General features: G+C 66.7%; 46 protein-coding genes and 1 riboswitch (2 of these 47 only partly in view). Of the genes, 29 read left to right on the top strand and 17 right to left on the bottom strand.

Annotated elements, in window-relative coordinates; translation table 11 throughout:
• The 7 genes in view from ACU0DV_RS10400 to ACU0DV_RS10370 are tightly spaced (at most 16 nt apart) and all read left to right on the top strand, a layout consistent with a single transcriptional unit that may run on beyond the window.
• Positions 1-315, top strand: partial view of an FMN-binding protein gene (locus tag ACU0DV_RS10400; protein ID WP_446241738.1) — the 3' portion only. 480 nt of this gene lie to the left of the window's left edge; only the last 315 of its 795 coding nucleotides appear in the window; its start codon lies off the left edge, out of view; its stop codon occupies positions 313-315.
• Positions 316-318: 3 nt separating this feature from the next.
• Positions 319-981, top strand: a complete 663-nt coding sequence (locus ACU0DV_RS10395) for an NADH:ubiquinone reductase (Na(+)-transporting) subunit D (protein ID WP_370312875.1) — start codon at positions 319-321, stop codon at positions 979-981.
• Positions 978-1,592, top strand: a complete 615-nt coding sequence (gene nqrE / locus ACU0DV_RS10390) for an NADH:ubiquinone reductase (Na(+)-transporting) subunit E (protein WP_446241737.1) — start codon at positions 978-980, stop codon at positions 1,590-1,592. Before ACU0DV_RS10395 ends, nqrE begins: the two co-directional genes overlap by 4 nt.
• On the top strand, positions 1,589-2,812 hold the full coding sequence (nqrF, locus tag ACU0DV_RS10385; RefSeq protein WP_446241736.1) for an NADH:ubiquinone reductase (Na(+)-transporting) subunit F: 1,224 nt from the start codon (positions 1,589-1,591) through the stop codon (positions 2,810-2,812). Before nqrE ends, nqrF begins: the two co-directional genes overlap by 4 nt.
• A gap of 1 nt (position 2,813) precedes the next feature.
• Positions 2,814-3,788 (top strand): FAD:protein FMN transferase, encoded by a 975-nt coding sequence (locus ACU0DV_RS10380; RefSeq protein WP_446269774.1) that lies wholly within the window; start codon positions 2,814-2,816, stop codon positions 3,786-3,788.
• A 16-nt stretch (positions 3,789-3,804) separates the two neighbouring features.
• Positions 3,805-3,990 carry a hypothetical protein gene (locus ACU0DV_RS10375; RefSeq protein WP_100930555.1) on the top strand — a complete coding sequence of 62 codons (186 nt, stop codon included), beginning with the start codon at positions 3,805-3,807 and terminating at the stop codon, positions 3,988-3,990.
• On the top strand, positions 3,987-4,379 hold the full coding sequence (locus tag ACU0DV_RS10370; RefSeq protein WP_446241734.1) for a CBS domain-containing protein: 393 nt from the start codon (positions 3,987-3,989) through the stop codon (positions 4,377-4,379). Before ACU0DV_RS10375 ends, ACU0DV_RS10370 begins: the two co-directional genes overlap by 4 nt.
• 246 nt (positions 4,380-4,625) lie before the next feature.
• On the opposite strand, the gene ACU0DV_RS10365 is transcribed toward ACU0DV_RS10370, so the two are convergent.
• Complete coding sequence (locus ACU0DV_RS10365; protein WP_446241733.1) at positions 4,626-5,858, bottom strand: serine hydrolase domain-containing protein; 1,233 nt, start codon at positions 5,856-5,858, stop codon at positions 4,626-4,628.
• A gap of 295 nt (positions 5,859-6,153) precedes the next feature.
• Here ACU0DV_RS10365 and ACU0DV_RS10360 point away from each other — a divergent pair, with 295 nt between their 5' ends.
• Positions 6,154-6,852, top strand: a complete 699-nt coding sequence (locus ACU0DV_RS10360) for a TetR/AcrR family transcriptional regulator (protein WP_446241732.1) — start codon at positions 6,154-6,156, stop codon at positions 6,850-6,852.
• A gap of 29 nt (positions 6,853-6,881) precedes the next feature.
• Here ACU0DV_RS10360 and ACU0DV_RS10355 read toward each other — a convergent pair whose 3' ends face one another.
• The 3 genes from ACU0DV_RS10355 to ACU0DV_RS10345 are packed head-to-tail and all read right to left on the bottom strand — an operon-like array spanning position 6,882 to position 9,422.
• Positions 6,882-7,751 (bottom strand): MurR/RpiR family transcriptional regulator, encoded by an 870-nt coding sequence (locus ACU0DV_RS10355; protein ID WP_446241731.1) that lies wholly within the window; start codon positions 7,749-7,751, stop codon positions 6,882-6,884.
• Between the two features lie 55 nt (positions 7,752-7,806).
• Positions 7,807-8,766 (bottom strand): shikimate dehydrogenase family protein, encoded by a 960-nt coding sequence (locus ACU0DV_RS10350; RefSeq protein WP_446241730.1) that lies wholly within the window; start codon positions 8,764-8,766, stop codon positions 7,807-7,809.
• 35 nt (positions 8,767-8,801) lie between these two features.
• Positions 8,802-9,422: a glucose-6-phosphate isomerase gene (locus ACU0DV_RS10345; RefSeq protein WP_446241729.1), complete on the bottom strand. Its 621-nt coding sequence runs from the start codon at positions 9,420-9,422 to the stop codon at positions 8,802-8,804.
• Positions 9,423-9,706: 284 nt separating this feature from the next.
• Between ACU0DV_RS10345 and ACU0DV_RS10340 the strand changes: the two genes are divergently transcribed.
• Positions 9,707-11,194, top strand: coding sequence for a xylulokinase (locus tag ACU0DV_RS10340; protein WP_446241728.1), 1,488 nt, complete (start codon positions 9,707-9,709; stop codon positions 11,192-11,194).
• Positions 11,195-11,204: 10 nt separating this feature from the next.
• Here the strand turns inward: ACU0DV_RS10340 and ACU0DV_RS10335 are convergent, their stop codons facing one another.
• Genes ACU0DV_RS10335 through deoC form a run of 8 tightly spaced genes read right to left on the bottom strand, consistent with a single transcriptional unit; the run spans position 11,205 to position 20,499 of the window.
• A complete protein-coding gene (locus tag ACU0DV_RS10335) occupies positions 11,205-11,612 on the bottom strand; it encodes a putative quinol monooxygenase (protein ID WP_370312884.1) in 408 nt (135 codons plus the stop codon).
• Entirely contained in the window at positions 11,609-12,706 is a 1,098-nt protein-coding gene (locus ACU0DV_RS10330; RefSeq protein WP_446241727.1) for an ABC transporter ATP-binding protein, read from the bottom strand. Before ACU0DV_RS10330 ends, ACU0DV_RS10335 begins: the two co-directional genes overlap by 4 nt.
• 59 nt (positions 12,707-12,765) lie before the next feature.
• Positions 12,766-14,211: an extracellular solute-binding protein gene (locus ACU0DV_RS10325; protein ID WP_100930564.1), complete on the bottom strand. Its 1,446-nt coding sequence runs from the start codon at positions 14,209-14,211 to the stop codon at positions 12,766-12,768.
• A 49-nt stretch (positions 14,212-14,260) separates the two neighbouring features.
• Complete coding sequence (locus ACU0DV_RS10320) at positions 14,261-15,289, bottom strand: carbohydrate ABC transporter permease (protein ID WP_283983327.1); 1,029 nt, start codon at positions 15,287-15,289, stop codon at positions 14,261-14,263.
• Complete coding sequence (locus ACU0DV_RS10315) at positions 15,286-16,161, bottom strand: carbohydrate ABC transporter permease (RefSeq protein WP_100930566.1); 876 nt, start codon at positions 16,159-16,161, stop codon at positions 15,286-15,288. The genes ACU0DV_RS10320 and ACU0DV_RS10315 overlap by 4 nt, the downstream gene beginning before the upstream one ends.
• A complete protein-coding gene (locus ACU0DV_RS10310; RefSeq protein ID WP_446241726.1) occupies positions 16,158-17,090 on the bottom strand; it encodes a ribokinase in 933 nt (310 codons plus the stop codon). Before ACU0DV_RS10310 ends, ACU0DV_RS10315 begins: the two co-directional genes overlap by 4 nt.
• A gap of 51 nt (positions 17,091-17,141) precedes the next feature.
• Entirely contained in the window at positions 17,142-19,502 is a 2,361-nt protein-coding gene (locus ACU0DV_RS10305) for an aldehyde dehydrogenase family protein (protein WP_446241725.1), read from the bottom strand.
• A 4-nt stretch (positions 19,503-19,506) separates the two neighbouring features.
• A complete protein-coding gene (gene deoC / locus ACU0DV_RS10300) occupies positions 19,507-20,499 on the bottom strand; it encodes a deoxyribose-phosphate aldolase (protein WP_446241724.1) in 993 nt (330 codons plus the stop codon).
• A 137-nt stretch (positions 20,500-20,636) separates the two neighbouring features.
• On the opposite strand from deoC, the gene ACU0DV_RS10295 reads away from it, so the two are divergent.
• Positions 20,637-21,425 (top strand): DeoR/GlpR family DNA-binding transcription regulator, encoded by a 789-nt coding sequence (locus tag ACU0DV_RS10295; RefSeq protein WP_446241723.1) that lies wholly within the window; start codon positions 20,637-20,639, stop codon positions 21,423-21,425.
• A gap of 77 nt (positions 21,426-21,502) precedes the next feature.
• Here the strand turns inward: ACU0DV_RS10295 and ACU0DV_RS10290 are convergent, their stop codons facing one another.
• Complete coding sequence (locus tag ACU0DV_RS10290) at positions 21,503-23,200, bottom strand: peptide ABC transporter substrate-binding protein (protein ID WP_446241722.1); 1,698 nt, start codon at positions 23,198-23,200, stop codon at positions 21,503-21,505.
• 146 nt (positions 23,201-23,346) lie between these two features.
• Here ACU0DV_RS10290 and ACU0DV_RS10285 point away from each other — a divergent pair, with 146 nt between their 5' ends.
• Genes ACU0DV_RS10285 through ACU0DV_RS10275 form a run of 3 tightly spaced genes read left to right on the top strand, consistent with a single transcriptional unit; the run spans position 23,347 to position 26,184 of the window.
• Complete coding sequence (locus ACU0DV_RS10285) at positions 23,347-24,204, top strand: MurR/RpiR family transcriptional regulator (RefSeq protein WP_446241721.1); 858 nt, start codon at positions 23,347-23,349, stop codon at positions 24,202-24,204.
• On the top strand, positions 24,197-24,928 hold the full coding sequence (locus ACU0DV_RS10280) for an N-formylglutamate amidohydrolase (protein ID WP_446241720.1): 732 nt from the start codon (positions 24,197-24,199) through the stop codon (positions 24,926-24,928). Before ACU0DV_RS10285 ends, ACU0DV_RS10280 begins: the two co-directional genes overlap by 8 nt.
• The gene (locus tag ACU0DV_RS10275; RefSeq protein WP_446241719.1) at positions 24,925-26,184 is read left to right on the top strand and encodes an NAD(P)/FAD-dependent oxidoreductase; all 1,260 of its coding nucleotides are present in this window, start codon (positions 24,925-24,927) and stop codon (positions 26,182-26,184) included. The genes ACU0DV_RS10280 and ACU0DV_RS10275 overlap by 4 nt, the downstream gene beginning before the upstream one ends.
• On the opposite strand, the gene ACU0DV_RS10270 is transcribed toward ACU0DV_RS10275, so the two are convergent.
• Positions 26,181-27,215 carry a LacI family DNA-binding transcriptional regulator gene (locus ACU0DV_RS10270; RefSeq protein ID WP_446241718.1) on the bottom strand — a complete coding sequence of 345 codons (1,035 nt, stop codon included), beginning with the start codon at positions 27,213-27,215 and terminating at the stop codon, positions 26,181-26,183. The two genes, ACU0DV_RS10275 and ACU0DV_RS10270, sit on opposite strands and share 4 nt — an antisense overlap.
• Before the next feature lie 208 nt (positions 27,216-27,423).
• Here ACU0DV_RS10270 and ACU0DV_RS10265 point away from each other — a divergent pair, with 208 nt between their 5' ends.
• From ACU0DV_RS10265 to ACU0DV_RS10240, 6 genes are all read left to right on the top strand, one after another.
• Positions 27,424-28,407 carry a substrate-binding domain-containing protein gene (locus ACU0DV_RS10265; protein WP_100930575.1) on the top strand — a complete coding sequence of 328 codons (984 nt, stop codon included), beginning with the start codon at positions 27,424-27,426 and terminating at the stop codon, positions 28,405-28,407.
• Between the two features lie 66 nt (positions 28,408-28,473).
• Complete coding sequence (locus tag ACU0DV_RS10260) at positions 28,474-29,979, top strand: sugar ABC transporter ATP-binding protein (RefSeq protein WP_446241717.1); 1,506 nt, start codon at positions 28,474-28,476, stop codon at positions 29,977-29,979.
• Entirely contained in the window at positions 29,972-30,958 is a 987-nt protein-coding gene (locus ACU0DV_RS10255) for an ABC transporter permease (RefSeq protein ID WP_446241716.1), read from the top strand. The genes ACU0DV_RS10260 and ACU0DV_RS10255 overlap by 8 nt, the downstream gene beginning before the upstream one ends.
• Positions 30,955-31,977, top strand: a complete 1,023-nt coding sequence (locus tag ACU0DV_RS10250; protein ID WP_254698227.1) for an ABC transporter permease — start codon at positions 30,955-30,957, stop codon at positions 31,975-31,977. Before ACU0DV_RS10255 ends, ACU0DV_RS10250 begins: the two co-directional genes overlap by 4 nt.
• Positions 31,977-32,825: a sugar phosphate isomerase/epimerase family protein gene (locus tag ACU0DV_RS10245; RefSeq protein WP_100930578.1), complete on the top strand. Its 849-nt coding sequence runs from the start codon at positions 31,977-31,979 to the stop codon at positions 32,823-32,825. Before ACU0DV_RS10250 ends, ACU0DV_RS10245 begins: the two co-directional genes overlap by 1 nt.
• Positions 32,825-33,487: a nucleoside/nucleotide kinase family protein gene (locus tag ACU0DV_RS10240; RefSeq protein WP_446241715.1), complete on the top strand. Its 663-nt coding sequence runs from the start codon at positions 32,825-32,827 to the stop codon at positions 33,485-33,487. The genes ACU0DV_RS10245 and ACU0DV_RS10240 overlap by 1 nt, the downstream gene beginning before the upstream one ends.
• A gap of 123 nt (positions 33,488-33,610) precedes the next feature.
• Here the strand turns inward: ACU0DV_RS10240 and ACU0DV_RS10235 are convergent, their stop codons facing one another.
• A complete protein-coding gene (locus ACU0DV_RS10235) occupies positions 33,611-34,036 on the bottom strand; it encodes an SDR family oxidoreductase (protein ID WP_446241714.1) in 426 nt (141 codons plus the stop codon).
• A gap of 518 nt (positions 34,037-34,554) precedes the next feature.
• Between ACU0DV_RS10235 and ytfQ the strand changes: the two genes are divergently transcribed.
• The 5 genes from ytfQ to ACU0DV_RS10210 all read left to right on the top strand — a co-directional run bounded on the left by ytfQ (position 34,555) and on the right by ACU0DV_RS10210 (position 39,909).
• Complete coding sequence (gene ytfQ, locus ACU0DV_RS10230; protein WP_100930580.1) at positions 34,555-35,508, top strand: galactofuranose ABC transporter, galactofuranose-binding protein YtfQ; 954 nt, start codon at positions 34,555-34,557, stop codon at positions 35,506-35,508.
• A gap of 102 nt (positions 35,509-35,610) precedes the next feature.
• Positions 35,611-37,131, top strand: a complete 1,521-nt coding sequence (locus ACU0DV_RS10225) for a sugar ABC transporter ATP-binding protein (protein WP_446241713.1) — start codon at positions 35,611-35,613, stop codon at positions 37,129-37,131.
• Positions 37,131-38,171 (top strand): ABC transporter permease, encoded by a 1,041-nt coding sequence (locus ACU0DV_RS10220; protein WP_446241712.1) that lies wholly within the window; start codon positions 37,131-37,133, stop codon positions 38,169-38,171. Before ACU0DV_RS10225 ends, ACU0DV_RS10220 begins: the two co-directional genes overlap by 1 nt.
• Entirely contained in the window at positions 38,168-39,175 is a 1,008-nt protein-coding gene (gene yjfF, locus ACU0DV_RS10215; protein WP_446241711.1) for a galactofuranose ABC transporter, permease protein YjfF, read from the top strand. Before ACU0DV_RS10220 ends, yjfF begins: the two co-directional genes overlap by 4 nt.
• On the top strand, positions 39,106-39,909 hold the full coding sequence (locus tag ACU0DV_RS10210) for a FadR/GntR family transcriptional regulator (RefSeq protein ID WP_283983310.1): 804 nt from the start codon (positions 39,106-39,108) through the stop codon (positions 39,907-39,909). Before yjfF ends, ACU0DV_RS10210 begins: the two co-directional genes overlap by 70 nt.
• Positions 39,910-39,965: 56 nt before the next feature.
• Here ACU0DV_RS10210 and ACU0DV_RS10205 read toward each other — a convergent pair whose 3' ends face one another.
• Together ACU0DV_RS10205 and ACU0DV_RS10200 are read right to left on the bottom strand one after the other, a co-directional pair.
• Complete coding sequence (locus tag ACU0DV_RS10205) at positions 39,966-40,928, bottom strand: class 1 fructose-bisphosphatase (protein WP_446241710.1); 963 nt, start codon at positions 40,926-40,928, stop codon at positions 39,966-39,968.
• 198 nt (positions 40,929-41,126) lie between these two features.
• Positions 41,127-41,600 carry a 6,7-dimethyl-8-ribityllumazine synthase gene (locus ACU0DV_RS10200; RefSeq protein WP_446241709.1) on the bottom strand — a complete coding sequence of 158 codons (474 nt, stop codon included), beginning with the start codon at positions 41,598-41,600 and terminating at the stop codon, positions 41,127-41,129.
• A 70-nt stretch (positions 41,601-41,670) separates the two neighbouring features.
• Positions 41,671-41,803, bottom strand: a riboswitch (FMN riboswitch).
• Positions 41,804-42,109: 306 nt separating this feature from the next.
• Here ACU0DV_RS10200 and ACU0DV_RS10195 point away from each other — a divergent pair.
• The 5 genes from ACU0DV_RS10195 to ACU0DV_RS10175 all read left to right on the top strand — a co-directional run.
• On the top strand, positions 42,110-42,976 hold the full coding sequence (locus ACU0DV_RS10195) for an FAD binding domain-containing protein (RefSeq protein ID WP_446241708.1): 867 nt from the start codon (positions 42,110-42,112) through the stop codon (positions 42,974-42,976).
• Entirely contained in the window at positions 42,973-43,455 is a 483-nt protein-coding gene (locus ACU0DV_RS10190) for a (2Fe-2S)-binding protein (protein ID WP_100930586.1), read from the top strand. The genes ACU0DV_RS10195 and ACU0DV_RS10190 overlap by 4 nt, the downstream gene beginning before the upstream one ends.
• Positions 43,455-45,692, top strand: coding sequence for a xanthine dehydrogenase family protein molybdopterin-binding subunit (locus tag ACU0DV_RS10185; RefSeq protein ID WP_446241707.1), 2,238 nt, complete (start codon positions 43,455-43,457; stop codon positions 45,690-45,692). The genes ACU0DV_RS10190 and ACU0DV_RS10185 overlap by 1 nt, the downstream gene beginning before the upstream one ends.
• On the top strand, positions 45,692-45,940 hold the full coding sequence (locus ACU0DV_RS10180; protein WP_100930588.1) for a MoaD/ThiS family protein: 249 nt from the start codon (positions 45,692-45,694) through the stop codon (positions 45,938-45,940). Before ACU0DV_RS10185 ends, ACU0DV_RS10180 begins: the two co-directional genes overlap by 1 nt.
• A gap of 597 nt (positions 45,941-46,537) precedes the next feature.
• On the top strand, positions 46,538-57,424 hold the 5' portion of the coding sequence (locus ACU0DV_RS10175; RefSeq protein ID WP_446241706.1) for an LEPR-XLL domain-containing protein. The gene runs 28,206 nt beyond the window's last position; the window shows 10,887 of its 39,093 coding nt (coding positions 1-10,887); the start codon lies at positions 46,538-46,540; its stop codon lies beyond the right edge, outside the window.

The following is a 57,424-nucleotide window of genomic DNA, read 5'->3' as shown; positions in this document are numbered from 1 at the left end:
GCGATCCTCGCATTGCAGGGCGACATGAACACCGTCGCCGGTATCGCCGTCACCCACCATTCGGAGACGCCCGGCCTTGGCGGCCGGATCGAGGAGGCGTCCTGGCAGGCGGGCTTTGCCGGGACCGAACTGCGCGACGAAGCGGGCACCGTCCAGTTCCGCGTGGCGCAGGGGACTGCCACCGGCCCCTACGAGGTCGACGGCATCACCGGCGCCACCCGCACCGGGCGGGGCATGACGCAGATCGTCCGCTTCTGGCTGGGGCCGGAGGGGTACGGCCCGCTGATCGACGCCATCGCACGCGGGGAGTTCTGAGCGATGGCACGGACCTCTGCATGGACCACGCTGACCGAGCCGCTGATCCGCCAGAACCCGGTGATACTGCAGATCCTCGGCATCTGCTCGGCGCTGGCGGTGACGACGACGCTCGCCACGGCGCTGACCATGTCGGTGGCGCTGACGGTGGTGCTGACACTGGCGGCGGGCATCGTCAGCACGATCCGGCGGCATATTCCCGACACCATCCGGCTGATCGTGCAGATCGTCATCGTCGCCTCGCTGGTGATCGTCATCGACCAGGTGTTGCAGGCCTATTTCGCCGAGATCAGCCGCGCGCTGTCGGTCTACGTGGGCCTTATCACCACCAACTGCCTCGTCCTCGGCCGGACGGAGGCCTATGCCCGCCGCCATCCGCCGCTGCCCGCGATGATCGACGCCTTCGGCAACGGGCTGGGTTATTCGCTGGTGCTGCTGGTGATCGGCGGGCTGCGCGAACTGCTGGGCAAGGGGGAGCTCTTCGGCGCAACCGTGCTGCCGCTTGCCAGCGAGGGCGGCTGGTTCACGCCACTCAGCCTGATGCTGCTGGCGCCCTCGGCCTTCTTCCTGCTGGGCCTCTTGGTCTGGACGGTGCGCAGCGTGCTGCCGGAGCAGGCCGAGGCGCCGGAGCACACGCCGCCGAGCAGAGCGGAGGTGACCGAATGACCGATCTGTGGAACCTGTTCCTGATGTCGGCCTTCGTCGACAACATGCCCCTGACGCTGTTCCTGGGCCTCTGCACCTTCCTTGCGCTGTCGAGGAAACCAGAGGCGGCGCTGGGGCTCGGTATCGCGATGATTGGGGTGATGGGTTTGACGGTGCCGTTGAACCACATCGTCTATCACTACCTGCTGGCGCCGGGCGCCTGGGGCTGGGCCGGGATGCCGGAGATCGACCTGTCCTATCTGTCACTCATCGCCTTCATCGGGGTCATCGCCGCGTCGGTGCAACTGCTCGAGATGCTGCTCGACCGTTTCGCGCCCGCGATCCACGCGGCTTTCGGGGTCTTCCTGCCGCTCCTGACGGTGCAATGCGCGATCCTCGCAGGGAGCCTCTTCATGGTGGAGCGCAACTACACCCTGGCACAATCGACGGTCTTCGGGCTGGGCAGCGGCGTCGGTTTCGCGCTGGCGGTGGCGATGCTGGCGGCGATCCGAACGCGGCTGGCCTATGCCGACCTGCCTGCGGGGCTGCGCGGGCTGGGCATTGCCTTTGTCCTCACCGGACTGATGTCGCTGGGCTTTGCCTCCTTCGCACAGATGGCGGCGTCGCAATGACCGAGGTTGTGCTTGGAAGCGCCGTGATCGTGCTGCTGGTCGTGGGGATGAGCCTGGGGCTCGTCGTCCTGCGGCGGCGACTGGTGCCGGACACGGGGCTGGACGTGGTGGTGAACGCCACGACCCACCTGACGGCCAGGCGCGGCGACAAGTTGCTGGGGGTGCTGCACAATGCGGGCATCGGCCTGCCCGCCGCCTGTGGCGGATCGGGGACCTGCGGGCTCTGCCGCGTGACGGTGGAGGGCGAGGGCGCGGGTGAACCACAGGCGACGGAACGGGGCGTCCTGTCGCCCAGGGAACGGCGCGCCCATGTCCGGCTGGCCTGCCAGACCCGGCTGCGCGGCGATTGCGCGGTGACCGTGCCGGACGATATCCTCAGTGCCGGCGGCGGCGTGATCTGCACGGTGCGCTCGACCCGGATGCTTGCCCCGCTGATCCGCGAGATCGTGGTGGACCTGCCGCCCGACCATCCGACGGAGTTCCTCGCCGGCGATTTCATGCAGGTCACCGCGCCGCCCTACAACCTGGACTTCGCGACGCTCGACGTGCCGGAAGACTTCGCGGAGGCCTGGGATATCGCGGGCTGGCGGCGGTTGCGGTCGCAGTCCGGGGCAGAGGTGACGCGCGCCTATTCGCTTGCCACCCGGCCGGAGGACACAGGGCGCGCCGTCTTCAACATCCGCCTCGCCGTGCCGCCTGCAGGACAGGAGGAAGAGGTGCCGCCGGGCTGTGTCTCGTCGTGGATGTTCTCGCTGAAGCCGGGCGACAGGATCACGTTGTCCGGCCCCTTCGGCGAGTTCCATGTCCAGCCCACCGACCGCGAGATGGTCTTTGTCGGCGGGGGCGTGGGCATGGCGCCTCTGCGCGCGATGATCCACCAGCAACTGGGGCGTGGCACGCAGCGGCGCATCCGCTACTTTTATGGCGCGCGCTCTGCCGCCGACCTGTTCTACACCGACGAATTCCACCGGCTGGCCGCCGAGCATCCGAACTTCAGCTGGACACCGGCCTTGTCGGACCCGGCCCCGGGCGATCGCTGGCTGGGGGCTACGGGGTTCGTCCACGACATCCTGCGCCGCGAGATGAGCGCAGATCCCGCGCCCGAGGAATGCGAGTACTACCTCTGCGGGCCGCCGGTGATGATCTCGGCGGTGCTGTCCACGCTCGACCGGCTCGGCGTCGAGCCCGAGCAGATCTTCTATGACGATTTCGGAGCCTGAGATGATGAAACGCCTTCAGGAACCCACCCGCCGCGCGGCCCTTGGCCTGATCGGCAGCGCCTGTGTCCTGCCACGCATGGCACTTGCAGCAGGCGGCGGGGTCGAGACGCTGAGCGGCCGGGCCTTCGGCACCGGCTGGCGTGTGAGCGCGCCGGAGGGGCAGGGGCTGGCACGGCTCAGGCCCGAGATCGAGGCGCTTTTTGCCCGGATCGACAGACAGCTTTCGCCCTGGCGGCCCGACAGCGCGATCAGCCGGTTCAACGCAGGCGGGACGGAGGGGGACGATCCTGCCCTGTGCCACGTCACGTCTGCCGCGGTGGAGATTGCCCGGCAAAGCGAGGGCGCCTTCGATCCGACCGTGGGGCCGCTGGTGGCGCGCTGGGGATTTGGCCCGGTCAGCGGCGGTGCGCCGGACTGGCGGGCCTTGTCCGTCAGCGCGGAGAGCATCACCAAGCAGCGGGCCGACCTGACGCTCGACCTTTGCGGCATTGCCAAGGGCTGGGCGCTGGACCGCGCTATGGTCCTGATGGGCGAGGCCGGGTTCACGGACGCGCTGTTCGATCTGGGCGGAGAGCTGTCGGGGCGGGGCAACCACCCGACCGGCCGGGACTGGCGGGTCGCGGTCGATGCGCCGTTCCCCGGTGCGCCGTCACCCGCCACCCTGCGCCTGCCCGACGGCGCCGCAGTCGCCACGTCCGGCACCGGCGTGCAAAGCTATGCGCTGGGGGGCATGCGCTACAGCCACGTGATCGATCCGCGCGCGGAGGCGCCGGTGGCGGGCCGCCTGCGCGCCGTGTCGGTGGTCGCACCGGACGCCATGAGTGCCGACGGTTGGGCCACCGCTCTGCTGGCGGCGGGCGAGGAGCGGGGGCCCGGGATCGCCCGCGCCCGGAACCTCGCGGCGCTGTTCCTGCTGGAGGACGCTGGCGCGCTGAGCCAGATCCGAACCGGCGCCATCGATGACATGATCCTCTGAGCGAAAGGCATTGGCCATGGAAATCCTCCTTGCCGTGATCACCGTGACGCTCGCCGCCTGCGGCATCGGGCTCGGGCTGATATTCGGCGGCAAACCCGTGCGCACCAGCTGCGGCGCGGCAGAGGGACTGCCCGGCGGACGCTGCGCCGATTGCCCGCTGCGGCGGCGCGCGGCGCAGGTGCAGTCGGAGGTCGGATCGTGACCGCCTACCGCATCCGGAGCATCCTTCGGCACGAGGTGCCCACGCTTGCGCCCGACATGCCCATGCGCCGCGCGGTTGCCATCCTGGTGGAAACGAAATCCGCCGCTGCCCCCGTTGTGACGGACGATGGGCGCCTAGTCGGCATCCTGACCCAGAAAGACTGCTTCCGACCCGCGCTGCACGCCAGCTATCACCGGGACTGGACAGGGCTGGTGCGCGATCACATGTCTGCCCAAGTGGTGACCGTCGATATCGACGACGAGGTCATCCGCGTGGCGGAGATGTTCCTCGATCTGCCGCACCGGCTGTTCCCGGTTCTGGATCAGGGCCACGTCGCGGGCATGATCCATCGCTCGGACGTGCTGGGCTTGCTGATCCGGATGGGGTGAACGGAAGGACTGTTTTCAATGGTCGGAGAGAGGCGGCGCGCGAAGCCGTGGACTGAACCCCTGGATCGTCAAGGCTGCGCAGGCCAAGCGGCACCCGGTGATAGCCGTCTCAACTGCGTTTGCGCTTGAACCGACGCAGCTTGCCGCCCGCTCCAACAGGCGCGCCCTGTTCCCGGGGCGCGTCCGCCGTTCCAGCCCGGCCAGTGTATTGCGTTCGGACAGGCCCGGGGGCCCATCCGCCTTGCCTCACTGAGTCAGTTTGGCCGTGATCTGGGCGAAGAGTTCCTCGTTTTCCTGGTCCCGGCCAACGGGTTCCTGCGTGTAGCTGATCTTGACGATGACGATGTTGTTGGCCGGATCGACTCGGATGAACTGGTGGTGCAGGCCGAGCGCCATGAACACGTCGCTGCCCCCGTCGGTCCACCACTGGTACTGGTAGCCCACCGGTTCGCCGGGTGCGACCGGCTCGTAGCCCTCGTCGGGAACGGTGGCCTCCTTCACCCAGTCGGCGGGCACCACCTGCTTGCCGTTGGCCATACCGTCCTGAAGGAACATCTGGCCGAAGCGCGCATGGTCGCGCGCGGTGGAGGCAAGGCCAGCACCGTAGAATTCGCGACCCACGTCGTCCGGCCCGTCCATGATCCAGTAGGCGTCGTATTCCGCTCCCATCGGCTGCCAGAGCTTCTCGCTCATGTACTCCGCCCCGGTGCGGCCGGTGACCCGTTCCACGATGCAGCCCAGCACGCTGGTGTCGAGCGTGGCGTAGTTGAAGCGTTCGTCGGGCGCCGTCTCGCCCTTCTCCGACTCGTTCGCGGCGTAGTCGCACCAGCGGTACTTGTAGCCCACCAACGCGTTGTCATGGACCGTGGTCAACTGCGTCTCGCTGCCGAACTCGTAGCGTTCCTCCCATGCCACGCCGGACCGCATCCGCAGCACGTCGCGTACCGTCGGCCCGTCGTAGCCGGAGCCTTGCATCTCGGGCAGGTACTTCGTGACCTTGTCGTCTAGGCTGTCGATCAGCCCGTCCTCCAGCGCGAAACCGATCAATGTCGAAGTGTAGGACTTCGCGACCGAGAAGGTCAGGAAGCGCGTGTCCGGGCTACTGCCGTTGCGATAGGTCTCGTGCACGATGGCGCCGTCCTTCAGCACCACCAGCGCGTTGGCCCGCGTCCGTTCGAGCGCGCCTTCGAGATCGTAGGTCTCGCCCAGGATCGTATACTCGCCTTCGAGCGGGATCGGGTTCTCCGGCAGCGTCCATGTCTCGCTTCCGGCGGGGACGGTGCGCGTCGCGAACATCTGGTCCATGTGCTGGAACGTCAGGTAGTTGAGCGAGGGCAGGAACATGCTGGCGCGTGCCTCGATCATGGTCGGGGTCAGCCAGCGGTCGGGATCGGCGGTCTGGGCTGTGGCAGTGCCGCAAAGGCCTACCAAGGTGGCCGCGGCGGTGAACGTCGCTGTCAGGTGGTTCAAATGTCTCATGCGTTTCTCCTCTCGTGCACGGGACCTGTCGACGATTGTCCGTTCTCCGATTGCCCCGCGCGCCGCCCCGTCGATTGGAATCCGGCGGAGGCCTGACATAAGATCGCCCGGTCATGTCCAGCCCTCCCGGAGGGACACGACAGAAACGAACTGTCGGAGCGCGCAGGATCATGAACGAAACCCACCCCCGAACCGGTCTGGCACCATGATTGCAATCGTCACAAAGTTTTAGTCAATAAAAAAATATATGGTATAAAAGAATATCCGGATGGACAGCTCGAAGAAAACCATGGTGATGAGAGACGATGAACAGACAGCCGGCGGAGCGGAGCCCGCGCCCGGACTGAGATCGCGCAAGAAGGCCAGGCGGCACGAGGAGATCCTCGATCAGGCCCGCGCGCTCTTCTCCGAGAGGGGCGTGGATGCCGTGACAATGGCCGAGATCGCCGAAGCCGCGGGCGTGTCGACACCGACGGTTTTCAACTACTTCGGCAACAAGGACGGCATCCTGATCGCGATGATCACCGAAGGCGCGCAGCATGCCCGCGACAACAGCAAGGTGATGGAGCCGCGCACGGATGTCGATTTCCTCAGTTCCCTGATGACGGTCTTCATGGATATCTCGGTCGAGACGATGGAGATCGCCAGCAAGCGGATCTGGCGCTACGCCAATGCAGCGGCAATCCGTCACTCGGAGTCGGAATTCGCACGGTCGTTTCAGGACGTCGACGCTGCGCTGATCGGTGTGATCGAAGCCATTCTCGGACGCTACAGCCTGACGCTGCACGACGGTTCAGCGGGGGACGCGCGGCACATCGCACAGCTGTTCTTCGATGTCTGGCTCAGCACCTTTCAGGTCTTCGTCGGCGTCCAGGACATGACGATCGAGGCGCACGAGGACAAGCTGAGGGCCCGTTTCGCGCCGCTGTGCAAGATGATTTTTGAGCCGGAATTCCTCGCCCGGCCGACACTCGCAGACGTGGCACCGCACTGACCCATGGCGGAAACGTGCGGGCGGTATGTTCAACGCCCGCCGCGGAGCCGCGCCAGTTCGGTCTTCATCCGCGCGACCCTGTCGTGATGCGCATCGCCGCGGCGCAGGCTGACGGCGGTCGAAAGTATGTCGATCACCACGAGGTGCGACAATCGCGATACCGTGGGCGTATAGAGATCCGTGTTCTCCAGCGTCTCGACCACCAGCGTCACATCGCAATGGCGGGTGAGGGGGCTTTCCGCCTGCCCGGTGATGCCCACCGTCGCCGCCCCCCGCGCCTGGGCCGTGGCCATCGCCGACACGATCTCACGCGTCTGGCCGGTGTTGGAAATTGCCACCGCCGCATCGCCCGGCTGCAGCATGCCGGCGGTCATGAACATCTGGTGGGCATCGGACGGCGCGCCGCAGGGCACGCCGAACAGCGGGAACTTCTGTTGCGCGTCGCGCGCCACGATGCCGGATGCACCGAAGCCCAGGAACTCGATCCTTTGCGCGGCGGCCAACAGGTCCACCGCCGCTCCGATCCGTTCCATGTCCAGCCGGGACTGCGCCCAGTTGAGGTTCGAGAGGTTGAAATCGAAGATCTTGGTCACGATGCCGGGCAGGTCGTCGGCGTCGCTGATCGCAGTGTGAGAGGTCGTCCGGGCAAAGGCGAGGCTGCGCGCCAGCCTGACCCTCAGGTCACGGAACCCTTCGCAGCCGATCGCGGTGCAGAAGCGGATGACAGTGGGTTCGGAAACCTCCGCCGCCTTGGCCAGCCGGGCGAGCGTCATGGCCACCACCTCTTCGGGGCGGTCGAGGATGACCTCGGCCACACGGCGGTCGGACTTGCGCAGGTCGTCCCGCAGGCGGACGATCTCTTCCAGCAGGTTGTCGTTCGGCGTGGGCGTGCTGTGCATCGTGGCTTTCTTTCTCAGGTGTTTGCGACGTCGCCCGGGAGGGCGCGCCCACCTGTCAGGGCTGTGAGGCCACGCGGCCCGTCGCCTCCGCAGCAATCTGCGAGATGGCGTCGAACCCCGGGCCGGACGTGGGGATCGGCACGTCGAAGACCTCGGCAATGACCTGCGTCCAGCCGTGGATGAAGTAGGTCCAGCCGTCCTCGATCTGCAAGCCGCGCGCCGCCTGTTGTGCCCGTGCCTGGTCGAGGAACACGAGATCGCCGCGATAGTTCAGCTCCCACACGATGCCGCCATGCGGGAAGGGGCCGTCGAAGGTCAGCGGAGAGCCGGGGGCATCCTTGCCCAGCCCGGTCGCGTTCACCACGACCGAGCCGGGCTGCAGCGTTTTCATCTGCGCATCGTTGTCCTCGCGCCGGTCTGCCAGCACGTAGTCACAGGAAACGTCGCAGCCGGACGCCTCGTGGAACGCGCGGATGTGGTCGAGGCGGGGCTGCGTGCGGTCGGTGACGACGATCCGCGTGGGACGGTTGGCGCCGCGTGACAGCTGCGCAAGGTGCCAGGTCAGTGCGATGGTCGACCCGCCTGCGCCCATCGACAGAAGCTCCGCCCCTGTGTCGGCGAAATGGTTCGGCGGCAGGAACCCGTCGAGGGCGAGACCGGAAGAGATCGGGTCCTTCGCATGGCAGATCAGCCGCCCCTCGCGCTTCGACAGGCAGGAGGTTTCGGCCATCAGGCGCGCGTGCGGGTCGATTTCGTCGAAGAGGTCGGCGCAGGCGGCATAGAGATCGAGCTTGTGGGTCGTCACCAGCGCGCCGAGGCTGAGCGGGTCCTCCTTGATGAAGCGCGTCACCGCCCGGTAGCTTTCCACCGTGTCGTGCGGTTTCAGGTCGATGCCCTTGATCGCGACGTCGCCCAGGCCGAGGTGCGCGGCCCACTTCGGAAAAACCCGCATGATCGACGAGGCGCCGGTGGTGACGCCGATGAAGTAGAAGGTCGGTTTCTGGGCCGGGGTCATGGTGCCTCGCTGCATGGGGACTGCCATCGTACACGTCAGGCGGCGGTGGCCAGAACGGCGTCGATTTCTGCGCGGGTGCGCGGGCGGTAGGCGGCGTTGTCGACGGCCGCCCAGCCTTCCGGCCCGGCGACGATGCGTTTCGCCATACCGCCCGAGCGTTCGATGATGCCGTAGTCCTGCCCGCTGTCGCTGGGGTAGCAGAAGCTCATTACCAGGGGCTGCGGCCCTGTGTTGACGGAGCGGTGGATCCACATCGGGGGAACGTAGACCATCACGCGCGGCCGGATCTCCAGGACCCGCGTCTCGCCCTCAGGGCTTTCCAGCAGCATCACGCCTTCGCCGCTTTCGCCGTAATAGGTTTCGGGGCGGTTGCCGGTGGCGTGGATATGGCCGCGCGTCATGAAAAACTCGCGCCCGACGCGCCCCGGCTGCATCCATGTGGTCCCGAAGATCAGGTCGCCGGACGCCTGCTGCGGCCTTACCTCGTGCACGACGTAGACGATGCGGTCCGGGTCCTCGACCTTGAGCGTCTCGAAAGCCTGAGCGTCCTCATAGAGGCCCGCAAGGTCCGACAGGCGTTTTTCATACCGCCCGGTGGCTGCGCTCAGGTGCCCGGTCGACGGATCGATGACGTGGGCGGTCGGGGGCTGATACATCGGCGGGACTCTCGGCTGATAGGTAGTTTAACTACCTCTGTAACGGGGGACGCGTCGATTTGGCAAGGCTGTGCCTGTCTCTCCATGTGGGCGGCGCAGACCGGTTTCGGGCTTTGAGTGTAAGATTGGTCCGTTTCTAGGGCATTGGATGTCAATTGCACTGACGCTTTGCCCGCCTGCCACTGGCTACGATATCGTAGTTTTTCTACCCATACAGCTTGCGCGCGCCAGTGCGCGTCGGCACTCTGCCTGTCAGGGAGAAGCCCGCAAGCGGAGGAGAGACCATGCGCGACCTGTATCTGGCCATCGATGTGGGCACCGGCGGGCTGCGTTCTGCTCTGGTCGGGCGCGACGGGCGCATCCTTGCCTTTGCCCACCGCGAGCACGAGCAGATCGTTCCACAGTTCGGCTGGTCGGAGCAGCGCCCCGCCGATTGGTGGCAGGGCACGCAGGACACCATCCGTGCGGTTCTGGCCGATGTCGACGGCGCTGCAGACCGGGTTGCGGCGATCTGCACTTGCGGGCAGATGCACGGCACGGTCCTGGTGGACGGGAGCGGCCAACTGACCCGCGATACCGCCCCGTTGTGGAACGACAAGCGCACCGCGCCGCAGGTGGAGGCATTCTCGGGCCGTGTCGGGCAGGGCGCGTACCTCGACATCGCCGCGAACATGCCCGCGACCGCCTGGCCCGCCTTCAAGCTCGCATGGATCGCGGAACACGACCCGCAGGCCATGGCACGGACCGCGGCGGTCTTGATGCCGAAGGACTGGATCAACCTGTGCCTCACCGGACAGCTTGCGCAGGACAGGACGGAGGCCTCGCTGTCCTTCCTGATGGACTGGCGCAGCCGCGACTGGTCGGAGGCGTTGTGCCGGATGACCGGGGTGAACCCTGCGCTTCTGCCGCCGCTGCACGATGCCGGGGACATCCTCGGGCCGCTGCTGCCGGAGGTGGCGCAGGCGCTTGGACTCGATGCGGGTGTCCCGGTGCTGGCGGGCGCGGGCGATTACCCCATGGCGCTGCTCGGCTCGGGTGTGATCGGGCCCGGCATGGGATCGGACGTGACCGGCACCTCGACGATCATCACCCTGACGCATGACAAGCCGGTCATCGATCCGGAGATCTCGAACGTGATGTCGGCGGGCGGCGACTGGGGGGCCATGACGCTGCTCGACGCCGGAGGGGACGCGGTGCGGTGGGCGCGGCGCGCCTTTCATGGCAACGACCGCAGCTATGCCCGGATCGCGGAGGACGCGGCGCAAGCGGTGGCGGGATCGGACGCGCTGTTCTTCCTGCCGTACCTGTCCGGTGAACGGTTCAACCCGCGCAGCCGAGCGCAGTTCTTCGGCCTGACGGCCAGCCACGGCCTGCCGGAGCTACACCGCGCCGTGTTGGAGGGGGTAGCCTTCTCCGTCCGCCAGCGGCTCGACGGGCTGCAGGGCGGGCAGGGGCGGCCCGAACGGATCGTGGCGGCGAGCGGCGGCGCGAAGAACACCCTCTGGCTGCGGATCAAGGCGAGCATGTACGGTGTGCCATACCTTGTCCCCGAAGAGCTGGAATGCGGCGTCGTGGGCGCGGCGATGCTGATGGCTGTGGCGACGGGCGATGCACCGGACCTGAAGGCGGCGGCCGCGAAGATGGTGCGCTTTGCCGACGAGGTGCAGCCCGATCCCGCCTGGGCGGAGGTCTACGACCAGATGATGCCCATCTACGCGCGGCTCTACGACAGCGCGCAGGATATCCTGGTGGAGATGGAGGGGCTGCTCTGAGGACCGACCCTCAGTCGGGGCGGTAGAAGCCCGAGCGGACCTCCGCAAAGGAGAGTGCGCCGCCGAGGCGCTGGTTGATCTCGGCCTTTTCCTCATCGGACCAGTCGACGTAGAGCACGATCTCGACCGGAGACAACAGGATGCCGTTGCCGTTCAGGTGCGCACCGTGGGCCTTGACGTGCGGGCTGGCGAAATGCGCCTCGAGCGCGGCGAGATCGGTGAAAACCTCCAGCCAGCGGTAGGTCACGCGATCATCGGCGCGGGCGTGCACGGTCAGTGCGTGGACCAGCATCCCCGGTTCGGTCTCGCGCACCTTGTCGTCGATGGCCTGGCTTGCGGCCTCGTAATCGGCGACGCGGTCGGGGTGGACGTGCTCGAAGGCCTCGAGCGCGATGATCCTGTCGGTGGAAGCGGTCATGCGGTGTCCTCGCGGATGGCGGCGCCGTCGCTGGCGCGGAAGAAATGCAGCTTGGCGGGATCGAAGCGGATCGGCACATGGTCCCCGGGCCGGGTGGGCGTATCGGCGCGGGCCTGGCCGGTGAACTTGCGGTCGCCGACTTGGCCGATCACCAGCGTGTGCGGCCCGAGCGGTTCGATATCGACGACCTCGACGGTGACGCCGATGCCTCCTTCGCCCTCTGCGGTATGTTCGGGGCGGATGCCCAGCAGGCAGTCCTGGCCGACAAGCGGCGCAAGCGTGGCGGTGCGTTCGGCGGGAATCTCGAAGGTGAGGCCCTCGGTACCCACGAAGCGCAGGGTGTCGCCCGCAGCCTCGATCCGGCCGTCGAGCATGTTCATGCTGGGCGCGCCGATGAACTCGGCCACGAAGGCATTGGCGGGCCGTTCGTACAGCGTGATCGGGTCGGCGGCCTGTTCGATCAGCCCGTCGCGCAGCACCACCACGCGGTCGGCCATGGTCATCGCCTCGACCTGATCGTGGGTGACGTAGACCATGGTGGTCTTGAGCCGGCGGTGAAGCTGCTTGATCTCCACGCGCATCTCGACGCGCAGCTTGGCGTCGAGGTTCGACAACGGTTCGTCGAAAAGGAAGACATCGGGGTCGCGCACGATGGCGCGGCCGATGGCAACGCGCTGGCGCTGGCCGCCCGAGAGGGCTGCGGGCTTGCGGTCGAGATAGTCGGTCAGGTTCAGGATGCGCGCTGCGTTGTCGATAGCCTTGGCGGCATCCGCCTTGGGCGTGCGGCGCACCTTCATGCCGTAGCCGATGTTCTCGCGCACGGTCATGTGCGGGTAAAGCGCGTAGCTCTGGAACACCATGGCGCAGTTGCGCAGGCCGGGGCGCAGGTGCGTGACCTCGCGGTCGCCGATGTGCATGGCGCCGCTGGTGACGGTTTCGAGGCCCGCGATCATCCGCAGCGTGGTGGACTTGCCGCAGCCCGAAGGCCCGACGAGCACGACGAACTCTCCGTCGCGGATCTCGAGGTCCATCGGAGGGATGACCTGCAGGTCGCCGTAGGATTTCGTCACGCCGTTCAGCGAAATGGTTGCCATGTGGGGGTCTTTCCGAATGTCGCGAAAGGGGCGGCCCGCATAAGGCCGCCCCCGACGGGTTACTTCTGCGGCAGGCCCATGGAGGCCCGGTAGGCGGCAAGCTGTGCGTCGCGGCCGAACTGGTCGGTCAGCTCGTTCCAGCCTTCGGCCACGGTGTCCAGCGCCTCCTGCGGGGTGACTTCTCCTGCCAGCGCGCGGCTCAGCTCGATCTCGAGAATCTCGGTGTACGAGAAGTAGCCAGGCAGACGCATGTCGAGCGCGACGTTGTCCGCCGTCACCGCCTCACGCTGGGCGCCCAGGTATTCCTGCGCCTCGCGCTCGGAGAACAGCGTGGACCAGCGCTCCATGTCGGTGGTGTGCGAGATCCGGTAGGGGTTCACGCCCGTGCCGCCGGTGACGGTGGCCTTGCCCGAAACCTCGGGGCTGGAGAGGGTGGAGATGAAGTCCCACGCCGCTTCCTGGTTTTTGGAGGACTGCGGAACCGCCGCCTGCCAGCCGCCGAACGCCATGAATGAGGTGTCGACGGGTTCCTCGAAGGTGTCCCACTCGCCGGTCTTGTAGTTGTAGACCTCGGTCGAGGACGGGAGCACGGCAGAGCCGACATTGCCCGCAACGGTGGACTGCGCCGGGTCCGCCGCGATCACGCCGGTGTCGCCCCAGCCGATGGACTGGGCGACCTGGCCGCCCGCGAAGGCGGCGTTGACCTCGCCGAAGGAGAAGTTCAGCGCCGACGGCGGAGCCAGCTTGGAGGCGCGGATGTACTCTTCGAGGCCGCGGACCCATGCCGGATTGTTCACCTGAGCGTCCATGGTCTCGGGATCGAAGAACATGGCGCCGGGAAGGTCCGGGTGGCTGGCGTAGGCTGCCACGTGGGAGAAGAGGAACCAGAACTGCTGGCCGCCGCGGCGGAACGCCTCGGCCGTGCCGTAGACGCCCTCGACGTTGTCCTGGAAGTACTCGGCGATATCGAGGTACTCGGCCCAGGTCTTCGGCGGAGCGAGGTCGTAGCCGTACTTCTCCTTGAACGCAGTCTTGTTCGCCTCGTCCTCGAAGAGGTCGATGCGGTAGGTGTAGGTGTGCACGTCGCCGTCCATGGTCTGCGACAGGACCTTGTCGTTCCAGACCATAAGCTGTTCACGGTAGACCGGCGCGATGTCTTCCCATGCCTCGCCTTCCTGGAACTTGGCGGGCATCTCCGTCAGGAACGGCGTGAAGTCCGGTGCCCATGCCGGGGCGAAGGCGATCACGTCGAAGGAGTCGTCGCCTGCGGCCAGCGTGGTGACGATCTTGGGATAGAGCTCGGACCAGGGGAACTCGACGACCTTGACGGTGCCGCAGGTCTTTTCCTGCCAGGCTTCGGCGGCCTGTGTCAGGGCCGAGGCGATGTAGGGGCCGGTCTGGGTGGTCGCGGTGATCTCGACGCCCGTGAAGTCGGGCGAGCAGGCCAGCGCCGCCCCCGTGCTCAGGGCCAGCGCCCCGACCGAGAGTTTCAACGATTTCAGCATGGTATTTCCTCCCTTGGAAATTCGCCCCTCCTCCGGGGCTTTGTTAAGTCTACTTGACGGCGCCGCTCAGCAGGCCCGAGCGCATCAGGCGCCCAAGAAGCCCGGCCGCGATGACCATCGGAATGATGGCGACGAGGGCTGCGGCGGAAATGGCCCACCATTCGTCGCCCCTCTGGCTGTTCTGACCGGCGATCAGGACGGGCAGGGTCTGCCATTCCGAGTTGGTCAGGAAGAGCGCGAAGAGGAACTCGTTCCATGTGAAGGCCAGCGTGATGACGAAGGTGGCGATCAGGCCGGGGCGGCACATCGGCAGCACGATCCCGAAGAAGATCCGCCATTGCGGCACGTTGTCGACCAGCGCGGCCTCCTCGACCTCGAGCGGCAGGGCCGAGATGAAGTCGCGCATCAGCCAGACCACGATGGGCAGCGAGAAGGCGACATAGGCGAGCGTCAGGCCGATGTAGGTGTCGGTCAGCTTGAAGCCCAGCTTGCCCATTTCCGAGTAGAGCAGGAACAGAGCGAAGGCCACGACGATGGGCGGGAACAGGCGCTGGCTGACGAACCAGAAGACGATGTCGTCGTTGTTCATCACCTTGCCCGGCAGCGGGAAGCGGTTGGCCAGCACCGACAGCGCCAGCGCCACGCAGAAGGCGATGATGGAGGCGGTGGCAGGCGGCAGGCCCACCACGTCTCGGCCGAGCAGGAAGCCCCCCATGGCCACGGCGAAGAACAGGATCCCCGACAGCAGCTTCACCCGGAAGGGGAAACGCACCAGCGCATAGGCCGCCATGGCGCCCAGCAGCGTGGCCAGCACCGACGAGGACACTGCCACGATGGTCGAGGACCAGAAGTTCGAATAGAACTCGCCCCGGATGCCCGAGAGCAGCTCCCGCCAGGCCTTCAGGGTCGGCTGGAAGTCGACGAAGGGCAGATAGGTCGGACCGCCCACCACGTCGGGCGGCGTCTTGAGTGACGTGATCGCGACCCAGTAGAGCGGGAAGACGGTAAAGGCGAACCACGCGCAGCACAGGGCGAAGGCGACCCAGCGGCGCGGGCCGTGCAGGTCACGCACGCTCATTTGTACTTCTCCAGCCAGGGTTTCAGCAAGGCGAGGTAGACGAGGCTGAGGATCAGCACCACCGCGAGGAACAGGAAGGACAGCGCCGAGGTGTAGCCAAGGTTGAACTTCTTGAAGCCCTCCTGGTAGGCGAACAGCGTCAGCGTCTCGGTGGCCACGCCCGGGCCCCCGCCGGTCATGACAAAGACCGTGTCGATAATCTTGAAGCTCTCCACGATGCGGATGAAGATCACTGCCGCCGAGATGGGCAGCATCATCGGGAAGGTGATCCCCCAGAACTGCTGCCAGGGGGAGGCGTTTTCAAGCTCCGCCGCCTCGTAGACGTCGTCGGGCAGACCCTGAAGACCGGCGAGCAGCAGCAGGATCACGAAGGGCGTCCACTGCCAGATCTCGACCGCGATCAGCGACCCCAGCGCCCAGTGCGATTCTGTAAGGTAGGGCAGGTTGGGGAAGCCGAAGAAGGTGGCCACCTGGTTGAGCGGCCCCATGGTGGGATTGAGGATCTGGCGGGCGATCAGCGCCACGGCAACCGGCGCCACCAGCATCGGCATCAGGAAGGTGATGCGGAAGAACTCCACGCCCCGGACCCGCTTGGCCAGTGCCAGAGCGATGCCGAAGCCGATCACGAACTGCAGCGCGACCGAGGTGAAGGCGATGATCGAGGTGGTCTTCACCGTCTGCCAGAACCGCGGGTTGCCCAGCAGGTCGGTATAGTTGTCGACGCCCACGAACCGCGCGGGCATCGGCGGCACAAGCCGCAGCGACATGAAGCTGTTCGCAAGCGAGTAGATCAGCGGAAAGATCGCGATGGCCAGAACCACGAGGAACGCCGGCCAGAGGAACAGGTGCTTGACCGGATCGTCGCGGGTCATGCGGTCTCTCCCAGCAGGGCGTCGATTTCCGCGCGGGAGGGCATGGCGGGGGCTGTGCCGCGGCGGGTCACCGCGATGCCTGCCGTGGCACAGCCCATGCGCACCGCGTCCTCGACCCCTCGGCCTTCGGACAGTGCCGCCGCGAAACCGCCGATGAAGGCGTCGCCCGCGCCGGCGGTGTCGATGACGGCGGCGTTGGTCATGGCGGGAATGCGGGTGCTGAGACCCTGGCCGTGGATGTAGACACCCTTGTCGCCAAGCGTGATCAGCGCCGTGCCGACCCCGCGCTCGACAAAGATCTCTCCGGCGCGGCGGGCATCTTCTTCGGACGCGATGTCGAAGCCGACGATAGCCGCGGCCTCGCTTTCGTTCGGGACGAAGTAGTCGGTCTGCGCGTAGCAGGCGTCGTCGAAGGGATTGGCAGGGGCAGGATTGAAGACCGTGGTCACGCCCGCCGCCTTCGCCATGGTGAGGGCAGCAAGTGCGGCGTCGGCGGGCTGCTCAAGCTGGGTGACGAAGACCTTTGCACCCTCGATCACGTCCCGCTGCGCCTCGACATCGGCGACGGAGATGGTGCCGGCCGCACCGGGGTAGACGATGATCGCGTTCTCGCCGGTCTGGTCGTTGACGAATATGAAAGCCGCGCCGGAGGGCATGTCGGTCATCACCTCGACCTTCGCGGTCACGCCGGTTTCCTCGTAGATCTCCAGCGCCATCTTGCCGAACGGGTCGTCGCCGATCTTCGAGATGAAGCTCACATCGGCCCCGGCGCGTCCCGCGGCCACTGCCTGGTTCGATCCCTTGCCGCCCGGTCCCAGCGAGAAACCAGAGCCGGAGATCGTCTCGCCGATCTTCGGCATGCGGCCGGCGAGATAGGCGGTATCGGCAACGTAGATCCCCAGGATCGCGATGCCCTTCTGCTCTGCCATGTTGTGTCCTCCCCCGTGCGCCGCCCCTCCCAAGGCGGCGCTGTGGTTCCCTTATTCCCCGTAGGGCACCCAAATGTTCTTGATCTGCGTGGCCTGCCTCAGGAAGACCTCGCCCTCTGCCTCTGCGCTGGTCCAGTCCCAGGCGCGCCCGTGGTCGGTGAAGACCCGCTTGAGGTTGCCGATGGACAGCCGCTCCACCTCGGCCGACAGCTCCGGCGTGGTGAAGGCCCAGAGCACGTCGACACCGTTGTGTTTCGCCAGTTCGCGGCCCAGCGTCTGCGCGCTGCCCGTGAGGATGTTCAGCACGCCGCCCGGCAGGTCGGAGGTTTCCAGCACCTGGTAGAAGTCGGTGGCGGACAGCGGATGCGCCTCGGAGGCGATGGCGACCACGCGGTTCCCGGTCGCAATCAGCGGCGCCACGGTGGAGACGAACCCGAGAAGCGGGCTTTCCTCCGGACAGATCACGCCTGCCACGCCGATGGGTTCGGGCACGGCCAGCGCCAGCCCCTTCATCGGTGGCATGTGGACCGTGCCTTCGACCTTGTCGGCCCATGCGCCATAGGTGAAGAGCCGCGAGACGCTGGCCGCGACCTCGGCCCGGGCCTTGTCCGCCTTGATGCCGGTCTGCGCGCCCAGGCGCTCGGCAAACTCGTCGGCACGAGCCGAGAGGTTCTCGCCCATGTAGTAGAGGATCTGCGCCCGGTTGTGCTGGGTCTTGCCGCCCCAGCTGGCCGCGCCGCGCGCTGCCTCGACGGCGTTGCGCACGTCCTTGCGGTTGCCTTCGCCGACCTCGCCCAGAACGGTGCCCTTGGCGCCCACAACGGGGCGCGCTGTGCCACCGTCGGGCCGCGCCTGCTTGCCGCCGATGAAGAACTTTGCCGTCCGGTCCACCGGGTCGAAGCTGAAGCCCTTCGCGGTGGCGGGTGTGACGGCCTTGCGCTCGGCGGCCTTGGCGAAGGCGCGGGGCTTGAGGTAGTCGTAGCAACCCTCACGCCCGCCCTCGCGACCGAAACCGCTTTCCTTGACGCCGCCAAAGCCCACGCCCGCGTCCATCACGTTGGTGCAGTTGACCCAGACGATGCCCGCCTGCACCTGCGCGGCCAGTTCCAGCGCGAGGTTGATGTTCTCGCTCCAGACGCTGGCAGCCAGGCCGTAGCGGGTGTGGTTGGCCAGTTGCACCGCCTCGGCGGGGGTGCGGAAGGTCATGGATACGGCGACGGGGCCGAAGATTTCCTCGGTCGCGGCCTCGCATGTGGCGGGCACGTCACGCAGCACGGTCGGCGGGTAGTAGCTGCCCTTGGCGGGTACCTCACCGGATTGCAGAAGCTTGGCACCGGCGGTCACGGCGCGGTCGACCATGCCGGCGATGCGGTCCCGCTGCGGGCCGTCGATCACCGCGCTCATGTCGATGGTCTTGTCGAGCGAGGCGCCAATGCGCAGCGTCTTCATCCGGTCGGCCAGCCGGGCATGAAAGACATCGGAAACGCCTTCCTGCACCAAGAGACGCGAACCCGCGCAGCAGACCTGGCCCTGGTTGAACCAGATGGCGTCAACCACACCCTCGACCGCCGCGTCGATGTCGGCGTCATCACAGACGATGAAGGGGGACTTGCCGCCCAGTTCCAGCGTCAGCGACTTGCCCTGACCGGCTGTCGCCTCGCGGATGCGGCGTCCGACCTCGGTCGAACCGGTGAAGGCAACCTTGTCGGCGCTCTCGTGGGCCGCGATCAGCGCGCCGGTCTCGCCGTCGCCGGTGACGATGTTCAGCACGCCTGCGGGCAGCCCCGCCGCCTGCGCCAGTTCCGCGAACAGCAGCGCCGTCAGCGGTGTCGCCTCGGCCGGTTTCAGGACCACCGCGTTTCCCAGCGCCAGCGCGGGGGCCAGTTTCCACGCGAGCATCAGGAACGGGAAGTTCCATGGGATCACCTGGCCCACGACGCCCACCGGATCGTAAGCGGCGAACTGACTCTCCTGGATCTGCGCCCAGCCCGCGTGGTGGTAAAAGTGCCGCGCGGCGAGGGGCACGTCGATGTCGCGCGTCTCGCGGATCGGTTTGCCGTTGTCGAGCGCCTCGACCACCGCGATCAGCCGCGAATTGCGCTGGATGATCCGTGCGAGTGCGTAGAGCTTCAGCGCGCGTTCGTGACCGGGCAGGGCGGCCCAACCCTTCTGCGCCTTGCGCGCCGCCTTGAAAGCCGCGTCCACATCAGCGCCAGTCCCTTGGGACACCTGCGCCAGACGCGCGCCTGTTGCCGGTTCGACGGTGTCGAAGCCTTCGCCCGGCTTCGTGAAGGCGCCGTCGATGAAGTGGCCGAAGCGGGCGTCATGAGAGGCGAGCCAGGCGCGCGCGGCGCTGTCGTCCTCTTTGCTGGGGGCGTAATCCATGCTGTCGAAAAAGCTCGCGACTGTCATCTGGTCATCCGATCGGGTGGCGTATGGCGGCGCTGTAGGCCCCCGTCACGCGGTGTTCGAGCTGGCGCTCGATGTCGCCCAGAAGCGACGAGGCGCCGAAGCGGAAGAGGTCGGGCTGTACCCAGTCGAGACCCAGTTCCTCTTTCATCAGCGCGAGGTAGACGAGCGCATCCTTGGCCTTCGACACGCCGCCGGCGGGCTTGTAGCCGACCTTCGCTCCGGTCATCTCACGGTACTGGCGGATCGCCCGGACCATCGTCAGGGACACGGGCAGAGTGGCGTTCACACCCTCTTTCCCGGTGGATGTCTTGATGAAGTCGGCGCCCGCCATCATGCAGACGAGGCTGGCACGGGCGACGTTGCGCAGGGTCTTGAGGTCGCCGGTGGCGAGGATCGCCTTGACGTGCGCATCACCGCAGGCGGCACGGTAGTCGCGCATCTCGTCATAGAGCGCCTGCCAGTTGCCGGTCAGCACGTGTTCGCGGGTGATGACGATGTCGATCTCCTGCGCGCCGTCGGCGACGGAGGCCTCGATCTCGGCCAGCTTGGTGTGATGCGGGGCAAGCCCGGCCGGAAAGCCGGTGGACACGGCAGCGACAGGCACCCCGGTGCCTTGCAGCGCATCGACGGCGGTGGCGACGAAGCGGTGGTAGACGCAGACCGCGCCCGTGGTGATGCGGCGGTCGGCCATGCCGAGCGCTTCGAGGATGTCCGCGCGGACCGGCTGCGCCGCCTTGGCGCAAAGCCTGCGGACACGGCCCTCCGTATCGTCGCCGTTAAGCGTGGTCAGGTCAATGCAGGTCACCGCCTTCAGAAGCCATGCGCTTTGCGCGTCACCCTTGACGGCGCGGCGGCCCGGCAGGCTGGCGGTGCGGCGGATGCTCGCCTCGGTGTTGACCTGGACAGCGCGCACGGCGGCCATGTCCAGCGCCATGCCCTCGTTGCGCGGATGCGCCACTGGCGCGGCGGCAGGCAGGGTCGTGACCTCTGTTTTCACAATCTTCCCTCCATGTCTCCACACGTCCGCTTGCCGCGAATCTCGATGGAAACTTTTCAGCAGGATGCGTTGATCTTGTTGTTTCTGCAACCCCATTTTGTTACGATCTTAACATAGTGAATTGCCAGGGTGTGACCATGACCCAGACCGACTCCCGCGGGTTGCCCGCAAACCGCAAGGAGGCCCGCGCGTTGTGGCTTCGGGATGCGGTCATGAAACAGGGGCCGCTGCACGTGCGCGACGCTGCGGAAAGCCTCGACGTGTCCGAGATGACGGTGCGGCGCGACGTTCGCGAAAACCCGGAAATGCTGCAGTTTCTGGGGGGCCACATCGTCCTGTCGCAGGACGCGGTGCGGCGCGCGCCCTATGACCTGTCCGACGCGGCAGAGGTGAACCAGGACGCCAAGCGCGCCGCCTGCGAGGCCTGCCTGCCGCTGTTGGAACCGGAGGCCACGATCTTTGTCGACTGCGGCACAACCTTGCCGCACCTGATCCACGCCATCCCGTCCGATATGAAGTTGACAGTTATTTGTTACGCTTTGAACATCGCGGATCTCGTGGTGCGCAAACCGAACGTCAAGCTGGTGCTGCTGGGCGGCGTCTACCATCCGGCCACCGCCTCATTCTACCCGGTGGAGGAGGACGGCACGCTCGACGCCTATGCAGTCAACCTGGCCTTCATGTCGGCGGCAGGTGTGGATGCGGCACTGGGCGTGACCTGCACCACCTTCCGCGAGGCGGGGTTGAAGCGGCTCGCGATGCGCCGCGCCGCCCGCAGCGTGCTGGTCACGGACCGCTCGAAGTTCGGGACGGTCCGTTCGGCGCGGTTCGCCGGACTGGAGGATTTCAGTGACGTGGCGACGGAGGACGGCCTGATCCCGCCGTCCGGGTTGTCCCCGGACGGGCTGCGCCGCGATAGGACCTGAAGAGACGTCCACCCGTGACCTGCAGGCATGAAAAAAGCCCCGGGCAGTGACCCGGGGCTTTCCGGCGCTTCGGCCTGTCAGTCCGCGCGATACCAGTCGGCGATGTTCCAGATCTGGCTGTCCCAGCTGTTCATCCGCACGCCTTCGAGGGTTTTGGCCTTGCCCGACAGGATGCTGCGGTGGATCAGCGGAATGATCGTGTAGGATTCGACCAGCATGTCGTTCATCTCGCGCGCGATGCGTCCGCGTTCCTCAAGCGAGGCGGCGGTGCGGAACTCGGCGATCAGTGCCTCGTACTCCTCCGAGCAGAAGCGCTGTATGTTGTTGCCCTGCCACTGGGTCGCGGGGCTCGGGATGTTGGCGCAGCTCCAGTTGCCGAGGAAGGCCTCCGGGTCCTGACCCTTGGAGTTGTCGGTGTACATCTGCACATCTGTGTAGAACTTCTGGCGGGTGTCGGGCGAACCCGGGTCGCCGCCGAAGAAGACAGAGGCGTCGATGTTGCGCAGCTCCGTCTCGACGCCCAGCTCTTCCCACCATGCCTTGATTAGCGACTGGCTGTCCTGCCGCACGCCGTTGGTGGAGGTCTGGTAGAGGATCGAGAGTTTCATCCCATCCTTGTCACGGATGCCGTCGCCGTCGGTGTCGGTCCAGCCGGCCTCCTCCAGCAGGGCCTTCGCGGCCTCGATGTCCTGCGTGACGCAGTCGTCATTGGCGTCGGACTTGTAGAGGTCCGGGGCAGGGACAACCGCGCAGCCGGGAATGCCGGAATCGCCATACAGGTTCTCTGCGATCAGCGTCCGGTCGATGGCCAGCGACAGCGCCTTGCCCACGCGCGGATCGGTGAGGAACGGGTGCGGGCCGCCCTCCACGGTGGAGCGGGCGTCGCCAAGTTCGGGGTTGGGGTCGGTCTGGTTGAGGAACAGGAACTCCACGGCCGAACCGTTGCTGGTGATCACCTCGCCCGGGCCGTCGCTCATGGCGTCGAGCACGTCGGGCGGCAGCTGCAGGTTCCAGGCGTAGTCCACTTCGCCGGTCTGGAGCACCGCGCGCGCCGAGGCGTTGGGATCGCCGCCGCCCTTGAGCGTGACCCGTGCGAAGGCGGGCTTATCCGGGTCGCGGTATTCCGGGTTCATCGAATAGGTGATGATGTCGTTGGCGCGGAAGTCTTCGACCACGTAGGGGCCGGTGCCGATGGGATGGGTGTTCTCGTCCGTGCACTGGGAGACCCGAGCGCCGGTGCAGTTCTCGAACTGTGCACGCTGGAGGATCGGCGCCTCGGAGCTGACGAAGGCGGCGTAGGGGTAGGGTTTCGGCTCGGTGAAGCGCACCTCGATGGTGCGGTCGTCCACAGCGACGACCTCTGCCACGCCGTCGAATTGTTGCAGGGCGGCGCAACCGCTTTCCTCGTCGACACAGTATTCCCAGGTGAAGACCGCGTCGGCGGCGGTGACGGGCGTGCCGTCGGACCATGTCAGCCCCTCGCGCAGCGTCCAGGTGATCGAGGTCAGATCCTCCGACACGCCGCCGTTCTCGACCGTGGGGATTTCTTCCGCGAGGATCGGCACCAGTTCCCCGGTTTCCGAGAAGCGCGCCAGAGGTTCCAGCACCAGCGAGGCGGCCTCCACCTCCTTGGCAATGCCCGAAAGGTAGGGGTTCATCGAAGACGCCGCCTGCCAGTACAGGATACGCAGCTCTCCGTCGCTGCCGCGTTCGGCGCTGGCGGTGAGGGGCAGAAGCGCGAGCGCCGTGCCCAATAGGGTCGAAAGGGTCTTCATAGAGCTCTCCTGTCGGTCTCGGGGCGTGTTGGCGTCCCCTGTGGCGGGGGCGTGGCACCCCCGTGTGTCTGTATTACATGTTGCGAGAGCATTCTTTGTCAGTCAAGATGTATCAAATCATACAGGGCGGAATGCGGGACACGCCGATGACATCTTCACAGGATCTGCTTGCGCGTTTGCGCAACGGCGCACAATCGGGGGCCGAGCGCAAGGTCGCCGCCGCCCTTTCCGAGACCTTCCCGACGAGCGCCCTCGGCACGGTGGAGGCGCTGGCAAACCGCGCGGGCGTCAGCGGGCCGACCGTGTTGCGCTACCTCAACAAGCTGGGCTTCCTCCGCTTTGCAGAGTTCCAGGCGGCGGTTATGAGAGAACTCGACCGGCAACTGGGATCCCCGGCCGTGCAGATGGCCACCCCGTCCGAGCCTCATGACGCCGGCGAACACCTCTACCGCCGCACATTGCTCATGCAGGCAGAGGCGTTGCGGCGTGTGGCTGACCGGGCCATTCCGGCCGAGTTCGACCGTATCGCCGACCTCCTTGCCGATCCGAAGCTGACGATCCGGGCGCTTGGCGGGCGTTACAGCCGCAACCTGGCGCAGCGGCTGGTGGCGCACCTGGGGCAGATCAGGGCGCAAGTTTCGCTGATCGACAGATCGATTGGCTTTGCCTTCGACCCGCTGGTCGACATCGGGCCGCGCGATCTGCTGGTGATCTTCGATTACCGCCGCTACCAGCAGGATCTTCTGGCCTTCGCTCAGGCTGCACGGGGGCAGGGCGCACGGATCGTGCTGCTGACCGACCCCACGCGTTCCCCGGTGGCCGAGCTGGCCGAAGCGGTGCTGACGTCTCCGGACGACTCGCCGTCGCCCTTCGCTTCGAAGGTGGTGGCCACGGCGCAGGTCGAGGCCCTGGTCGCCGCGGTCGTGGCGCGCGACCGCGACGCGGCCCGCAAGCGGCTGGAACGGATCGAGGCGCTGCGCCGGGACGGACAGGGCGATGCGTGAGCCGTTCGAGATTCTGAACCCCGAGGGCCGGTTTCCCGGGCTGATCGTCGTGGATCACGCAGGCGTCGACGTGCCGGAGGGGCATGCGCTGGGACTGGCCCCGGAATGGCACGGGACGCACCACTTCTGTGATCTGGGCGTGGAGCCGCTCTCCTGTATGCTGGCCGAGAGGCTGGATGCGCCGGTGATCCTCGGGACGGTGAGCCGCCTCGTTCTGGACCTCAACCGCTGGATCGCCGATCCGCGGTCGATCCTGCCGGCGGTGGAGGGCGTCCCGATTCCCGGCAACAAGCTGTCGCATGCGGCGCGCGAAGCACGGCAGGACGGTATCTTCTGGCCCTATCACATTGCGCTGGACAGGCTGTGGCAGCAGGTGCAGGCGCGCCATGAGGATCCGGTCTTCTTCGCGCTGCACACCTGCACCCGGCACATGGACGGGCAACGCAGGCCTTGGGACGCCGGGACGATCTGGAATGAATCTCCCGTGCTCTCGCAGGCCCTGCTGGCCGGGCTTGAGGGGGCCGGCACGCTTGGTGACAACCAGCCCTATTCGGGCCGCGGCGGCGTCTACACCGTTGACCGGCACACCTGGGGCACCGGGCTGCGCGCTTCGGGGCTGGAGGTGTCGAACGATCTGGTCGAGACGCGCGCCGGGCAGGCGGCCTGGGCCGATCGGCTCGCCCGGGCCCTGCGACGGACAGTCCGGGCGGAGGTCGGCGCATGACCCTGATCACCGACACGCCTTACGCACTGAGCGCGCCGCCTGCGCCCGCATCCGAGCCGCTCGAGGGCAGCCTGAAGGTGGATGTCGCCCTCGTCGGCGCGGGGTTCAGCGGTGCCATCGCGGCGTTGATGCTGGCGCGGCGCGGCGTCTCGGTCGCGCTGATCGAGGCGGCGGAGGTGGGTCACGGCGGTTCCGGCCGCAATCACGGACAATGTATCCCCGTCTTCGGTTACCTCGACGACTCCGTCCTGCCGCCGGAGGGCTTTGCGCTGCTGCGCGATTCCGGGCAACTGGTTTTCGAGACCATCGACGAGCTGGGGATTGCCTGCGAGCCAGTGCAGAAGGGCTGGCTCAACGCCGCCCACGACGCCACCGGGCTGGAGCGCGCCCGCGCCGCGCACGCCAAATATGCACGACTGGGAAAGGCCGGTGCGTTTCTTGGGCCGGAAGAGGTCGAGGCGCTGAGCGGCATCCCCGGCTACCTGGGCGGCTGGGTGCACAATGATGGCGGGCACCTGAACCCTCTGGCCTACGTGCGCGGCCTTGCCGGGGCGGCACAGGCGGCGGGCGCGGCGCTGCATGTCCGCACACCTCTTACTGCGCTGTCGCGACAAGACGGTGGATGGCTGCTGAAAACCCCGTGCGGAGACATCACGGCGCGCAAGGTCGGACTGACGGTCAACGCCTACGGCGACGCGGCGATCCCGGCGCGTCTGCGGCAAAGCCTTGTGCCCATGCGCTCCTATGCGGTGGCCTCCGAACCGCTGACACCGGATCAGCGCCGCGCCGTGCTACCGGGGGGCGTGAACTTCAGCGACACGAGGCACGACCCGATGTTCTTCCGCGTCGACGGAAGCGGGCGGATCATCACCGGCGGGCTGGTCGAACTGCGGCGCGGGCGTCTTGGCGGGCCGACGGTCGCGCAGGCGGGCAGGCGGCTCGCGCGGCTCTACCCGGCCTTGGAAGGGCTGGCGTTCACCCATCACTGGTCCGGCATCGTGGGCATCTCTGCGAGGCAGCGGCCCGCGATCTTCGAACTGGATGACGAACTTTGGGCGCTGGCGGGCTACTCGGGTCGCGGCGTGCCGACAACGGCGGCGCTGGGACGAGCCTTGGCGGCGACGCTGGTGGACAAGGACGAGGGCGCGCGGCTCTGGCCCCATGACCCACCTGCACGGATACCGGCGGCGGCGCTCATCGGGTTCGGCGTGCAAAGCCTGCGCGGACCGCTGAACAAGCTGCGCGACAGGCTCTAGCTGGCACGGTCCCGTACCGGCGCGCGGTAGAGTTCCGGCTGCACCTGTTCGATGACCGGCGTCCCGTCGCCGCCCAGAAGGGCAAAGGCGCGCCGCACCAGCATCTTGTGCCGCTGGCGCATCATGTGGACAGGAAACCGCAGCAGCTGCCCGAAGGGTTCGTAGTCGAAACAGCCGAAGGCGCAGGCGTCAAGTTCGTGCTCGGGCAGGGTGGCAAGGAAGCGCAGAACGCCCTCGAACACCGAATCGGAGTTGATGAACAGCCCGCGCGGCAATCCACCGAGGCGTGCGTAAAGCGCGGCAATGGCCTCTGTCGCGGCGTCGATGTCGTAGGTCTCGGCGATGATCTGCGCGGGATCGACCCGGCCGACGTGGAAGTAGAGTGCCTCCGAGAAGCCTTCGATCCGGTTGGCGGTGGCGGGCAGGTGGCGGTTGCCCCCGATGAAATAGATGGTTTCGCGCGGCGCGGTGCCGACCCCGCCGAGCGCCGTCATCGAGGCGAGGATCTCGCGTGTCAGAACCTGCGCGCCGGTGCGGTTGTCGGTCACGACGGAAGGCGCAAGGGCACAGGGCTGGTCGACGAAGACATGGGGGATCCGCGCTGCCTCGCACTGGCGGCTCAGGTCCTCGGGCGCGACGGTGCCGACGAAGAAAAGCGCGTCGATGGCCCAGGAGGTCAGGTCGGCGACCGTGCTGCGCTCTTCTTCGGGGTCCCGCTCGGTGGCGATGATGACGGGGCATAGGTTGCGGGCCCGCACCTCGCGCGAGAAGGTTTGCGCGATCTGCGAGAAGAAGCGGTTGTACTCCGGCAGGAGTAGCGCCACCAGGCCGGAGCGCGACGTGCGCAGCGCCCGGGCCTGGAGGTTGGCGGAATAACCATGGTCGCGGGCGATCTCGATGATGCGCTTTGCGGTCGCCTCGGAGATGCGGCGCTTCTTCCACGTGCCGTTCAGGGCGGCGGACACGGTGGAGGCCGAGGCGCCCGCCCGCTGCGCAATGTCGTAGATCGTCTTTTTCTGGTTGTCGGACATATGGTTGCGTGTACCTGCGCAAACGAACGTAAGGAAGTGTTGACAGGATGCGCGGACTCGGTATTTGTTTGCAACATCGATTGTGCAGCGCGCTGATCAAACAGCCATGACCCCAAGAACTGAGGTCGTGGAATTTCTCGGCGGCGATGCACAACCGATTGCGCAGATCAGGAGAGGTGGTGCGCAGAGCGCCACATGGGAGGATGACATGAAGAAACTGACAGGATTCGTCAGCGCGCTTGCGCTGACCGTTGGGCTTGCCACTGGCGCGGCGGCAGAGACCACGATGGGCGTCGTCGTGAAGATCGGCGGCATTCCGTGGTTCAATGCCATGGAAGACGGCATCAAGCGCCGCGCCGAGGAACTGGGCGTCACCGCCGAGATGATCGGGCCCGTGTCCGCCGACCCGGCGCTGCAGGTGCAGGCCATCGAGGACCTCATTGCCAAGGGCGTCGACGTGATCGGCGTTGTCCCGAACGACGAAGCCGCGCTGGAACCGGTGCTGAAAAAGGCGCGCGACGCGGGCATCAAGGTCATCAGCCACGAGGGGCCGGGGCTGGAAAACGTCGACTGGAACTTCGAACTGGCTTCGGCCGACGGCTTCGGTGAGGCACACGCGAAACTCCTGTCCGACATGACGCCCGAGGGGGGCAAGTACGCGGTCTACGTGGGTTCCCTGACGGTGCCGCTGCACAATGCCTGGGCCGACGCGGCCATCGCCTGGATGAAGGAAAACCGCCCCGACATCGAGATCGTCGGCGAGCGTTACGGCGTGGCCGAGAACGTGGACGACAGCCGTTCGACCGCGCTCGACCTGATTGCCGCGAACCCGGACCTGAAGGGCTTCCTCGCGTTCGGATCGCAGGGTCCGATCGGTGCGGGCCGCGCGGTGGAGGAGCGTCGCAAGACCGGCGAGATCCACGTCATGGGTCCGTTCTCCCCCGGTCAGGGCCGCAAGATGATCCATTCGGGCGTGCTGGCGGGCGGCTACATGTGGAACCCCGCGCAGGCAGGCGAGGTCTTTGTCACGCTGGGCGACATGCTCGCCAAGGGTGAAGAGATCACGGATGGCATGGAGATCCCCGGCTTGGGCGTCGTGCATCCTGATGTCGAGAACAAGGATATCATCACTGACAACCTCCTGGAAATCAACGCGGAAACCGTTGACGACCTGGCCGACAAGGGCCTCTGACACTCCCTCCTGCGGGCGGGTGACCCGATGGGTTCCCGCCCGCGCCTTTTCCTGACGAGGTGAACGATGACTGCCGAGGCAGACCGCTTCGCGCTGCGCCTGCACAAGGTCTCCAAGGCCTTTGGCGGGGTGCAGGCGCTGAACGCCGTGGATTTCGAGGTGCGCGCCGGAGAAGTGCATTGCCTTGCCGGAGAGAACGGCTGCGGCAAGTCCACGCTGATCAAGGTGGTAACCGGAGTCCACCGTCCCGAGAACGCCGAACTGATCGAACTGTTCGGCGAGGAGGTCCAGAGGATCACGCCGGTTCAGGCCCGGGCGCGCGGTGTCTCGGTGATCTGGCAGGACCTTGCGCTGTTCCCCTACATGAGCGTGGCCGAGAACATCGCATTCGACGATCTGGTCGGGCTGGTGCCGCGCCCGGTGAAGTACCGCGACATGGCGGCAAGGGCAGGGGCGGTTCTTGCGCGGCTCGGCGTGACGCTGGATCTTGGCGCGCCCCTGGGCGACTTGCCCATCGCGCAGCGGCAGGTGGTGGCCATCGCCCGCGCCCTGATGAATGACGCGCGGCTCATATTCATGGATGAACCGACCGCCTCGCTGACGCAGGCAGAGACCGACCGCCTGCTCGACATCGTCCGCAAGCTGTCGGCGGACGGGGTTGCGGTTGTCTTCGTCTCGCACCGCCTGGCCGAGGTGCTGGAGATCGCCGAACGCGTGACAGTGGTGCGCGACGGCAACCTCGTGGGCGTTTACCCGACCGAAGGCATGACGCAGGCCCGGCTGGGCGAGCTGATGACCGGCCACCTGATCGACGACACGGTCTCGGCCCGCGACGTGGCGCCCGGCGCGGCAGAGGTCATTGAATGCGAGGGTCTGACCAGACGCGGCGAATTCACCGATGTCTCACTGAAGGTCCGCGCCGGCGAGGTGCTGGGACTGACCGGCCTGATCGGCGCGGGGCGGACGGAACTGGCGCATGTCATGATGGGCATGCGCCCTGCCGACGGCGGCCGGATGCGGCTGGACGGACAGGAGTACGCGCCGCGTTCGATCCGAGAAGCCATAGCGCGCGGCATGGCCTATGTGTCGGAGGACCGGCTGTCGCTGGGCCTGCTGCAGAAGCAGAGCATCGCGGACAACACGGTCATCTCTGTCCTGAAGAGGCTGACGGCTGCAACCGGGCTGATCTCGGACAGTCGCAAGTCGGAACTGGTCCGCCACTGGATCAGGGAACTGGGCGTCAAGATCGGCGCGCCGGAGGATGCCATCTCGACCCTTTCGGGCGGCAACCAGCAGAAGGTCGTGCTGGCGAAATGGCTGGCCACGGAACCGCGGCTCCTGATCCTCGACAGCCCCACCGTGGGTGTCGATGTCGGCGCACGGGCGGGGATCTTCCGCATCGTGCGGGCGCTGGCCGACGAGGGGCTGGCGATCCTGCTGATTTCCGACGAGGTGACGGAGGTCATGCAGAACGCCGACCGTATCCTGCACATGGCCAATGGCCGCATCGTCGGAGAGGTCGACCCGCGCACCATCACCGTCCCCGAACTGGAGGAGCGCATCTATGCGTAACTACACGGTCGAACTCCGCCTTGCGGTGGTGCTGGCGCTTATCTGCGCGGGCCTGTCGCTGGCCGCGCCGCAATTCGCGACCCTGCCGAATATCACCTCGCTGCTGAACAACAGTGCGGTCAACCTGATCTGGGCCGTGGGCCTGCTGGTCGTGCTGGTCGCGGGGGGGATCGATATCTCCTTCGCCGTGGCGTCGTCGGTGGTGCAGTACATCGCGGCCAAGCTGCTGATATCCATGGGCGGCGGCAACTGGCTGTTGGGCTTCCTGTTCTGCGGATCGCTCGGCATCCTGCTGGGGCTGCTGAACGCCTGGCTGATCCACGGCTTCCGGATCATCTCCATCGTCGTGACCATCGCCACCTTCAACGCCTTCTTCGGGCTGCTGATGTTCTTCACCGGCGGGCGCAACATCTACAACCTGCCGGACTGGTGGACGGCGCGGATCTTCATCTTCGAGCACGAGGGCGCGAACGGTGTCTGGTCGGAGCTGACGCTGCCCGTGGGGATCATGATCGGGTGCGTGGTGGCGACCTGGGTGTTGCTCAGGCGCACCAACATCGGCCGGCAACTCTTTGCCTTCGGGGACAACCCGGAAGGCGCGCGTCGGGCTGGTGTCAACATCGCGGTCATGCAGGGCATCGCCTTCGGCTGGATGGGCCTGATGGCCGGGATCGCCGGCCTTTGCCAGGTGAACATCGTCAAGGAGGTCGTGCCCAACGCGCTTTACGGCCGGGAGCTCGACGTGCTGGCGGCGGTCGTGCTGGGCGGCGCGCGGCTCGGGGGCGGCAAGGGCACGATCCTCGGCTGCATCCTCGGCGTGATGTTCGTCGCCGTCACGCAGAACGGCCTGAACCTGCTGGGCGTATCGCCCTTCGCGTTCCAGATGATCATCGGCGCGGCGATCCTGATTGCGATCTCGACCTCGAACATCGACCTGACGCGCGTCCTGCGTCTGTCCAAGACGGAGGCCCGCGCATGATGGCCCGTGCATCGACCTCACCCAAAGTCGCAACAGAGCCCCGCAAGGCGCTGATCGGCAAGGAGAACCTAGGCCTTCTGGCGATGCTTGCCGCGCTGGTGGTTGCCTTCGCGCTGGCCTCTGACCGGTTCCTGACAGCAGCCAACCTCGGCTCCATGGGGTTCCAGATGCCGCTCTTGGGGCTGCTGACGCTGGCCATGCTGGCGCCCATCGTTTCCGGCGGCCTGAACCTTGCCATCGTCTACACGGCGAACATCAGCGGGCTGACGCTGGCCTGGACGCTGATGCAGTTCGGCGGGGCGGAGGCAGGCATCCCCGCCTTCATCCTCGGCTGCGCGCTGGCGCTGGTCGTGGGCGCCGCAGCGGGGGCGACCATGGGGCTTGTCATCGCCTACATCGGCGCGCACCCGATCCTCGTGTCGCTCGCCATGATGATCTTCCTGCGCGGTTTGGGGGAGTTCCTGACCCGTGGCGGCGACATCTCGGGCTTTCCCGGCTACATGAACGTGCTGGGCCACGGGTCCCTCATGGGCATTCCCGTGCCGCTGATCCTGTTTGCCGTCATCGCGCTGGCCTGGCACGTCCTGCTGCGCCGCACGCCGCACGGCTTCTCCGTCTACATGACCGGATCGAACATGCGCGCGGCCGAGTACGCGGGCCTCAACGCCAAGCGCACTCTGGTCCTGATCTACACGCTCTCGGGCATCCTCTGCGCCGTGGCGGGCATCCTCATGGCGGCGCGGTTCAATTCGGTCCGCGTGGGCCATGGCGAGGCGATGCTGCTGATCACCGTGCTTGCCTGCTTCCTCGGCGGGATCGACCCTTTCGGCGGGCATGGCCGAGTGGCCCCCGTCATCCTATCGCTGGTCATCCTCCAGGTGCTGTCCTCCGGGCTGAACCTGATCGGTGCCAACCAGCATCTTGCAACCGCCGTCTGGGGCCTGTTCCTGATCGCCGTCATGGTTCTGCGATCCGACCGGCTGAAACGGGCATTCCGACTTTCGCGAAAGGACACGTAATGGAAGGCTTTGGCGTACACACAAGCATGTGGACGATGAACTGGGACCGCGAGGGCGCCGAACGCGCCGTCGCCGGGGCGAAGGAATACGGGGTCGATTTCATCGAGATCCCGATGCTGCGCCCCTCCGAGGTCGACACCGCACACACCGCCGCGCTGATCGAGAAGAACGGACTGCGCGCGATCTGCTCGCTTGGCCTGCCGGAGCAGTACTGGGCCTCCGTCAACCCGGAAGGCGCCATCGACTACCTGAAGCTGTCGATCGACAAGACCAAGGCCTGCGGCGCGGAGGCACTGTCGGGCGTGACCTTCGGCGGCATCGGCCAGCGCACCGGCACCTGGCCCACACAGGGCGAATACGACAACATCGCCACTGTGCTGGATTCAGCGTCGAAGTATGCGAAACAGGCCGGTCTGCTCTTTGGGATCGAGCCGGTGAACCGCTACGAGAACCACCTCATCAACACCGGCTGGCAGGCGCGCGACATGATCGAGCGTGTGGGCTCCGACAACATCTTCATTCACCTCGACACCTACCACATGAACATCGAGGAGAAGGGTGCCGGCAACGGCATCCTCGATGCGCGGGACTACCTGAAGTACATCCACCTGAGCGAAAGCGACCGTGGCACCCCGGGCGAAGGCACTTGCGACTGGGACGAGATCTTTGCAACCCTGAAGGCCATCGACTTCAAGGGGGGACTCGCCATGGAGAGCTTCATCAACATGCCGCCCGAGGTGGGCTTCGGCCTCGCCGTCTGGCGGCCGGTGGCAAAGGATCACGACGAGGTCATGTCGAAAGGCCTGCCGTTCCTGCGCAACAAGGCCGCGCAATACCGGCTGATCTGATGGCCCGCACCGTCGATATTGAGGGCCTCCGCACGGAGGCCCTTGCCCTGCTGGATCGCCCGGGACGGCAGTTCATAGCCATCGCGGGCGCGCCGGGTTCGGGCAAGAGCACGACTGTCGAGCAACTGTTCGAGGCGCTCGAGGCCAGCCATCCCGGTGTGGCCGCGATCCTGCCGATGGACGGGTTTCATTACGACGACGCGGTTCTGCACGCGATGAATCGCCGCCCGTGGAAGGGCGCGCCGTACACCTTCGACGTGGGCGGACTCGCTTCGGTTTTGGACAGGCTGAAGCCGGGCAGGGAGGTGGTGGCCGTCCCGGTCTTCGACCGAGAGCTTGAAATTTCGCGCGGGTCGGCGCGGCTGATCGGGACGGAGGCGCGGCTGATCCTCTGCGAGGGCAACTACCTGCTGCTGAACCGTGCGCCGTGGGACAGGCTGGCGGGGCGCTTCGACCTGGACGTGATGATCGACGTCCCCGAAGAGGAACTGGCCCGCCGGTTGCGCCGCCGCTGGGTGCACTACAAGCTGAACGAAGAAGAAATCCGGGCGAAGCTGGAGGACAACGACCTCCCGAACGGGCGCACTGTAAGATCGGAGAGCCGCAATCCGGACCTCGTTCTGATCCAGACGCGCGCCGAACAGGACCCGCGGCCGTCCTGACCGCCTGATTATTGAATGCGGATGCGTCTGTTTGAGGCGGCCTCCCGCTCCCGGCACATTGCAGTCCGGGGCACACTGCTTGGCCGTTCAGAGGTGCGATGCGCCCACCGGCCGAGGTATCCCTCACCAGCAGCAGAAGCCGCCGTCAACCAGCAGGTCCACGCCGGTGACGAAAGACGAGGCATACAGCAGAAAGACCGCGGGGCCGACCATCTCGTCGATGCTGGCCATGCGCTGCATCGGTGTCTGGCTCTCGAACTCCCTGGTCTGGTGCACCATCTCGGGCCGGGTTTTCATCGGCGTCGCGGTATAGCCCGGAGAGATCCTGTTGACCCGGATGCCGCGACCGCCCCATTCCATCGCGCGCCCCTGTGCTCGGCAGGTCAGCGAGATGCCCTTCATGTTGATGTCCATGAGGGCCTGGTACTGGTCTTCCTCCATCTCCTCGTTCCTGTTGGCGTTGGCGATCCCGGCGGCGTTCAGGCACAAGATCAGCGGCGCGAGGTCGCCTTCGGTCTGCGCCACCGTATCGGCAAAGCGGCGGCGCATTTCCTCGAGGCGACCCTCCAGCCAGGCGAGATCATCGGCGTGTCGAGCTGGTCGGCAACATCCATCCGATGAAGTCCGGCAAGACACGCGTGGTGGTGCTGCGCCGGCCTGAACCATTTCCGGTTGTGGATGCTGTGCGCTGGCTTCGGCGTGGCTAGGTGATTCTCGATCTACTGTTCCGTCGTTTTGGGTGGTTGAAAGGGTGCTCGTGTGAGAAGAGCGATTTTCTCCGGTTCGTTCAGCATCTTTCAACGGTCTCCGGCTAGTCAGAGACGCCGCGACCCGAGCCAAATCCAACTCATCCGAAGAGTAGTAGTCCGCGACTGGCCATCAGGTCAGCAGACTGTTTCCCTCCACCATCCGTAGCGCTCGCATGGATTAACGTCGGTGTACAACACGCGGAATATAATCACATAATTTGACAATTTCATCTCCCCAAACTCACCGGTTTACAAAAGTGATAAAATAATACTTAATTGATTCACGGAGCGTCAGAAGGCTCCGACAGGGAGGACATCATGACATTCAAGACAACGCTACTGGCGTCCACGCTCGCTATTGCTCCGCTGGCCGCGATGGCCGCAGATCTGACCATCGGTTTCAGCCAGATCGGCTCCGAATCCGGATGGCGCGCGGCAGAGACCACCGTCACCAAGCAGGAAGCTGAAAAGCGCGGGATCGACCTCAAGTTCGCCGACGCGCAGCAGAAGCAGGAGAACCAGATCAAGGCGATCCGCAGCTTCATCGCGCAGGGCGTCGACGCGATCCTCGTGGCCCCCGTGGTCGCCACCGGCTGGGACGAGGTCCTGGAAGAGGCGAAGGACGCGGACATCCCGGTCGTCCTGCTCGACCGCACGGTGGATGCCGACAAGTCGCTCTACCTGACCGCCGTGACCTCAGACCTCGTGCACGAGGGCCGTGTGGCCGGTGAATGGCTGGTGAGCGAGATGGGCGACGAGGAGTGCCGCATCGTCGAACTGCAGGGCACCACCGGGTCGTCGCCCGCCATCGACCGCAAGAAGGGGTTCGAGGAAGGCATCGCCGGCCATGACAACCTGCAGATCGTGCGCAGCCAGACGGGCGATTTCACCCGCGCGCAGGGCAAGGTCGTCATGGAGAGCTTCCTGAAGGCCGAGGGCGGAGAGAACATCTGCGCGCTTTACGCCCACAACGATGACATGGCCGTCGGCGCGATCCAGGCGATCAAGGAAGCCGGTCTGAAGCCGGGCGAGGACATCAAGATCGTCGCCATCGACGCGGTGCCGGATGCGCACAAGGCGATTGCCGAGGGCGAGATGAACGCCACCATCGAGCTGACGCCGAACATGGCCGGACCCGCGCTCGACGCGCTCGAGGCCTACCTGGCCGACGGTACCGAGCCGGAGAAATGGATCCAGACCGAATCCAAGCTGTTCACCAGCGAAGACGACAACCAGGCGATCTACGAAATGAAGAAAGACCTGGGTTACTGACTCCTCCGGAGAGCGGGCGCGCGCTCCCTTGTCCGCCGGGCCGATTACTGGCCCGGCGGCATTTCCTTAGGCAGATCCCGGCACCGCCGGTAAGGTTTTCCCATGAAAGACACGTTGACACCCGATGACCGCCCGGTGCTGCGGGCGCGCGGGGTTTCCAAGTTCTTCCCCGGCACCATCGCGCTCGACGATGTGGACCTCGCGCTGAGACCCGGCGAGGTGCATGCACTGCTGGGCGAGAACGGGGCCGGAAAGTCGACGCTGATCAAGTGCCTGACCGGCGCTTACCGGCGCGACGCGGGGGTGATCGAACTGGACGGGCAGGCGGTCGAGCCGCAGTCCACCGCCGACAGCCAGAAACTGGGCATCGGCACGGTCTACCAGGAGGTCAACCTGCTGCCGAACCTGACCGTGGCCGAGAACCTGTTCCTCGGGCGCCAGCCGATGCGCCTGGGTTTCGTCGCGCGGCGGCAGATGAACCGTGAGGCGCAGGAGGTTCTGGCGGGCTACGGTCTGGACGTCGACCCCGGCGAACCGCTGACCGCCTATTCGGTCGCCATCCAGCAGGTCATCGCAATTGCCCGCGCTGTCGAGATGTCGGGCAAGGTGCTGATCCTCGACGAACCAACGGCCAGCCTCGACCGGGACGAGGTTCAACTGCTCTTCGGGGTGATCCGGCAACTGACGGCACGCGGGCTGGCGGTGGTCTTCATCACGCACTTCCTCGATCAGGTCTTCGAGATATCGGACCGTGCGACGGTTCTGCGGAACGGCCGCGTCGTGGGCACGGTGAAACTGTCCGAAGTATCGCCGCGCGATGTCATCACGATGATGCTGGGCCGCCAGTTGGAGGCACGGGTCAAGCGCCATGAGGTCGGCCCGGCGGGCAAGGGTCTTGTCGCAATCGACGGGCTGGCGAAGCGCGGCATGATCGAGCCGTTCTCGCTGAACATCCGGGAAGGCGAGGTGGTCGGCCTGGCAGGTCTGCTGGGCTCGGGCCGGACCGAAACGTGCAACCTGATCTTCGGCGCGGTGCAGGCCGATCAGGGACGTATCCTGTTGCGGGACAAGGAGATTTCCGTGTCCCGGCCGCGAGACGCCATCGCCCATCGCTTTGCCCTTTGTCCAGAGGACCGCAAGGTCGACGGCATCGTGGGCGACCTCTCTGTGCGCGACAACATCATCCTCGCGCTGCAGGCGCGGCAGGGCTGGATGCGGCCGATTCCGCGCGCCAAGATCAACGAGATCGCCGAGAGCTATGTGCGGGCGCTGGACATCCGGCTGGCCTCTCTCGACATGCCGATCCGGCTGTTGTCGGGCGGCAACCAGCAGAAGGCGCTGCTCGCGCGCTGGCTGGCCACCAATCCCGATTTCCTGATCCTCGACGAACCCACGCGCGGCATCGACGTGGGCGCCCACGCCGAGATCATCGCGCTGATCGAGCAGTTGCGCGCGGACGGCATGGCCCTTCTGGTCGCCTCGTCCGAGCTGGAGGAACTGGTAGCCTACAGCACCCGCGTCGTGGTGCTGCGCGACCGGCAGCAGGTCTCGGAACTGAAGGGCGACGCGATCACGCCCGAAAACATCGTGCGGGCGATTGCGGACGAAGGAGAGGCTGCCTGATGGGACCGAAACCCTCGACACTGAAACGGGTGATGCCGCAGTTGCTGATCCTCGCCGCGGCACTGGCGCTGAACGTGCTGGTCTTCCCGGAGTTCTTCCACATCGACTTCCGCAACGGGCGCCTGTTCGGCAACATCGTGGACGTGCTGAACCGGGGTGCGCCGGTTGCTCTGCTGTGCATCGGCATGACGCTGGTCATCGCGACGCGCGGCATCGACCTGTCGGTGGGCGCGGTCATGGCCATCGCGGGCGCCGTGGCGGCGTCGATGGTGGTCAACGGGCACGGCTGGGTCACGGCGCTTCTGGCCGCGCTCGGCGCTGGCGGGATCTGCGGGCTGTGGAACGGGTTCCTCGTCGCGGTGCTGCGGATTCAGCCCATCGTCGCGACGCTGGTCCTGATGGTGGCCGGGCGCGGCATCGCGCAGCTTGTCACCGAAGGGAAGATCCTGACCTTCTCCGATCCCGGCCTGATCCACCTCGGCGCGGGCGTTGTCGCAGGAATCCCCACGCCGATCCTGATCTGGGTGACGCTGGGCCTGCTGGTCGCCTGGGCCGTGCGCAAGACGGCGCTGGGGATGCTGATCGAGGCCATCGGGATCAACGAACGGTCATCGCGGCTGGCCGGGATCAACAGCCGTGTCCTGCTGATCTGCGTCTACACGGTGTCCGGCCTCTGCGCCGCGCTGGCGGGGGTGATCGTCGCCGCCGACATCAAGGGCGCCGACGCGAACAATGCCGGTCTCTGGCTGGAACTGGACGCGATCCTTGCGGTGGTCATCGGCGGCAACTCCCTTCTGGGCGGGCGGTTCTCGATCCTCGCCTCGCTGATCGGGGCGCTGATCATCCAGTCCGTCAACTCGGTCATCCTGCTTTCGGGCATGCCGCCGGAGTTCAACCTGGTGATCAAGGCGGTGCTGATCCTGTGCATCCTGGTCATCCAGTCGCCGCGGATCGGCAACCTTGTCTACATCCTGCGCGCGTCCGGGCCGCAACCGCAGCCCGACCGCCCCGCAATACCCGAAAAGGAGGCGGCGCGATGATCCGTTCCACCCATCTGCCCCTGCTGGTGACCCTTGCCACTTTCGTCCTGGCCTATGCGCTTTGCGCCGCGGCCTATCCGGCGATGCTCTCGACACGGGTGATGTCAAACCTGCTGACCGACAACGCTTTCCTCGGGATCGCGGCGGTGGGCATGACCTTCGTCATCCTCTCCGGCGGGATCGACCTGTCCATCGGGTCGGTGATCGCCTTCACCGGCGTCTTCCTCGCTGTCGTCCTGCGCGACACTACCATGCATCCGCTGGTGGCCTTCGTGCTCGTGTTGTGCATCACGACCGGGTTCGGCGCGGCCATGGGGGCCACGATCCACTACCTCGAGATGCCGCCGTTCATCGTCACGCTGGCAGGCATGTTCCTGGCCCGCGGCGCCGCCTATGTCCTGTCCACCGAAAGCGTGCCGATCACGCATGAGTTCTACGACACGCTGCAGGGCCTCTACTGGAAGGCGCCCGGTGGCGGGCGGTTCCGGCTGATCGGCGGCGTCATGGTCCTGACCTTCATCGTCGGCATAATCGTCGCCCACCGCACCCGCTTCGGCCAGAACGTTTATGCGCTTGGCGGAGGAGAGCAGGCGGCGCGGCTGATGGGTGTTCCGCAGGCGCTGACCACCGTCGGCATATATGCGACATCGGGGTGCCTCGCGGGGCTGTCTGGCATCGTATTCTCGCTCTATACATCCGCCGGGTACTCGCTGGCGACGGTGGGCGTGGAACTGGATGCCATCGCGGCGGTGGTGATCGGGGGCACGCTGCTGACCGGGGGATACGGCTTTGTTGGGGGGACGTTCTTCGGCATCCTCATCATGGGCCTGATCCAGACCTACATCGTGTTCGACGGAACGCTGTCGAGCTGGTGGACCAAGATCGTGATCGGAGGGCTGCTGTTCGCATTCATCCTCCTGCAGAAAGGACTGACGTGGGCAACGCAGGCAAAGGCGACCCGGGCAAGACGACGAACAGCGACTGGCTCCGCCGCTCTCTCATGACCCTGATGCAGGCCGGGGGCGGGGCGGAGCGCGCGTCGAACCACACGGCCTTCGTGGTGGAACAGCTTGGCCGGGCCATCGTCGCCGGGGAATACCCGGCGGACACCATGATCCCGCTCGATCCCGACCTGTGCGAGATGTTCGGCGTGTCGCGGACCGTCGTGCGCGAGGCAAAGAAGACCCTGATCGCGAAGGGCCTGATCCAGTCCAAGGCCAAGGTCGGCACGCATGTGCGGCCCGCCGACGAATGGAACATGTTCGACCAGGACGTGATGCGCTGGCATGCGGCGGTCAAGAACCCGACCCGGTTCTACGAGGAACTGTTCGAGATCCGGATGATCTTCGAACCCGCCGCCGCCGCGCAGGCGGCCGGGCGGGTCAACCAACTGGGGTGCGAGGAGCTCTATCGCTTGTGCGACCAGATCGCCGCCGCCACCAGCCGGGCGGATTTCGCGCTGGCCGATTACGCCTTTCACAAGCAGGTCCTGAAGATGTCGGGCAACCGGTTCCTGCAGTCGCTGGGCGACCTCGTGCAGACGGCGCTCTATTCGCTGTTCATGTCGGAGTCGAACCGAGACTATGCCGACCGGCGTGAGAGCGTGGCCGAACATCACCGGGCCATCGTCGCGGCCATCGCCTCGGGCACACCGGACGCCGCGCGAGAGGCCATGGGCCGCGTGATCCATGACGGCTACTGGAACGCCATACCCGCCGGACGCGCCGCGGGGGGCTGACCGGAGGGTGCTGCGGGCGTTCTCCCGAGTTCAATGGATCGGGACGGTCGAGGTCGTCACGTCTCCAGATATCGGGCGATGACGTCCACCTCTTCCGCCGCACCGAAGACGAGCGGCACGTTTTCATGCGGATCGGCGGGGACGAGGTCGAGGATGCGGCGCGTGCCATCGGTGGCCTTGCCGCCCGCGGCTTCCATGAGAAAAGCGATTGGGACGGACTCGTAGGCCAGGCGCAGGCGTCCGTTCTCGTAGCCCTTCCTCCGGTCGGCGGGGTACAGGAACGCGCCGCCCTGCAGGACGATGCGGTGCAATTCGCCCACGGCGGCGGCCAGCCATCGCATGTTGAAATCGCGCCCGCGCGGCCCGTCCTCGCCAAGCCGCAGATCCCGTGCCCAGGCTTGCAGGCCCTCGGGCCAGTGCCGCTCGTTCGAGGCGTTGTAGGCGATGGTCGAGGTGGTGGGTTTGATCCTCAGGTCACGTGCCGCTTCGCGGAAGTCCTGCCCGTCGAAGGTGAAGACCTGTATGCCTTTGCCAAGCGTATACCCGAAGTCCAGAGAATGCCCGAAGGAGGCATAGCCGGAGGCCACGGCCTCGGAACCGGGGCGTGCGAAGGTCGCCGGGCCGGTCGGGTAGATGACAAACAGCATCCCCAGCGGCGCGCCGATTCCGATGGAGCCGGAGCCGTCTATGGGGTCGATGGCGATATCGTACCCGCCATCGGGGTCGAGGGTTTCGACCGCCACCGCCTCTTCCGACAACAGGTGGCGGACGCCGCATCCGCGCAGCTCGGCGAGGATGTGATCATGGGCGCCCACGTCCAGCGCCTTTTGCGCATCGCCGCTGTCGTTGGTCCCGACCAGAGCCGCCGGATCGCCCGGCAACCGGCCGGCCGCAAGGCGCGCGGCGATGGCGGGCAGGGCGTGGGCAAGGGCGTTGACGATCCGCCCCACGCCGTTCTCCGGCAGGCAGGCGGGCAGGATTGGGGCGCTGGAAAGCGTGTCGTCGGGCAGGGTCAGCATGTGCACTCCGGTCGCAGGCAAACGGGCAGGGGTGTGACCCGTCGCGGGGCCCATATCACGCCGGGCTGAAGAAGGGGGATGTTTCGTGCGGGCCGGCCAGACGGCGGTTGCCGCGGCACATGGCGCCGAATTCGAAATCGGTCCTGCCGGGCATCGACGAGGCTCTGGCCCCCGGCGGAACACCGGGAGCCGGGTTGTTTAACCGTTCACCACGGCAAGTTCGGGGCGCGGCAGGGCGATGTCGAACACACCACGCACCGCGCGCGCCGCTTCCGCACCCTTGGTCACGAAGTGCTCCTGGTAGAAGCCGGTCAGCAGCTCCGTCTCCTGGTAGTTGTGGGGCGTCAGCGACACGCTGAAGACCGGCACATCGGTCTGCATCTGCGCCTCCATCAGCCCCTTGACCACGGCGTCGGCCACGAAGTCATGCCGGTAGATACCGCCGTCGACGACGAAAGCCGCGGCCACCACCGCGTCGTAGCGCCCGGTCCTGGCCAGCCGCTTGGCCAGCAGCGGCATCTCGAAGGCGCCGGGCACGTCGTAGGCGTCCACCTGTGCGCCGGGAAGCTGCGTCCTGGCCTCGGCCAGAAAACCCTCGTGCGCGCGGTCGACGATGTCGGCGTGCCAGCGCGCGCGAATGAAGGCGATGCGTTTGTTTGAGAAGTCAGTCATGTCGGAACCCTCCGTTTGATACAAAAGGTCCCAAGGCTTACGGCCGTACGGAACCGTCAGGTCCCGTCCGTCGCGTCTCTTCCATCCGGACTTTAACCGTCGGCCCCGGAGTTCCACCGGATCTGCTTGACCCCCTCCGAAAGGAGGGGCGCTCGCGGGCTGTCACCGCCGGTGGGGAATTTCACCCCGCCCTGAGAACGCGGCCAAATTAACTGCTGTGACGGGAGATTCCAGTGTGAAACCGTCAGGCCCGGACATTTTCGCGACGGCGGGAGACCGGTATGACCGTCCATTGCGGCATAAAGGGTTTGCAGGCGGTCGGGATCGGTGCTCAACCTATGCCCGGTCACGCGACGCGTTCTGTGCGCGCTCGACGCCCCCGGCCGGCCGCTCTGATCATGCGATACATCTTGAGAAGGCGGGCCGGAGGGGGTGGCGCAAACACCCGGTTTCGGGGCAGACATGAATCGGGCGGATCGGACGCCCGCCGCCATACGCAAGGAGGTCACATGCGATATCACAGTCCCACCAGTTTCACGGACGCCGCGGGCATTGCCGCGGGGGCTTCAGGGCTGACGCGGTTCCTTGCCGGCGGGACGGACGTCCTCGTGCAGATGCGTGCGGGCATGGTGCAGCCGGACGATCTGATCGACCTCAAGAAGATACCCGGCGTCAGCGAGATCACTCCCACGGACGACGGCGGATGGCGCATCGGGGTTGCGGTGCCCGGCATCGCGCTTGGCGCACATGCGGGGTTGAAGGGTGACTGGCCCGGGGTGGTCGAGGGCATGGAACTGGTGGGATCGACCCAGATCCAGGGCCGCGCGACGCTAGTGGGGAACTTGTGCAACGGCTCGCCCGCGGCGGATTCGGTGCCGGGCCTCGTTGCGGCGGGTGCGACGGTCGAGATCACCGGTCCCGACGGCACGCGTACAATGTCGGTAGAAGAGATCCCCGCCGGCCCCGGCAAGACGAACCTCGGCAAGGGCGAGCTGATCAGCGCGATCCTGCTTCCGGCGCGGGGACAGCACGGCGGCGACGCCTACCTGCGGTTCATCCCGCGGACAGAGATGGACATCGCCGTGGTCGGCTGCGCGGTCAACCTGACCCTCGACGGTGACAAGGTGAAATCGGCGCGCATCGCGCTGGGGGCCGTGGCGCCCACGGTGATCCTCGTGCCTGAGGCGGCAGAGGCGATCATCGGCACGACGCTCGACGACGACGCCATCGCCGCGCTCGAAGCCGCGGCCCGGGGCGCGGCCAAACCGATCAGTGACAAGCGCGGGACCACGGAGTTCCGCGTCGACGTCGCGGGTGTTCTTGCGAAGCGCGCCGCGCGCATCGCCTACGCCCGCGCGAAAGGAGAACAGGCATGAGCAAGATCCATGTGACAACGACGATCAACGGCGATCCGGTCGAATTCCTCGCCGACCCGCGTGAAACGCTGCTGGACTGCCTGCGCGACAAGGTGGGGCTGACCGGCTCCAAGGAAGGCTGCGGGACGGGTGACTGCGGCGCCTGCAGCGTCGAGCTGGACGGGACACTGGTGTGCTCCTGCCTGGTGCTGGGCGTGGAGGCGGACGGCAAGTCCGTATCCACCATCGAAGGCATGGCATCGGACGACGAGCTGCATCCGCTGCAGCGCAAGTTCATCGAACACGCGGCGCTGCAGTGCGGGTTCTGCACGCCGGGCATCCTCGTCGCGGCAAAGTCGCTGCTGGCGAAGAACGCGGACCCGACCGAGGAAGAAGTGCGGTACTGGCTGGCGGGCAACCTGTGCCGCTGTACCGGCTATGACAAGATCGTGCGCGCCGTGATGGATGCGGCGGCTGAAATGCGTCAGGAGGTGGCGTGATGGCGAAAGACGGATTGAACGAATTCAAGCTGGTCGGCACGCGTCCTGACCGTCCCGACGGTCTCGACAAGGTGACGGGCCGGGCGCGGTACGGCGCGGACTTCTCTCTGCCGGGGATGCTGTGGGGCGCGGTCGTGCGCTCGCCCCATGCGCATGCGAAGATCGTGAAGATCGACGCGACCAAGGCGCTGGCGATGGAAGGGGTGAAGGCCGTGGTGACCCGCGCCGACTTCCCCACCGGACTGACCGGCGAGGACTGGGACCTTCAGGAAAACACCATCGCGGGGGAGAAGGCCCTGTATGACGGGCATGCCGTTGCCGCGGTGGCCGCCACGTCAAAGCTGATCGCCGAAGATGCCGCACGGCTGGTCGAGGTCGAATACGAGGTCCTGCCGCATGTCATCGACGTGGACGACGCGATGGCCGAGGGCGCGCCGGTGATCCGCGAGGGCGCCGCCGATCCGACCGTTCCCGAAGGGTTGCATCCCAACGTGGTCAAGTACATCGAGTTCGGGCACGGCGACGTCGAGAAGGGCTTTGCCGACGCCGACCTCGTGCGGGAAAAGTCCTACAAGACCGAGGCGACGCACCAGGGCTACATCGAACCTCACGCCTGCGTCGGCCAGATGGGCCGCGACGACAAGGGCGAGATGTGGGTCTGCACGCAGGGCCAGTGGTTCATCCGCAAGATGTGCACCGCCGTTCTGGGCGTCGAGGCCTCGCAACTGCGGGTGACGCCTTCGGAGATCGGCGGCGGCTTCGGCGGCAAGACCACGATCTTCATGGAGCCGCTGTCGCTGGCGCTGTCGCGCAAGGCGGGCGGGCGCCCGGTCAAGATCGTCATGAGCCGGTCCGAGGTTCTGCGCGCCACGGGGCCGACCGCCTCGGCGTCGATGGACGTGAAGATCGGCATGAAGAAGGACGGCACCATCACCGGCGCCCGGGCGGAGTTCCGGATGCAGGGCGGCGCCTTCCCGGGCGCGCCTGTGGACATGGCGCTCTATTGTGCCTTCGCGGGCTACAAGCTCGAGAACGTCCAGCACATCGGCTACGACGTGCTGGCGAACCGTCCGAAATGTGCGGCCTACCGCGCACCGGGGTCGCCCATGGCCGCCTTCGCCGTCGAGAGCCTTGTCGACGAGATGGCCGCCGAGCTGGGTCTGGACCCCATCGCCGTCCGTGAAACCAACGCCGTGCGGTCCGGGGACAAGTCGTCCTACGGACCCAAGTTCGGCTCCATCGGTCTGGTGGAGGTGCTGGACGCGCTGAAGGACCACCCGAACCTGAAGGCGGAGCTGGGCGAGAACCAGGGCCGCGGCATTGCCGTGGGCTACTGGTTCAACCACAACGGCGAAACCTCCGTGTCGATGGCGATCGGCGAGGACGGCACCGCGCAGGTGTCGATCGGCACGCCGGACATCGGCGGCAGCCGGGCCTCCGTCGCGCTGATGGTCGCCGAAACGCTGGGCATCCCCTACGAGGACGTGCGCGTCAACGTGGTGGAGACCGGCGCGCTTGGCGTGAACGAGCCGACCCACGGCAGCCGCGCCACCTTTGCCACCGGCAAGGCTGCGGTGGAGGCCACGGGCCACGCCGTCAAGGAGATGTGCCGCCGCGCCGCTGCCGAATGGGGCATCGACGAGGACGCGGTGGAATGGGTGGACGGTGCCGCCCAGCCCGCCGGTCCCAACGCGGGCAAGTTCCCCCCGATGACCATCAAGGAAATCGCGGGCAACATGGGCAGCACCGGCGGTCCGATCTCCGGTCACCATGAATCGGTTCCCGACGGTGTCGGTGCCTCTTTCGGGGCGCATGCCGTGGATCTGGAGGTCGATCCGGAAACCGGGCGCGTGACGATCCTGCGCTATCTCGTCGTGCAGGACGCAGGTAGGGCGATCCACCCGTCCTACGTCGAGGGCCAGTACCAGGGCGGCGCGGCGCAGGGCATCGGCTGGGCGCTGAACGAGGAATACGTCTACGACGACAAGGGCCGGCTGGCGAACCCGGTGTTCCTCGACTACCGCGTGCCGGTGGCCTCGGACCTGCCGATGATCGATACGGTCATTGTCGAGGTGCCGAACCCGGGCCACCCGTTCGGTGTGCGCGGTGTGGGCGAGACGGGAATCACCCCGCCGCTGCCGGCCATCGCCAACGCCATCGCGGACGCGGTGGGGGTGCGGATGACGCATCTTCCGATCAACCCGCCGAAGCTCCTCGCGGCGCTGAAGGCGCGCTGATGGCGCAGGTCACGGTCCACCTGTGGTCCGGCCTGCGGCGTCTGACTGACGGCGCCGAAGCGGTCGAGGTCGAGGCCTCGACCGTGGGCGAGGCACTGGATGCGCTGGCAACGGCGCATCCGGGCGTCAAACCCGTGCTGGATGCGGGCGTCTCCGTCGTCATAGACGGCGAGATGACCACCTCCCGCCATCAGCAGGTGACGCCTGAGAACGAGATCTACCTGATGCAGCGTCTCAAGGGCGGCTGACACACGCCGTTCATGTGGCGAGCGCGTCCCAAGAGTGCCGACCACTTGCGGGTCGGCGCTTTTGCTTGTTCAGGCAGACCTCCTTCGCGCGCTGCAGGGCGCCATCCGAAACCGGGCCATGGCGGAAACTGGAGCAACGGAAAAACGGCCTGCTTTTCTTGTCCGATGACCGACAGGCTGGACGGCAAACGAATCTTTGCTTGCCGTATTCAGGGATGGGCGACTGACCGATTCTCCCCGAAGTTGCGCGGCGCTGCTCAATTTGCAGACGTCGGGCAAGTTCAAAGTTAATGTTTGAGCAAGAAAAAAACCTTGGTTCATGAGACGCCCTGACCTAGGGTAAGCCAATAGATTCATCGCTTATTGTCGATGGCTGCTCTTCGCTCTTGTTTTCCAGTGTAAGTTTGGTGCGCAATTTTTACGCGCGATCAATTAGTTAGACGGCAGACGTCGGCACACTGTCCGAGGGAGACTTCGATGGCACTGCCGTTCGAACCGCGTTCCAGCAAGCGCGAGAAGCGTTCCACTGCATCTTGGGATCAGGCCTTTTCCTGGTTTACCGACCTCGGGACACGATCTTTCCGAAGGACCAGGCGCATGGCGCCCGGTGGGAAACTGCCAGGGCTGAAGATGGAGGCGATGGAGCCTCGTTTCCTGCTGTCGGCCGATGCCGCGCCGTTCCTCGCGGACATGTCGATGACGACAGGAAACGACTACCTGCTCAAGTACGACTCCCTGACGCAATCCATCAACCTCTACGACAAGCAGGCGAATTCCCTCATCGCCCAGCGTCTCGTGCAGGAGATTACCTACGTCCGGGTTACGGGCACGGCAGGCGACGATTCACTCGAACTGGACTTCAGCGATGGCTTCGTCTCGCCCATCGACATCCGTTTCGACGGCGGCGACGGCGCGGACACTGTCACCCTGTCCGGCGCGACGCTGGATGCCGTGACGCTCAGCATCAGCGGCGAAGGGTCGGCGGACATCAAGATGTCGGACGCCAGCCACACCCTGAGCCTGTCGCTGACCGGCACGGAGGCGGTGCACGACCAGAACACCGCGACGGACCGCCTGTACTCCGACGCGACGACGCATGGCCAGAACATCCGCATCCAGGACAACAGCGGCAGCACGGCCGACAACATCGGCACGATCGCCGGGGACGGCCTGCTGGCTTACACATTCACCGCCGACACCGGGACGATCACCGTCGATGCTGGAGTGGGAGACGACGATATCGCCCTCGAGTCGCTGGACACAGGCCTTGCGGGCCGCGTGCTCCTGAGCGGTGGCGCAGGGACAGACGCCGTGACCGGACCGCCGGTGGATCTGACCTGGACCGTGACCGGCGAGAATGCCGGCGAGGTTGCAGGTGTGTCCTTCGTTTCGGTGGAGACGCTGATTGGCGCCGCCGATACGGAGGACGTTTTCGTCGTTCAGGCCGGGGGTTCCCTCTCTGGCGGACTGGACGGCGGGACCGGCGGTTTCGACACGCTGGTCTTCGATGGCGGATCGTTCCAGAACGTCGAATATCTCGCCTACGATCTGCACTCCGGGGTCATCACCCGCGACGGCGTTTCGCTGAACTACGCCGGGCTCGAGCCGATCAACGACAATTCGGATGCCGCGAACCGGGTCATCGACCTGTCCAGCATGTCGGACACCGCGGAAATCACGCAGGACGGTACGGGCCTGCACATCACGCCGAGCCTGTTCGGCATCACCATTCCCCCCAACATTCCAGCCGGCCTGACCTTCGAGACGGTCAACATCGCCACGCTACCGACCGAGTCGCTGACGATCAATCTTGGTGACAGCGCGGATTTCCAGGGCGATGCGATCCCGTTCCTGTCTCGCGACAAGGTGACGATTTCCGGCCCGGTTGACCTGGGCAACATCCACCTGACCATCGACGGGCAGGGCGACAAGGACCAGGTGGTGATCGCCGGCGACCTGACCGTCGGCGACCTGACCGTCAACGCCGAGATCATCGACGTGACCGGCAGCATCACGGCCAACATCGCAACAGTCGGCAGCCACACCTCCACCGGGACGGTGACTCTGAATGCGCTGGCCGAGGACGATGGCGTGATCGTGGACGGCGATTCCCCGTCGTTCCTGCAGGGCATCGGCCTGGAAGGCTTCTTCGTCGCGGCGACCACGGCGACCGTCGAGGTGTCGGGCAGCATCACCGCCGGTGGCGCGCTTGTCATGACCGCCGAAGGTGCGGTGAATATTTCCGCGGGCACCGGCGATCTGGCCGGCGCGGGCGTGCTCGACCTGACCGGCGTGGTGGCCCTGCCGGATGTCGCCGTGCGCATCGACGGGGCGACTCTGTCCGCCGAAAGCGTGACGGCGACTGCAACCGCCGATATCGACGTGACCGTGGCGGACGACGCGGGTGCCGACGACACCAACTCGACGACGGCCGACGCGGCGGTTTCGGTCGTGGCGGTCTACGGCGACAGCGCCATCGTCGTCGACGGGGCAAGTGCCATCACCGCGACCTCCGGTGCCGTGACACTTGGCGCCGTGTCCGAACTGAACGTGGCAACGAAGGCAGATGGCTCGACCGAGGCAGGCGCGAAGGGCGCGACTCTGGCGGTTGCAACCATCGGCATCACCACCTCCATGAGCGTGGCCTCGACCGCCTCGATCACCGCGGGCAGCGGCGATGTGGCGCTGGCCTCGACCCTGACGTCGGTCGTGTCGACCGAGGCGATCTCAACCCAGGACGGCGCCGACGACGGCGCGGGAGCCAACCAGTCTGAGCAGCGTCTGCAGGACCCGAACGACGACGGCGACACCAGCGACCAGGCGGCGGGTCAGGGCGGCAGCGTGAGCTTCGCGGGCGCCGTGGCGGTGACGGATTACCGGCCGGTGACGCTGGTGACGCTGGGCGGTACGGTGAACAGCGGACAGGCGCTGACCCTGACGGCACTCAGCACCGACAGCGTGACGACGAAGGCGGACGCCTCCGTCACCGGGTCGGGCGGCGGTGCGACCGGCGTGGGCATCGGCGTTGCCATCGGGATCGTCGATTCCAGTGTCAGCGCGGCGATCACCGGCGGCGACCTGACGGCGGCGAACGGTGTGACGCTCCTTGCGCACATGGACGCCGACGAGACCTTCAGCATCGAGGCGATCTCCGGCATCGGGGACGGGGCGAAGACCGCCGTCGCCGGTTCGCTGGCCATCCATGTGGGCCTCGCCGATGTCACGGCCACCGTGGGCGGGACACTGGACCTGAACGGATCGAACCTGAGCGTGTCGGCGCTGTCGGAGACGCGCACCGTGACGCGCGCCGTGCCCTCCGAGGATGGCGTGACCGGTGAATCGACAGGCGTTGGCGCCTCGGTCGCGCTGGCGATCATCGACTACCAGACCTTCGCCGGTGTGGACGACAATGCCACGATCACCAATGGCGCGGACCTGACCCTGTCTGCGACCAGCAACCAGGACGTGGAGACCGTGGCAAAGAGCGGCGCAACGGGCGGGGCCTCCGGCACGGCCTTTGTTCCGGTGGCGGCGATCACCATGCTGTTCAGCGACACGGCGGCGGAAATCGGTGTCGGCACGGGTGCTGTCAGCTTTGCCGGCGACATCGGCCTGAGTGCCACCCATGACGCTGGCGCAGAGACCACCGGCGAAGGCAATGCGGAGGGCGGCACAGCCGTCGGCGTGTCCTTCGGCCTGACGGTCGACGAACAGACCTCGATGGTCCGCGTTCTGCGCGACCTGGCGTCGACCGGCGGCGCCATCGCGCTGACCTCGACCAGCCTGATCCGGTCGCGTACTGATGCAAAGGCGTCGGCGGCAGGTGCGGCGGAAGATGACGGCTCCAGCCCTGAAGGCGTGGATGACACCACCTCGCAGCAGGCCGGGTTCGCGGACGATCAGGCAGCGGCCCGCACCGGCTCCGGCCCGCGCACCACCGACACACAGTCGGCTGAGGGACAGGGTGGCGGCAAGATGTCCGTCGCGGCGGCAATCTCGCTGACGATCCAGAACGTGGACACGGTGACGGTTCCGGCGGACGGCGTGTCGATCACCGCAGATGAGGGCCTGTCGCTTGTCGCCCTGTCGAACGTGGATGCCCTGGCCGACGCCGATGGCAGCGCGTCGAAGGGGACGAGTGGCTCCATAGGTGCGGCAGCATCGCTGACCTATTCCAATGTCTCGACGCTGGCATCCTCCGGCGCGGGCACCACGCTGACCGGCGACGGGATCGAGATCCGCTCCGGCGTCGCAACCCGCAACGTGCCGCTGACCGTCCAGTCCGGCAAGGCGCTGGATGAGGACGCCGACACGATCTTCCTGGGTGAGGACCACGGGCTCAGCACCGGCGACGCGGTGGTCTACACGAACAACAGCGGCGGTAACGACATCGGCGGCCTGACCAGCGGCCAGACCTATTACATCGTCGAAGACACAAATGGCCGGGTGAAACTGGCCGCGACGGAGCCGGACGCAAACGCAGATCCGGCGGTGACCATCGACCTGTCGCTGAACGCCGCCTCCGGCGAGCACCAGCTTCAGAAGGGCACCGAGGACGCCAAGACCTTCGATCCGACGACGGACGTGTTCGGCCTCGACAGCAGCGAGAAGTCGAGCCTGCGGACGGGTGACGCGGTCACCTACACGACGAACGGCACCGACACTGACATCGGTGGCCTGACCAATGGCACAACCTATTTCGCGATCATCGACGAAGAAGGCGACCTGAAGCTGGCGACCAGCAGTGAAAACGCGCTGAAGGGCGAGGCGATCGAGATCACCTCCGCCGGAAGCGGCACGTCGCACCAGCTGGCAGAGACAGTCAGCCGCGCCGCAGCGGATTCCACGTCGGGTGCGTCCGACGGCGACCTCGGCATCGCAGGATCGCTGGCGATCAACGTCGCCGAGGTGAACACCAACGCAACCCATGCGGATACCTCGACGGCGGTCCTGCGGGACAGCACCGGCGGCGATGGCGCGGTGGGCGCGCTGACCGTTTCGGCAACGGCCGAGACGATGGCCGGGGTCGACGCAAACGCGCAGCAGTCCGAGGCGGGCAAGACCGGGGTCGGCTTCTCCTTCGGTCTGAACATCACGGATCACAACACGCGGGCAACCTATGAAGGGGGCGCGCTTCTGGACACCGTCACCGGGTCCCCGGATGACGTGACAGTCGAGGCATCGGGCACCTATTCGATGCTGACCAATGTCGAGGGCGGCGCGCAGTCCACCGGCGGCACGGGCGCCACGCCGGTACTGGGCATCTCCGTCGCCATGAACGACACCTCTGCCGTGTTCGAGGACGGCGATGCGCTGACCATCGGCGGCGATCTGACCGCCAAGGCCACCCATGTGGCGGACACCACGACCATCGCGAAGGGCGACACGAAGGGCACCGACGCGGCCGTGGGCATTTCCTTCGCACTGACCGTGGCCGAAGATGACGTCACGGCGCAACTGCTGCGCGATGTGACCTCCACCGGCGGCGGCGTGTCGGTGACGGCAGAGGGCGCCTCTGCCTCCACGACCGAGAGCCAGGCCAGCGCCACGGGCGCGCCGGAAGACAACAGCAACCAGAACGTCAACGACCAGACCGGCGCGCAGGCCGGCCAGGCGCAAAGCCAGAGCGCCGCCCGGACCAGCAGCGGGGCGACCCCGTCGTCCGCGTCGACCGGGCAGGGCCAGGCGGATGCGTCGAACAACGGCAGCAGCCTGACGGTCGCCGCAGCGATCAGCCTTAACATCGCGGACATGGACGTAATCGCCAACATTGACAACGGCGCGGTGGTCAATACCACGGGCGCGGTGGAGGTCACGGCGCGCGGCAACATGGACGCGCAGGCCGAAGCGGACGGCAGCGCCACGACGATTCCCACCTCCGGCACCAACAGCACCAATATCGGCGCCGCCGTGGCGCTGAACTGGGGCTCCGCCGACATCGACGCGACGCTTGGCGACGCGGACGTGACCGCAGGCGGCCTGACGGTTCAGGCGCTGATGTTCGAGCGCGGCGACGACGACACCCATACGTTCGGCGCCAAGGCGACCTCGGGCGCCAGTGGCGGCTCCACCGGCGTGGCGGGGTCCTTCGCGTTGAACCTGCCGAGCGTGTCGACCTCCGCGCTCGTGTCGAACGACGCGGTCGTGGCGATCACCGGCGGGGGCGACGTCGTGGTGAAATCGATCTCGAAGACGGAGTCCTCGGTCGAGGCAGGGGCAGCCACCGACGCGAAGAAGGCGCAGTCGACCGGCTCCTCGTCCTCCGGCGGGACAAGCGGCAGCAGCGGCACCGGGTCCAACTCAACTAAGTCGGGCAACACGATCGGCGTGGGCGTCTCCATCGGCGTCAATGTCTCCGACATGCTGACAGAGGCGTCGCTGGGCGGGAATGCCGCGCTGACCGGCGCGCAGAACCTGACCATCGAGGCCGATGGCACCCACGCCATGACCACCAGCGTCGAGGGCGGGGCAGAGGCGGCGGGCGGATCGGCGGTGACGCCGGTTATCGCGATCAGCGTGGCGCAGAACGCCGTGCGCGCGGACCTGCCCTCCGGTGCCGAACTGACCATCCTTGGCGACCTGACTGTAACGGCGTCGCTTGATGCCGACACCTCCACAGATGCCAACGGCAGCGCCGATGCGACCAACGCCGCCATCGGCGCGTCGCTGGCCCTGACGATCACCTTCGACAGCGCGCTTGCCACATTGTCCCGCTCGGTGACGGCGGGCGGTGCGGTGCTGGTCAGTGCCGCCGCCGTGACCGTCAGCCGTGGAGACGCGCGCGCCTCTGCCGTGGGGTCCCAGCAGGCGAATTCCCAAGGTCAGGCACAGACATCGGGCGGCAGCGTCCAGAGCCAGACCGACAATCAGGTGACCGAGGCCAACAACCGCTCGGCCACATCGGGCACGGGCAACACCGCCACCAGCCCCAGCAACCGCCAGCAGACCAACAGCGGCCAACTGACCGTCGCCGCCGCCATCGGCATCAACATCGCGCAGACGGAATCGCGCGCGGTTCTTGCCGGCGCACCGGGCACCCCGATCACCGTCGAGGCGGACGGGGCCGTCACTGTGAAGTCCGAGGCCAATGACGATGCCAACGCCCGCGCGGACGGGCAGGCCACGCTGAAGAAAAAGGCGAGCCAGGGCAACAACACATCGAACGACACCACCATCGGCGCGGCCATCGCGGTGAACGTGGCGCAGATCGACAACATCGCCCTGATGAACGACGCCTCTGTCACCGGCAACGGGATCAACGTGCAGGCGCTCATGGCGGCGCGCGAGGTGAAGGTCGAGGCCAGCGAACTGTCCACCGTGGATACCGACGCCGACACGATCTTCGTGGGCGAGCCGGAGGTGGCGTTCACCACGGGTGAGCAGGTCACCTACAACATGGGCGCGGGCGGCACCGCCATCGACGGGTTGACCGACGGCACGGACTACTACGTCATCCTCGGCGACAACGGCACGATCCAGCTTGCCGCCAGCCAGTCGGATGCGGAGGAAGGCAAGGCCATCGACCTGAAGGACCAGGGCGCGGGCGATGCCCATGAACTGGTGCGCACGGCACAGACGCCGGAGAACACCACCGCCGATCCGGTCGAATTCGACCCCGACGAGACGCGGGTGGAGATCGTCTTCGACAATCCGGGCGGCCTCCAGACCGGCGAGGCGGTGGTCTATGACACCGACGGCGCGGCCATCGGCGGGCTGACGGACGGTGAGACCTACTTTGCCATCGTCGAGGCGGACGGACGGCTGAAGCTGGCCGCCAGCCGCGACGACGCGATGAAGGGCGAGGCCATCGAGCTGACCTCTGCCGCGTCGGGCGACGCGCACAAGCTGACGGAGGCGGCGCACAGCAACGGCGCCACTTCGGTGTCCGGCGCATCGGGCGGCAAGACGAGCGTCGCGGGCTCCGTTGCGGTGAACGTGGCGCTTGGCGAAACCTCGGCGCTGTATGGCGAGACGGCGCAACTGACAGTCACGGGCGGTGGCGCCAGCACGGTCGAGGCGAAGGCCGCGACCTACACCCTGACGCGTGCCCTGTCGGCCAAGGACACCGCCGGCAAGTCGCTGGGACTGGGCCTGTCCTTTGCTATCGGCGTGTCCGAGCATGACGTCCTGGCCTCCGTCGCGGGCGGTGCGACCCTCGCGGACTTCGGCGACCTCTCGGTTTCGGCAACAAGCGATCACGTCGCGGCCACACAGGCCAAGGCGGGCAGCGTGACGACGGCGACCGACGGCACCTCCGTCGGCGGGTCCCTCGCGCTGATGGTCTCTCTCAACGACACCGAGGCGACGGTACCCGCAGGGGCCACCGGCCTTTCGGTGGACGGCAACCTTTCGGTCACGGCGGCGCATACGCTCGACCTGCTGACGGAGGCCGACGCCGACACCAAGGGCAATACCGGCGTGGGCATCGCGCTTGGCATGGCCTGGGCAGAGGATGACACGCGGGCACTGCTTGGCCGCGATGTCTCGGCCACCGGGCCCACGGCGGACGATGTGACCGTCTCTGCCACCAGCGTCACCACCGCGCTCACCGTCTCGCAGGGCAGCTCCCAGGGGGCGAAGAAGAAGCAGTCGAACGGCGACGGCACCACGGCGAACGAACAATCGGCCAGTGCCACCGGTGCGGCGAACCAGCAGTCGGGCGCGACGCTGAACGACCCGCAGCCCGGCTCTCAGGTCCAGAGCGGCAACAACACCGCAGCCACCCAGACGACCAATCCGGGCGGGCAGGGCGGCAACGCCCAGCAGTCGACCCAGCAGACCACCGGCGGAGCGGTGCAGGTGGCAGGTGCCATCGCGGCGACAGTGATCGTCTCCGACGCGGAGGCCGTGGTCGAGGACGTGACCATCAACGCGACCGGCGACATGACGGTCCGGGCGCTGAACGATGCGGACGCGTCGTCCATCGCCACCGGGCTGGCACTCAACACCTCCGACGGCCAGACAGGTGTGGGCGCCGCGGTTGCGGTGAACGTCGCCGTGCTGAAGGCGCAGGCCACAGTCGCTGCGGGCACCATCTCCACCGGCTCTCTGACCGTGGAGGCCGGGACCTCCGACGGCGAGACGAACGAGATGCAGACGGTCGCGCTGGCCGGTGCGGGCGTCAAACAGAAGTCCAACCAGCAGCAGAACCAAGGCGGAGGCGGCACCAACACCAACGGCGGGCTCGCCATCGCGGGCGCGGCTGGCGTGAACTACTACGAAAGCGACACGGACGCCTCCATCGCGGATGGCGCCACCGTGACCGCGGTCAGCGGCGATGTGGATATGACCGCGCGGCAAAGCGTCGGCGTCCAGAACATCGCGGGCGGCGCATCGCTCCTGCTGAGCAACAGCAACGGCGGCGGTGGCGGCGGGTCGGGCAGCGATGGCGGCACCAGCGTCGGTGCGGCCGTGGCGGTCAATATCGTGCCCATCGACACGGATGTGAGCATCGGCGCGGGTGCCACGGTGACGGCTCAGGGGTCTGTCAGCATGCTGGCCGACAGCGAGATCGTCCCGATGGAGATTGTGATCCCCGACGTGCTGCCCGAGGCGCTCGGCATCGGCGAGATCGAGACCGGGCTCTTCGTGACCGGCCTTGCCATCGGGGCCTCCATCGCCTCCGGCGGCGGCGACCAGCAAGGCAGCGGTTCCGATGCCGGTGCCGGATCGGCGGTCATCAACGTCTTCACCCCCGACACGCGCGCCATCGTCGGCGCAGGGGCGACCATCACGGCCACCACCGGCGATATCTCCGTCCGGGCGGAGTCCGAGACGCGCGTGACCGATTCCGCCGGATCTCTCGGCTTCTCGACCAGCGGTTCCGGTGTCGGCGTGGGTCTCGACGTGACGGTGCACGAGGCGACGACGCTGGCGATCATCGAAGGCGGCGATCCGCTGGGCACGCCCACGACGCTGCAGGCCGGTGGCAACATCATCGTGGAAGCGCAGTCCGTCGAGGACTTCTTCCAGCTCGCGGTGAACGTCGGCGCGGGTGACAGCACCTCAGGTGCGGGTGGCGCAAACGTTCTGGTCAACATCACGGATACCCAGGCGCGGATCAACAACGCGCTCGACGCGGCAGACGGTGCGGCCACCGTTGCGGCGGACGGCAGCGTCGTGGTGCAGGCGCAGTCGAAGACCATCGCGGACAGCTATGCAGGATCGGGCGGTGGTAGCCTGAGCGGTTCTGCGGTCGGCATCTCCGTCGACGTTCTGGTCGACCTCGACGACACGCAGGCGATCATCGGCAACGGCACAGACATCGTGGCACGCGGCCACGGGGCCAGCGGTGTCGATATCGCCGGGGACACTTTCGACAGCAACGGCGATCCGGTGACAGAGACGGTGCGCGGCCTGGCGGTCACGGCCACCAGCTACGACGCCCTCTACCAGCTTGCCATCGCGGCGTCGGCCTCCCTCGGGTCGGACAACAGCGGGTCGAACGGCGGTGGCGGTGGCAGCAGCCAGTCGGGTGGCGGCAGCAGCACGACCATCGGTATCGCAGGGGCCGTGACCATCGCCGTCCTGAAGGGCGAGACGAAGGCCGTGCTGGGCGACGACGTGGACGTGAATGCCGACGCGGCGACCAACGACCTCGAAGCGCACGCCCTCCAGGGCATCACCATTCGCGGCACGGACCAGACCACCATCGGCCAGGATGCCGGCGGCGGCACCTTTGCGCTGAACGGCGATGTGGGCCTGACCGGGTCGGTCGCGGTGATCGATTCCGACCAATCCGTCTGGGGCACGGCGCTTGGCGACAACACGCTGCGGTCGAAGGGCGGCGGCGTCACGCTCGATGCGCATGGCGCAACCGACATCGACACGCTGGTGATCGCGATTGCGGGTGTCGTGGACACCGGGTCGTCGAACCAGCAGAGCTCCAGCGGCGGCGACATCAAGTTCGCCGGGGCCGGTGCGGTGACGGTGAACCTCGTGGACAACGAGGTGCTGGCAGATGTGGGTGCCGACAGCGAGATCGCCACCACCGGCGCGCTCAGCATCCAGGCAGAGGACAGCTCCGACATCACCTCCGACTCCGGCGGTGTGGCCTTTGCGCTCAGCACCGGCCAGTCCCAGGGCGGGACCACGGCGGGCTCCGTCGGGGCGTCGGTCGCGGTGAACGATATCACGCAGACCATCCGCGCCACGGTGACGGACACGCCGATCACGGCGGCCAGCGTGGACATGGACGCGATCAACAACGCCGAGGTCGACACCCTGACCATCGCCGGGTCGGCTTCCGTCTCGAACAGCTCCACCGCCTTCGGTGGCGCGGGCTCCGGATCCGGCAACTACATAGACGCGACCACCATCGCCAGCATCTCGAACCCCTCGGGCGTGCAGGTGGTGAATGCAGCGGGCGGGGCGGTTTCCGTCAACGCGCTCGATAACGCGAAGATCAACGCCGACGCCGGTGCGGGTGCGCTGGCCGTCTCCACCGCGAGCAGCGGCAACAATGCGGGCGCGGTTGCCATCGGT

The sequence above is a fragment of the Sagittula sp. genome, from assembly GCF_052825245.1.
Note: the sequence above shows the minus strand (reverse complement) of the source record. Positions and strands in the feature narration are given on the sequence as shown.

What these genes read in the sequence shown, in the direction of transcription:
- ACU0DV_RS10395 (WP_370312875.1), top strand. Translation starts at nt 319, where the DNA reads ATGGCACGGACCTCTGCATGGACCACGCTGACCGAGCCGCTGATCCGC.
- nqrE (WP_446241737.1), top strand. Translation starts at nt 978, where the DNA reads ATGACCGATCTGTGGAACCTGTTCCTGATGTCGGCCTTCGTCGACAAC.
- nqrF (WP_446241736.1), top strand. Translation starts at nt 1,589, where the DNA reads ATGACCGAGGTTGTGCTTGGAAGCGCCGTGATCGTGCTGCTGGTCGTG.
- ACU0DV_RS10380 (WP_446269774.1), top strand. Translation starts at nt 2,814, where the DNA reads ATGATGAAACGCCTTCAGGAACCCACCCGCCGCGCGGCCCTTGGCCTG.
- ACU0DV_RS10375 (WP_100930555.1), top strand. Translation starts at nt 3,805, where the DNA reads ATGGAAATCCTCCTTGCCGTGATCACCGTGACGCTCGCCGCCTGCGGC.
- ACU0DV_RS10365 (WP_446241733.1), bottom strand. Translation starts at nt 5,858, where the DNA reads ATGAGACATTTGAACCACCTGACAGCGACGTTCACCGCCGCGGCCACC.
- ACU0DV_RS10360 (WP_446241732.1), top strand. Translation starts at nt 6,154, where the DNA reads ATGAGAGACGATGAACAGACAGCCGGCGGAGCGGAGCCCGCGCCCGGA.
- ACU0DV_RS10355 (WP_446241731.1), bottom strand. Translation starts at nt 7,751, where the DNA reads ATGCACAGCACGCCCACGCCGAACGACAACCTGCTGGAAGAGATCGTC.
- ACU0DV_RS10350 (WP_446241730.1), bottom strand. Translation starts at nt 8,766, where the DNA reads ATGACCCCGGCCCAGAAACCGACCTTCTACTTCATCGGCGTCACCACC.
- ACU0DV_RS10345 (WP_446241729.1), bottom strand. Translation starts at nt 9,422, where the DNA reads ATGTATCAGCCCCCGACCGCCCACGTCATCGATCCGTCGACCGGGCAC.
- ACU0DV_RS10340 (WP_446241728.1), top strand. Translation starts at nt 9,707, where the DNA reads ATGCGCGACCTGTATCTGGCCATCGATGTGGGCACCGGCGGGCTGCGT.
- ACU0DV_RS10335 (WP_370312884.1), bottom strand. Translation starts at nt 11,612, where the DNA reads ATGACCGCTTCCACCGACAGGATCATCGCGCTCGAGGCCTTCGAGCAC.
- ACU0DV_RS10330 (WP_446241727.1), bottom strand. Translation starts at nt 12,706, where the DNA reads ATGGCAACCATTTCGCTGAACGGCGTGACGAAATCCTACGGCGACCTG.
- ACU0DV_RS10325 (WP_100930564.1), bottom strand. Translation starts at nt 14,211, where the DNA reads ATGCTGAAATCGTTGAAACTCTCGGTCGGGGCGCTGGCCCTGAGCACG.
- ACU0DV_RS10320 (WP_283983327.1), bottom strand. Translation starts at nt 15,289, where the DNA reads ATGAGCGTGCGTGACCTGCACGGCCCGCGCCGCTGGGTCGCCTTCGCC.
- ACU0DV_RS10315 (WP_100930566.1), bottom strand. Translation starts at nt 16,161, where the DNA reads ATGACCCGCGACGATCCGGTCAAGCACCTGTTCCTCTGGCCGGCGTTC.
- ACU0DV_RS10310 (WP_446241726.1), bottom strand. Translation starts at nt 17,090, where the DNA reads ATGGCAGAGCAGAAGGGCATCGCGATCCTGGGGATCTACGTTGCCGAT.
- ACU0DV_RS10305 (WP_446241725.1), bottom strand. Translation starts at nt 19,502, where the DNA reads ATGACAGTCGCGAGCTTTTTCGACAGCATGGATTACGCCCCCAGCAAA.
- ACU0DV_RS10295 (WP_446241723.1), top strand. Translation starts at nt 20,637, where the DNA reads ATGACCCAGACCGACTCCCGCGGGTTGCCCGCAAACCGCAAGGAGGCC.
- ACU0DV_RS10290 (WP_446241722.1), bottom strand. Translation starts at nt 23,200, where the DNA reads ATGAAGACCCTTTCGACCCTATTGGGCACGGCGCTCGCGCTTCTGCCC.
- ACU0DV_RS10285 (WP_446241721.1), top strand. Translation starts at nt 23,347, where the DNA reads ATGACATCTTCACAGGATCTGCTTGCGCGTTTGCGCAACGGCGCACAA.
- ACU0DV_RS10280 (WP_446241720.1), top strand. Translation starts at nt 24,197, where the DNA reads ATGCGTGAGCCGTTCGAGATTCTGAACCCCGAGGGCCGGTTTCCCGGG.
- ACU0DV_RS10275 (WP_446241719.1), top strand. Translation starts at nt 24,925, where the DNA reads ATGACCCTGATCACCGACACGCCTTACGCACTGAGCGCGCCGCCTGCG.
- ACU0DV_RS10270 (WP_446241718.1), bottom strand. Translation starts at nt 27,215, where the DNA reads ATGTCCGACAACCAGAAAAAGACGATCTACGACATTGCGCAGCGGGCG.
- ACU0DV_RS10265 (WP_100930575.1), top strand. Translation starts at nt 27,424, where the DNA reads ATGAAGAAACTGACAGGATTCGTCAGCGCGCTTGCGCTGACCGTTGGG.
- ACU0DV_RS10260 (WP_446241717.1), top strand. Translation starts at nt 28,474, where the DNA reads ATGACTGCCGAGGCAGACCGCTTCGCGCTGCGCCTGCACAAGGTCTCC.
- ACU0DV_RS10255 (WP_446241716.1), top strand. Translation starts at nt 29,972, where the DNA reads ATGCGTAACTACACGGTCGAACTCCGCCTTGCGGTGGTGCTGGCGCTT.
- ACU0DV_RS10250 (WP_254698227.1), top strand. Translation starts at nt 30,955, where the DNA reads ATGATGGCCCGTGCATCGACCTCACCCAAAGTCGCAACAGAGCCCCGC.
- ACU0DV_RS10245 (WP_100930578.1), top strand. Translation starts at nt 31,977, where the DNA reads ATGGAAGGCTTTGGCGTACACACAAGCATGTGGACGATGAACTGGGAC.
- ACU0DV_RS10240 (WP_446241715.1), top strand. Translation starts at nt 32,825, where the DNA reads ATGGCCCGCACCGTCGATATTGAGGGCCTCCGCACGGAGGCCCTTGCC.
- ACU0DV_RS10235 (WP_446241714.1), bottom strand. Translation starts at nt 34,036, where the DNA reads ATGCGCCGCCGCTTTGCCGATACGGTGGCGCAGACCGAAGGCGACCTC.
- ytfQ (WP_100930580.1), top strand. Translation starts at nt 34,555, where the DNA reads ATGACATTCAAGACAACGCTACTGGCGTCCACGCTCGCTATTGCTCCG.
- ACU0DV_RS10225 (WP_446241713.1), top strand. Translation starts at nt 35,611, where the DNA reads ATGAAAGACACGTTGACACCCGATGACCGCCCGGTGCTGCGGGCGCGC.
- ACU0DV_RS10220 (WP_446241712.1), top strand. Translation starts at nt 37,131, where the DNA reads ATGGGACCGAAACCCTCGACACTGAAACGGGTGATGCCGCAGTTGCTG.
- yjfF (WP_446241711.1), top strand. Translation starts at nt 38,168, where the DNA reads ATGATCCGTTCCACCCATCTGCCCCTGCTGGTGACCCTTGCCACTTTC.
- ACU0DV_RS10205 (WP_446241710.1), bottom strand. Translation starts at nt 40,928, where the DNA reads ATGCTGACCCTGCCCGACGACACGCTTTCCAGCGCCCCAATCCTGCCC.
- ACU0DV_RS10200 (WP_446241709.1), bottom strand. Translation starts at nt 41,600, where the DNA reads ATGACTGACTTCTCAAACAAACGCATCGCCTTCATTCGCGCGCGCTGG.
- ACU0DV_RS10195 (WP_446241708.1), top strand. Translation starts at nt 42,110, where the DNA reads ATGCGATATCACAGTCCCACCAGTTTCACGGACGCCGCGGGCATTGCC.
- ACU0DV_RS10190 (WP_100930586.1), top strand. Translation starts at nt 42,973, where the DNA reads ATGAGCAAGATCCATGTGACAACGACGATCAACGGCGATCCGGTCGAA.
- ACU0DV_RS10185 (WP_446241707.1), top strand. Translation starts at nt 43,455, where the DNA reads ATGGCGAAAGACGGATTGAACGAATTCAAGCTGGTCGGCACGCGTCCT.
- ACU0DV_RS10180 (WP_100930588.1), top strand. Translation starts at nt 45,692, where the DNA reads ATGGCGCAGGTCACGGTCCACCTGTGGTCCGGCCTGCGGCGTCTGACT.